The sequence below is a fragment of the Paenibacillus sp. FSL M7-0420 genome, assembly GCF_038002345.1.
Taxonomy (GTDB): Bacteria; Bacillota; Bacilli; order Paenibacillales; family Paenibacillaceae; genus Paenibacillus_AQ.
In genome coordinates, this window is record NZ_JBBOCJ010000001.1 from 3,632,694 (window position 1) to 3,690,364 (window position 57,671).

The window sequence follows — 57,671 nt, forward strand, 5'->3', positions numbered from 1 at the left end:
GCTGATCTGCTGGAGCTGACCGGGAACGATAAATACACTGTTTTGCTGGAACGGTATTACCGCAGCAGATTGTTCCGTCCGTTACTGGAGAATAAAGACCCGCTGACCAACATGCACGCCAACACGACCATTCCCGAGGTACTCGGCTGCGCCAGAGCTTACGAGGTCACCGGCGAGCAGCGCTGGATGGATATTGTCACGGCTTACTGGAAATGTGCGGTCACAGAGCGGGGAATTCTGGCTACCGGCGGCAATACGGCGGGTGAAGTATGGATGCCGAAGATGAAGATCAAGGCCCGCCTTGGAGATAAGAATCAGGAGCACTGTACCGTGTATAACATGATCCGTTTGGCAGAATTTCTTTTCCGGCACACTTCGAATCCGGCCTATGCGCAGTATATTGAATATAATATGTACAACGGAATTATGGCGCAGGCCTATTACCAGGAATACCATCTGACCGGCAACAAGCACAGTGATCCGGCAACCGGGCTGCTCACGTACTTCCTGCCGATGAAGGCCGGGCTGCGGAAGGACTGGAGCACGGAGACGGATAGTTTCTTCTGTTGTCACGGAACAATGGTCCAGGCCAATGCGGCGCTCAACAGAGGCATCTATTATCAGGAGCAGAACGATATCTATGTCTGCCAGTATTTCCGTTCGGAGCTGACCACCGAGATCCACGGAGAGAATGTGCAGATTCAGCAATCCCAGGATCATATGAGCGGAAGCATGCTGAACTCCTCGAACACGGCCGGGCAGCAGGAGCTGAATGAGATTACAGCCCTGCACGAGAACATGCCGGATTACAGAAAATATGACTTCACCGTCCATACCGCCTCTGCCCGTGAATTCGCCATCCATCTGCGGATTCCAGACTGGATCATGTCAGAAGCTGTGATCTATGTGAACGGCGAGCTGCACGGGAAGTCTGCGGATCACTCCGCCTTCTACACGATACTGCGGAACTGGCAGGACGGCGACCGAATCAGCATCATTCTGCCCGTAGGCATCCGGTTCATCCCTCTGCCCGATGACGAGCAGACCGGCGCGTTCCGCTATGGCCCGGAAGTACTGGCTGGCATCACCGAGAACGAGCGGATTCTATATACTCCGTTAGGGGATGCAGCAGGTGAAATCATCATGGAGAATGAACGGGAGTGGGGGAGCTGGCGTTATTTCTTCAAGACCACCCGTCAGAACCCGGGCATTCAGCTCAGAAGAATCCGCGATATCGGATACGAGCCTTATCAGGTGTATTTCCCGGTAGAATCCCCCCACAAAGCGGGGTTTTAGCTTCGATGTCTATTCAAATAAGCATAGGCGTTATTTAGTAGAACAACCACTTGCATCCTTGCAGGTGGTTATTTTGTGTGTAAATATATTTTTTGAACGATCGGTCGTTAAATTATTGACATTTCATTAGGTTAATCCATATAATGACATTAATTCAATGGAAGGGAGCCTGAGGGTTATCAAGAAAAAAGAGATTACATCCAGTTACATCATTCAGGCAGCATTTGAGCTTTTTGCTGAATGTGGCATAGAGAAAACGAGTTTGGGTATGATTTCAAAAAAAGTGGGGATCACCAAATCCTCAATTTATTATCATTTTGCTACAAAAGAAGAGCTGATCAGCCGGACCTTTGAGCATATTTTCCGGGATCATCATTTTACAGCGTACTTTGATACGGTATCCGTTAACAAAGACAATTTTGCAGAGACATTAATTAACGGCGGACTAAACATGCTGCCAAGCAGCGACGCAGAGTATCGTTCAACATTAAGGGTACTTAGCGAGTTCACGATGCTGGCCGAGCGTGATGAGCAATTTAGAGCTCCGCTATTGAAAATTCAACAGGATTTTGTTAACGGTTTTGTTCAACTTCTGTCCAAGGGCGCTGAATTCGGGCTTATTACTTCTTCAACCATCGGGGTCAACGCAGCCATTCTTGCCCTGCTTATAGATAATTTATCCAGATGCAAGATGATGAAGATGGACCTCGACTATGAGCTGATTTGGGAAGAGGCTGTCCGAAGAATGATACTTCGTGAAGATCACCAATAACCTACAGGGGGCAGATACACTTGAAACATATTATTATTACAGGTACATCCAGAGGAATCGGTGAATCCCTTGCGAATCAATTAATCGACCCGTCCCACCATCTGATATGTATATCCAGAACGGCTAACCAAGGACTCATGGAGCGTGCGAAGCAACTGGATTGTGAAATGGATTATTTCCATTATGATTTAACGGATATCAGTGGTATCGATCAGCTTTGTGAAGATATTTTCAGCCGAATTGCTCTTCCTTCCGGCGATGAAGCCGTCTATCTGATCAATAATGCCGCCATGTTGACTCCTGTAAGCCCGATTGAGCGGTTAGAAACGGAGCAGATCCTAGAGAACCTGCATTTGAATCTGTTAGCACCGATGGTAATCACCTCCAACTTTTTACAGCTTACCAAGCATATGAATGTGGACAAAAGAATCCTGAATATCTCCTCAGCTTCTGCCAAGTACATATTGCCTTCACAAAGCGCCTACAGTACTGCCAAAGCTGGTTTAGACTCTTTTACCAGGTGTATAGACATAGAACAGAAGCTGGCTGCCTATCCGGCAAAAGCAGCAGCAGTATATCCCGGCATGATCGATACAAGCTTGCAATCGGAAATACGGTCTGTATCCACTGAGCTGTTCCCCTATGTCAATGAATTCATTCAGCTATCTGAAGAAGGGAAGCTGCAATCGCCGGAATACACAGCGTCTAAATTAATTGAAATTCTTGTCAGTGAAGATTTCGGAAAGACTGTTCTTATTGAAACCATCAATTAATGTTGAGAGAGGTGAGCACGGCCGCAGCCTGGATGTCATGATCGTCTTCCTGGATGCATTATATTCATAACAAGTAAAGAAAAACCACCGTTGAAGGCCAATCCCTTATCCGGTGGTTTTTTGCAGATAAACGAACTCCTGCCATGACCCGCCTACAAAAAGTAGATCAAATGGAAATTCAATTGCCATTTTTGTGCGCATCTGCACGTTGATTAGAGTATTTCCATTCATCTACTTCACGGGGATCAACACCACACAAGTGACTGATTAGAAGCGCCAATGTAACGTTCGGGAGTACAACACCGTACTCAATATTCTGGTAGTTGCGCAAGGTGCATTTCATGGTGTCATTAATCTGATGTACGATGGATTCTTGGGTATACCCTGCGGCTTTCCGTGCATCCTTTATCCTCAAAATGCAATATCTCCCTCAACTTTTCGGTATGTTTTTATGATAGGGGAGGAAACAAGTTAATTTAACGATTTATAATACACGAAATATATTGCGTAATTTGTTTTTCGGTATATAATAATAGATGTAAACGGGATAAATAGTAAAATATACCTTTGTATTGACCGCCGTTTGATTCAAGCTTAGTATCAACTACACGTATGCTTTTCATCCTATTTTATGGAAGGAGGTGTATTGGTTTGGGATCGGTCAATTCGATTCGGGAAGAACTGCTCGCGTATATGAACAGAAATCAAATGATACATTCACATTTTTCGGAGTTATCAGGTATCAATTCAGGTACACTCAGCCGGATTTTAAAAGGCAACCATCCAATCTCTATGGCACAACTTGTTGCAATTACTGCTGGAATGAAGCTGCCGGAAGACTATTTTTTTGAAGACTATGTAGATGAATGCTTTTCTTTTGTAGTGTCCATGCGGCGGATACGACCCTTTATTTTCCGGTGTGCAGAACTGGATCGTTTGGATTGTATTGAACAGATTGTGAACCGTCTGCTGGAGGATTTATCATATGCAGCTGTGCTTTTTGAATTCGCTGAACTTTTTTATCGGGATAATAAACGCCATGCTGCAAGGATATTGTATCAGGGTGTGAGTGCAGCCGAAAAGTATCAGCATTCCGAACGTTTAGCATTATGCCAGTACCGTATATTTCAGATTGAATTAGAAGAACAACAGGATCTGGAGGAGAAGTTACGTGCAGCCACTCAATTTGAGTTGTATGTCAACCGCTTAGACGCAGCCGATCAGCTCGATGCATTAAAAGAACTCATGCATATTTATGGTCTGGTACACAAGTGGAAGAGAGTGGATGAACTCGCTAAGGAAATGCACCGGATTGCATCCGTTCAATATGAGCTGGAAGGCCGCCGGTCAGACACAATAGAAGAAGGGGTGAAGTATCCTGAGCGTCCTTTTTACTATTATATCCTATATGCATACTTAGCCAGATCTACGGCCAGCGAAGAGTGCGGCGACTACAAGAGGGCATTATCCTTTGTGAAATTGTATGCAAATGGTGAACGCTGGGTTCAGGAGAACGATGAAGAATCCCGGCAGATCATTGCACAATTTACGGAATGGGCCGTGGCTAACACCTATCTGTACCGGTTAATGTCCGGAGATTTGGATGTAATACATGAGTACGCAGACTATATAGCTATTCAAGAGGATGAGATATTTGTGGCATTGCGTTATATGGTTCAAGCGGCGAATGTATTTAAGCTTAATATCGACAGTATCTTAGAGCGGTTCGCGGCATACATACCTTATGAATCCAACAAGACAGATTTTGGCGGTTACAAGCAGGCCATCCTGCAAGAGAGCTATGCGCAATTCCTCATCGAGCTGGCAATCTATCTTTTCAATCAAAGGAAGAGTATTGAGAACGCTCTAAACGCTGTACTGAAAGGCTTGGAAATATCAATTACGATCAATAGCAGCCGAAATATGATTGCTTGTATGACTCTTTTTGAGCAGTATAGGGATTTCGCGGATCAGGAACTGCAGGAAAGATTCAAAAATCTATCAAGTGAGGTGTATCGGCTCAATGCGAAAAAAAGTCTTGTTCTTCTTGACGCTCTGTAGCGTTTCAGTTGTAATTTCTACGACGTTAACCTTGGTGACTACACTGGGACATGGTTGGGGAACTTAATCATTTTCGCGAAAATATACAGGGGTGCTCCTGACATTTCGGGGGCACCTTTTTTGTGATGCTCTGAAGTTATTTTGTGCAATGTAAAAGATATCCTATTATCTGTCATAAAACCCTAAGATAGCATAAAGGGAGGATTCTATGGTGAACAGAAATATGCTTGTGCAGGTCCGGATTGAACGTGCCCGGAACCGGCTTCACTTTCTGGCGGAGAAACATCATGATCTTCAGCATCCTGCGGTCCTTAAGCAATCCATGGTATTGGATGACTTGATTAACCAGTATAATATGAAGGGAGAGCAGCAGAGATTAATAGAGAGCAGGAAATCACTTGAGAACAAACATACTTTATATTGAAGATAATGAGAAAATCGGCACTTGGGTCAAAGAGGAGCTGGAGCAGCGGGGATATTCGGTACAATGGCTGCAATCCGGTGAGGGTGCCGAGGCTGAGGTTACGCAGGTTGATGTCGTGATTCTGGATATCATGCTACCGGGCTTAGATGGATTCACTATAGGGAAACGGTTAAAAAAGGCGGCACCCGCCGTTCCAGTGCTGCTGTTGACCGCCCGGACCTCCATAGACGATAAGGTGGAAGGCTTACAATTCGCGGATGACTATCTAACGAAGCCCTTCCATACCGATGAATTAGTGGCCAGGCTGGAGGTATTAATCCGCCGGAGCGGCGGAGTCTCCCCGGACCGTATTACACTGGGCACTCATATCGAAGTGGATATGAAGCTCCAGACCCTCTACGACAAGCGCACAGGAGAAGAGATTATATTGACAGGAAAGCAGCATCAGATCCTGATGTATTTCCTGCGTCATCCGAATCAGGTTCTGCCGAAGGAACAGCTCTATGAAGCCGTCTGGGAGGAAGCCTATATCCCTGGCGACAAGACCTTGCTGGTACATCTCCACCGGCTGCGGCACAAGCTGGAGCGTGACCCGGAGGCCCCGGAGATTATTGAGACGCTGAAGGGAATCGGCTACCGGGTGAAGCTATGAAGCAGCACCGCTCCTTGTTCCGGCATTTTTTGAAGCTGCACTTTCTGTTCATCCTGCTTCCGCCTCTTGTGCTGATGGTCTTCTCATCGTTCTTCGGAACCACCGGGCCTGAGGCAAGGTTCAATACGCTGAATCTGTTCTACATTACAGTACTTTTGTTCACTGGTATCATTGTGGCGTTCGTTGTTCTATCGTGGCTGTTCTTCTGGAGACTCCGCAAACGTCTGACCCGCTTACAGGAAGCTATGTCCGCTGCTCCCGCTGCTGCGGATTCGTCGCCTGAGCCTGTCCTGATTCAGAAGGACCGGATGGATGAAATTGACCAGTTAGGCGGTTCCTTCAACTGGATGATCCGGCAGCTGGAAGACAGCCGCAGGCGGGAGCGGGAAGAGGCCGGGCTGCGGCAACGGCTCATTGCCAACATGTCCCACGACCTGCGGACACCACTGACCATCATGCGGGGACATGTCACCCGGCTGAACAATGAACCTATGAGTCCAGAAGGACAGCGCTCCTTAGCCGAGATCAACCAGACGATTACCCGGACCGGAGAGCTGATGGATGATTTGCTCTCGTATACCTTGCTTACCTCGGGAAAATATCCCTTCGAGCCTGCCCCCACAGACATGGGACGCCTGGTAAGAGCCTCGGTTGCTGCGTGGTATCCGGTTTTTGAAGAACACGGCATTCAGGTCGATGTTGATTTACCGGCAGAGGAGACCTTCCACTGGACAGCAGATCCTGGGTGGATGACCCGGGTGCTGGATAATCTGTTTCAGAATATCATCCGCCATGCAGCGGACGGGAAATATGCTTGGATCGCTGTGGATGTGCAGCAGGAACGGATTCTTGTCGCTGACCGAGGCCCGGGTATGGATCATTCCGCATACGGCGGCGGGGCGGGAATAGGACTATCGACCGTACAACACATGCTGAATACAATGAACCTGAAGGCCGCATTCAACTCAAGCGGACAGGGGACGAGGGTAGTCATTAGCAGAATGTAACCTGAAATTAACCCGGAAGTAAACAGCCTGCCCACCGGGATGTAACCTTGCAGCTGTATACTTAGCACCATAACGAAAGGATGTGTTATGGTTGCTTACCATCAATAACTTAGTCAAACGCCGCGGTACGCAGGAGATTCTATCCGGGATCACCTTCGAAGCCAGACCGGGAAGGGTCACGGGATTCCTGGGACCCAACGGGGCCGGCAAAAGCTCTACACTCCGTATCCTGCTCGGACTGGATCATGCCACCTCCGGAAGCGCCTTGATTCATGGCAAGCCCTTCGCAGAATTGCAGCATCCGCTGGCCGCCGTAGGTGCCGCACTGGATGGTTCTGGAGCTCACCCGATGCGGACAGGACGGGCACATCTGCGCTGGATCGCTTGCGCCGCCGGTCTGCCCCGTTCACGTGTCGATGAGGTGCTGGATATTGTCGGTCTTACCACGGCAGCGGGCACTAGAGTCAAGCGATATTCTCTCGGCATGGGGAGAAGACTGGGAATCGCAGCAGCGCTGCTTGCAGACCCGGAGATTCTGATTCTGGATGAACCTGTGAACGGGCTCGACCCGGAAGGCATCCGCTGGATCCGGACATTTCTGCGTAAGCGGGCAGAGGCCGGGAATACGGTGCTGCTCTCCAGTCATCTTATGGGGGAGCTTAAAGAGACGGTGGACGATGTGGTGATTATTAAGCAGGGGAGAATTGTCGCAGACGGCACCTTGCAGGAGGTAACCGGCAGTCATTCCACGCTGGAGGATGCCTTCTTCGCCCTGACCTCTGAACAGGCAGGTGATGCCTGGTGAAGGCATTCTATGCAGAAATCTCGAAATTGCTCTCGCTGCCGGGAATTTGGCTCGCCCTGCTTATTGGAGCATTGGCTCCTGCGGTGGTGGCAGCCCTCGATAGTCTGGCCCAGAAGGAGGACATTCTGGCTGGCGTCAGCACACGGCTCCCGGAGGTTGGTTATATCGGGTTAGGCTTTGGTATACAGGGCGTTATTATCCTTGGCGTGCTTGCAGTCAGCAGCGAGTTCCGGACAGAGAGCAGTGAAGGGGCCGGAGGGCAGCAGATTTCCACAAGTCTGATGGTTGTGTCATCGCGGCTTCAGTTGTTTCTGGCAAAAGCAGTCGCTGTATCTGTTATCAGCATCCTCCTGTGTATCCTTGCTGTGATTCTGATTGTGCCAACCACACGCTATATATTAGGTGACTATGCCCCGCTACTTGAATGGACCCGGCTTGCCGGTGCCGTATGCTACTGGACCTTCACTGCACTGTTGGCCTTCGGGCTGACGCTGCTGACGAAGCAGGGCATGATCCCGCTTACCGTGCTCATGATTAATTCATCGCTGGTATCCTTCAGTGTCCTGCTGGCCAAGGTGACGAAGCTGGCATTCTATTTGCCGGACCGGGCCGGCTTAGAGATGTTTATGTTTACGAAGGACGGCGTAGCGCCCGCGGCTACAGGCAGTGTGTTCGACAGCTATCACACCCCGGTTACCGGCGGTTTGATCATGTTTGCCTGGGTAGCCGTGCTGCTTGGGACTGCAGCCATTGTCTTCCATAGGAGGGATGTGGCGGCATGAGTGTCTCATCCGGCAGGAAGACTATACGAGTCCTTAGAGCTGAACTGGACAAGCTGATGACATTGCCATGGACATGGACAGCTGTTACGGTTACATTTCTTGTTCATCTTCTTTTGACCGCGGCCTTCACTTCCGCCTCTCTGCAGGAAGGAGCCGCAGTACCCGAAATCCTGAATACAGGACTTGCCTCGATGAGCTATCTTCAGGCAGGGTTCATTATTCTGGGGATCTTAGCGGCTTGCTCCGAGTATACGGGCGGACAGATCCGCACAACGTTAACGGTAATCCCCTGGCGCGGGCGCCAATTATTCATGAAGCATCTGGCACTCACCTTGATTACGATTCCCGCCGCACTTATCCTTACGGCCTCTGGTGTCTTGTATGCGGGCTGGAGGCTGGGCGGTCATGCAGCAGGGGTTGAACCTCATGAAATCATACAAGCATTGCTAGGGGCAACGGGCTATCTGACCTTGACCACACTGCTTAGCGCGGCGGTAGGGGCTTTATTGAGAAGAACCCTTCCGGCCCTGGTGATTCTGCTTGGCTATTATTTCATTATCAGTCCGTGGTCGCGTGGGCTTCTGCCGGCTTACTTCCCGGATACGGCTGGACGCTACATGTACCTGCCGCCTTCCTCTGGCGAACTGAATATCCTTACACCTGTGCAGGGGGCCGGTATTGTAATGATCTGGACAATGTCCCTTGTGGCAATAGCGATTGTATTCTACCGTACACGGGATGCCTGAGGCTAAGCGGAGGGTCACGAGGGTGACGGGCTGGACTTAAAGACGTTAAGTATATTACCATAGAGGCAATGAGTCATGAGACGGTACAAGAATGTACCGTTTTTTGGCGTCCAGGAAGATTGTATTACACCAAAGTACCTGATAGAGGTGATCCCGCATGAATGATGAACGACCGGATCGGCCAGATTCCGGCACCCGGCCGGAGCTCCAGCAGGTACTGCGCGATTCCCGTCTGCCTGCGTTAATCTGGGTGATTCTGATTTACGGGTCGGCCCTTTTGTACGATTTTTTATTTTCCTCCTCACGTTAAGATGGTTCCATCACTGATATTGGAGGAGAGACCGAGTTTCAGGCTCTGAGGGATGAGCTTCTAGTTAAACTAGGTGCTCTGCCATTATTGATAATGTAGTTCATGCGGATTTCTCCGACTCCTTATTTACCGCTACAGATACATCCGCCAGAGGAACCCGCGACGCCCTGGATCAGCGCAATATTATTACCACTTACACCAAGGCGTTTTTTGACAACTATTTGTTGAAGCAGGCCACGGACCTTGACAGCCTCACCTTTGATGGGGTAGAGATGATTAAGAAGCCTTAAATAGAGGGCTTGAAGAGGGCTTGAAAAGATCTATAACAGGTTTTATTGAAGGATGCCATGAGCAGTGGCGTCCTTTTGTGCGTTCTTGAGCAAATGGATAATCATGACGAAGCAGTCCCTCCCCGGCGGTGACAATCACAGCATGATCTCAACAAGATCTTTGCAGCATAAAGACTCTGTTCCCGATTCATGCTTGAATCATAAGGTGAAGGGTATGTAGGATGATGTGTATCCAGGGCGTATTTACGCCGATTACGCTACAGACGTTTCATTTTATGACGTATTTACGCAGCTTGAACCATGCAGAGGAGCGAGAAGGCGATGAGAAAATCATTTTTGTCCTTATTTATTCTAATATTCTGGATTCCTGCAGTGATCCTTGGCTTCCTGGTCTGGAACGATTATTCCGGGTCAGTCCGCAGTACAGCGGATCGCCTGCTCCCTGTCAAGGCGCTGTACTATCTGGACCAGGGCAAGAAGGTGCTTGCCCTCACAGACAGCAGCAACGGGTTAATGGCGACGCTGTATGATACAGGCACTCATAAGGCTGAGCAGGAGATCGAGCTGCGCTCCGACATCCACCGGCAGCGGCTGGTCTCTTATCAGGCTGGTAAGCTCGTCATCGCAACCAAGGATACAACAGGCCTGCAGGTGAATGTTATCGATCCGGCGGGGGGCACGAAAGAGCTGGTACAGGGAAGCTTTAATCTCCCGACATTTCTGAGCTCGGATGGTCATGAGTGGCGGGGCCGGTTACTGTTCGCGGGAGCGGACAAAAGCTCGGCGGTCCATGTGGCGGAGGTCAGCCAGGCTCAGCTACACTATGTGAATCTGAACGGATCAGCCGCTCTTCCCGCACGGCCGGTCTCGATTCGGGAAGCCTCCTTCAGCTTCCAGGATGGTTATTCCCTCCCAGTCTATGAAGTGGGACTTAAGGATGGGCGCACCGCCAATGCTTCGTCCCTCTTCGGTAAGGACGGCACACCGCTCCTTGCACTGAAAGGAGAGCAAGAGAGTGCGCCCGAAGCTCTGAAGCGGATAGGGCAGGAGTTCGCCGGGCCATTCGGACTGGACATGACCCGGCTACTGAGGGTAGGCTCCAAATATCCAAAGCAGGTGCAATATTACAACGGGGTTGCGGGTGAATGGGGAGAGCCCGTCAAGACGCCGGAGCCGGTCTATCAGGCCAGGCTTTTCCCGCTGAACGACCAGGAGACGCTGATTGCCGGGTCCACCGCGGAAGACGAGATCAAGGGTACCTTACGCGGGTATTTGTATCATGAGCAGACCGGGGAATTCACGAATGTCACTGCCGCGCTTGAGACCTTATCCTACGATAAGCTGCAAGATCCGAAGCTGAGCTTTTATAAAGAAGCCAACAATGATACACTGTACTATTCAAGTCCTGACTCATTAGGAGGCTGGCTGCAGGTGAAGGAAGGGCTAAGCGGCCAGATCACTGCCGGGGAGCTGCAGCAGTGGCAGATGGCCGCCGGAGAGGACCAAATATCTGCTGCGACCTTCAAGAACTATGTGCTGCAGTGGAATGCATTGGTCGTGAACTGGGTGATCTGGCTCTTTATTCCCTTACTGATGGTAACGGGAATGGTCTTACTGCCACGGTTATTCACCCGTAACCGGCAGCGGAAGCTGGCCGAGGGGGTTCTGATTCAAGGCACGGTTATCAATCTGACCGAGACCGGAATGCTGGTCAACGAACAGCCGCAGGTCCGGCTCACCGTCCGTTTTACGGACCAGGGCCAGAGTAAGGAAGTGCAGATCCGGCAGGTCATCTCTTATCTGAACCCTATCCGCCCGGGGGATAAGGTGATGATCAGCTATAACCGGGGCAAGCATAAGGCGATCCTGGTGCGGGACAGCGAGCTTAAGGATCAGCCACCTCCCCGGATCATTCAAGATGCGGTACTACGGCAGATTGAGTCCTGTGGACCCGTGAACCGCGGGGAAGCACTGCTGCTGCATTTTGAAGCAGCCGGTCAAACCTACAGTGTACCTGTGGTGCAGCCCTCTGGCTTCGTCTACCGTACCGGAGAGCGGGCAGATCTGATCATTAGGGACAGCATAGTCAGATTGTTGCGGTATGGTCCAGCGGAGCGGAGGGACCAGGCCAGTCAGCTCACCTTAGAGGCTGAAATTACAAGCATTCAGAGGTTCCCGGTGAAGCTTGCCGGCCAGCAGCTACTGCTGCTTGAGATTGTGATGATGCACGGACAGGAACGTCTGCGCAAGGTGAACAGCCAGTTCGTGCCTGAGCATCTGGAAGTCTCCGTAGGTGCGGTGGTTCCGGTGAGTGCCAAGCCGGAGGAGATTGCAGTACAAACGCGGCTGCTGCAAGGCAAGCAAGGCAAGCAAGGCAGTGCGAGAGTGCTGTCCGTAGACTATCGGGGAACAACCGGCGACCGGCCGCTCGCCACCATCACCGTGGAACGCGGCGGACAGAGCTACCGTATCAGGCAATCCATAGAACCGGTGTATGGCGTTGAAGCTGGCGATGAAGTATGGGTCGCCTACGATGAGCGGACCGGGGAAGCCACAATTGTTAACTACGCCACGTAAGCACAGTCAAGGATTGATAAATTCATTTAATGAAGGGAGGGAACTGGAGATGGACAGCAGAAGCCGAATAAGCAATCTTACGAACCTATGGTCGTGGTTAAGCAGGAAGCATCCCCTTCCCCCATTGCAGTATAGGTCTATTGTATTCAGTCTGTCTTCAGGCCCCCCTGAATGACTGAATCGGAATAGCCTTGCAGCTCTCGTGAATGAAGGAATGTGTAGCTCTCCCTGCTGATGCAGAGGAGAGTTTTTTATTTGGAGCAGATTGGAGTTGTAGACGATGCAATTGAATTATTTCAATAACGGGAACCAGCGCAGACCCTTCGGCTGGGCGGATATTCTCGTCATATCCTTGTTGTTATCCATCCTGTATGCCGCGGCAAAGTTAGGCTCAGGGATGCAAGTGCCTTTAGATCCAGAGGAGCTGTCCTCGCTCAGTCTGGACCCTAAGTGGCTGCCTTACTATGCAGGCCGCTCGCTCCTGCGCATGTTTATCGCTTTTGCAGCATCCTTGATCTTCACCTTTGTGTACGGCCGCATTGCGGCGTATAACCGGACAGCCGAGAAATTCATGATTCCCGCCATTGATATCCTGCAATCCGTTCCGGTGCTTGGATTTCTTTCGGCCACTGTCCTGGCTTTTATGGCATTGTTTCCGGGGAGCCTACTGGGGGTGGAAATGGCTTCAATCTTCGCTATTTTCACCAGTCAGGTCTGGAACATGACACTCAGCTACTATCATTCCCTTAAGACGATCCCGCGCGATCTGAAGGAGGCTGCCGCAATGAATCAATTGGGCAGATGGCATCGGTTCACGAAGCTGGAAGCGCCATTCTCGATGATCGGCCTGGTCTGGAACAGCATGATGTCGTTTGGAGGAGGCTGGTTCTTTCTGGCGGCCAGTGAATCGATCAGCGTGCTGAACCAGGATCTGCATTTACCCGGCATCGGGACGTACATGGCCTTGGCCGCAGATGAAGGTAATATTAAGGCCTTGATCTATGCGATCCTGGCGATGGTGGTGCTGATTGTGATGGTGGACCAGTTCTTCTGGCGTCCGGTTATTGCCTGGAGCCAGAAATTCAAGAATGAACAGACAGAAGCAGGCGAGGCGCCAACCTCATGGGTGTTGGAGCTTCTGAAGCGGGCCGGATTTGTTCATGCTCTGAACCGTAAGCTGCGCGGTGGGGTTCATGACGGATTCTTGCGGCTCTCCGCCACAAGCTCACAAGTGAAATTGCCGCATGTCCCGTCAAGGTTCAAGACAATATTCAAATGGCTAATCTTGCTTGCGGCCGCTGTACTTATGCTCCGATATTTGTACTCGGGGATTCTGGAGATTGCCCGCTTAAGCTGGAGCGAGCTGATTCATGTGGTATTCCTCGGTCTGCTGACCGGGTTACGCGTTGTCGTTTCGACACTTCTGGCTGTAATATGGACGCTGCCTGTCGGGGTGTTCATTGGAACGAGTCCCCGGCTGTCACGAATTGTTCAGCCTGTTGTGCAGGTGTTGTCTTCTTTTCCGGCGAACATGGCATTTCCGGTATTCACGATTCTGTACTTGAAGTTCGGGATCTCGATGGAGATTGGGGCAATTCCGCTGATGATGCTGGGCACACAATGGTATGTATTATTTAATGTGATTGCCGGTGCGATGGCCATTCCTTCCGATCTTAAGGAAGCTGCGGTAACTTTGAAATTGACACGCTGGCAGACTTGGAAAAAACTAATTCTCCCCGCCGTCTTTCCATTTCTTGTAACCGGCTGTATTACGGCAAGCGGAGGCGCCTGGAACGCCAGCATTGTCTCGGAAATTGTATCGTGGAAGGATCAGGATCTTCAAGCAGCCGGGTTAGGTACGTACATCGCTGAAGCCACTACGAACGGCAATTGGCCGCAGATCATCTGGGGAATATTCGTCATGTGCCTGCTCGTTGTAATTGTGAACCGCCTGGTATGGCGCAAGCTGTATGCATTAGCCGAAAATAAATATCACTTGGACTAGAGGTGCCCTATGATGAACAAAACTCTGATTGAGTTAAAGCAGATCAGCAAACGTTATGATCAGCCGAAACAGGCAAATGTGAGCATTATGGAGGATATTAATATCAAGATTAAGGAGGGCGAGCTGGTATCCATCCTGGGACCTTCAGGTTCAGGGAAATCGACTCTTCTGCGCATCATTGCAGGTCTTGTCCCTCCTTCACAAGGCTCGGTGCTCTATGATGGACGCGAGATTGCCGGTACTAATCCGGGTGTGGGGATGGTATTCCAATCATTTGCATTGTTTCCTTGGCTTACAGTCCTGGAGAATGTGAAGCTGGGGCTGGAGAACAAACCGTTACGCGAAGCCGACAAAATGCGTAAAGCCCTCTCGGTCATCGATATGATTGGGCTTGACGGATTTGAAGGGGCGTACCCCAAAGAATTGTCCGGAGGGATGCGCCAGCGTGTCGGTATCGGCCGGGCGCTCGTTATGGAGCCGGATATTCTCCTGATGGATGAGCCGTTCTCCGCCCTTGACGTATTGACCGCAGAGAACTTGAAGCGCGACCTGCTGGAATTATGGACGGAGAAGCAAATCCCTACCAAATGCATCATTATGGTCACCCACAGTATTGAGGAAGCCGTCTATATGTCGGACCGGGCCATCGTCCTCTCCAGGGACCCGGCCCGTGTAATCTCCGATATTCCCATTCCCATGCCGCACTGGAGGGATAAACAAGATCCGCAGTTCACATCGCTTGTGGACCAAATCTATTCCATACTGACCCAAAGGGAAGTGAAGCCAGCCGGTCCAGCCGAAGAAAAGCAAAATACCATCGAGAAAATACCACCGGTTCCGGCAGGCGCCCTGACAGGCTTCATTGAACTGATTGACGATCTGGGTCAACAAGTGGATTTGTACAAGCTGGCCGATCAATTAAGTCTGAAACTGGAAGATTTCCTGCCTATCGTCGAGGCGGTGGAAATGCTGCAATTTGCAACGGTTCTGCATGGAGATATCGAGTTGACAGAGCCAGGACGCCAGTTTGCCAATGCAAGTGTTCTCTCCCGGAAGGAAATTTTTAAAGACCGGGTGCTGGAGCATGTTCCCATCATGGAGAAAATCATCTGGATTCTGCAATCGAAATCAAATAATAAAATGGAAGGGGCCTTTTTCGTGGAGATTTTCGAAAAGCATTTTGAGACGGAGGAAGCCGCACTTCAACTGGATATCCTAATCGACTGGGGCCGGTACGCGGAACTGATTGCCTACGACAAAAAAGCAAAGGTGTTGTATCTGGAAAATGATTGAAATCAACCTGGACATTCGGGCGGAGGAAGTTCCTGGTCTAAGAGAAGCCGTGGGCTGGGCAAGAAGAGACTCTGACTATCCCGCCCTGTTTCAGCGGTGCAATTTCTGGGCGGGAGCCAGAGATCCCGCAGGGAGACTCATTGCCTTTGGCTACGTTGCTGGAACCGGCCTGGAGCACGGGTATATGGAGGACATTATCATCCATCCAGAGTATCAGAGGCGCGGAGTGGGGCAGCAGCTTGTTAAGGAGCTATTGAACGAGTCTATTCGACGCGGATTGACCATAGTAACCCTCACTTATAGCCGTGAGCATAAGGAATTCTATGAAAAGTGCGGATTCTCGTCTACAGCGGCCGGGATCTGGCGGGCGGAGGAAGGAAAGTAATGCATACAAGAACTGAGAAGCCAGCGAACCCTTATGAACGCTGGCTTTTTGGCGACCGTAAACCGACAGTAATTCTATAATATGTAAGGTGATTTACTATCATTAGGCAGGTTAATTCCATCTTCCCGATCCGGTATGATTACATAAGCTCTGCTCTTTGAAGGAGGTTCTGTGGGCTTATGAATCCGACCCGTACGCTGATTAAGGAAATACTGTCTAATAGTAAGGGTATCCTTGCTATGATTCTATTCTTCAATATAGTAGCCGCATTCGTCTCGACTCTTCAGCCCCTCCTGTTCAAAGACCTATTCGACGACATCCTGCCAGACAAGCAGATCGGGACGGCTGCATTCTATATGCTCCTGCTTATTCTAATTCCCGTAATCTATGCCGCCTTAAACAGCGTCACCTCTTATTACAATAATGAGCTGGGCAACCATTTATCCAAGAATCTGCGCCTGCGGCTGTTCTCTGACGTACTCCAGACCCGGCCAAGAGATGTGGACAGCATCGGCAAGGGGGAAATCATCAACCGGATCACCTTGCAGGTGGGGATGCTGTGTGAAATTTTCGTGGTAGACACCCTGATGTCCATAGTCTCGAATGCTATTCTGCTGATCGCGACCCTGTGGATCATGTTCTCGATGAGTACCGAGCTTACACTCGCGGCCATCCTCTCATTCCCTCTATGTATGTACGGCTTCAAGCGCTTCAGGAGCAAGACAGAGCGCCTGGATAAGCAGTATCATGGTATTTTGGATAAGGGCATGAATTATTTGAATATCATTTCCATCATTACGGGCATCATTTACGGCTACAGTCTGTTCCTTATTCTGCGAGGCCGCATCTCACCAGGCACATTGCTGGCCTTCATTGTGATTCTTCCAAGGCTGTATAGCATTTTCAAGTCACTGTTGACGCTGAACATCGATAGGAGCCGGATGACGGTCATTATTAACAACCTGAATGACATCCTTGAACTGGAGAAGGTCGGATCGGGAGCTAACGCTCCTGACTATGGCCGCGTCCCCCTCCTGCAGATGAGGAATGTCTCGTACCGGTACGCTCCGGCAGATTCTTTTGGGATCACTGACTTTAATCTGGACATTCAGCCAGGAACCTTCGTGGGGATTGTTGGATTAAGCGGCTCAGGGAAATCTACGATATTCGAGCTGATTCACAGGTTCATAGAGCCGGATGAAGGGGAGATCTCCCTGGACGGCGTTCCGATCCAAGAACTGGACATTCATGAACTAAGACGATATGTCGGCTATTCCCCGCAAAAGGGAGTGTTATGGAACAAGTCCATTCTCGACAACATCATTTACCCGCTGCAGAAGGAAGACATGAATGAAGAGACATGGCAGAAATTCAGCACTGCTGTTGAGCTTGCCCATGTGGACCCATTTGTTCTAACCATGCCTGAGCAATATGACAAAAAGGTAGAGGGCCACGGAGACAATCTCTCCGGTGGCGAGATCCAGCGGATTCTATTAGCTAGAACCTTCATGGGTGAGCCCCGTATCCTGATGCTGGATGAGTACACCTCGGCCCTGGACGCCTTGACGGAGAGTGACCTGAACGACACCCTGCTGAGCCTGAAGGGGAAGCAAACGATTCTGGTAATCGCACACCGGCTGTCCACTGTGAAGAATGCAGATGTCATCCTGGTCGTTGAGAAGGGACAAATTGTAGAGCAGGGCAGTCCAGCAGAATTACTATCCCAACAGGGGTTATATTACAAGATGGTGGAGAAGCAGAAAATTTAGCGCTTCAGCAGCGTAATCCGGCCTTAGGCCGCCTCAATTATCACCTTTTGGTGACTATATCACAAAAAAGTGGGTACTGTTTTTCTTGTAACTTTTCCCCCATACTAGCGTTCATAGCAACTACAAACCACAAAAGGAGTGTATAATAGTATGGGCAGATTTGACGGGAAGGTAGCAGTTGTAACCGGAGGAACAAGCGGCATCGGGCTTGCGGCGGCACAGCAGTTCGTAGAAGAAGGGGCTTACGTGTTCATCACAGGACGCAGACAACGCGAGCTGGATGAAGCCGTACAACAGATCGGTAAGAATGTTACAGGCGTTCAAGGTGACATCTCAAAGCTGGAAGATCTGGATACCTTGTTCGACACTGTACAGCGGGAAAAGGGGCACTTGGACATTCTTTTTGCCAATGCCGGACTTGGGTCGTTCCTGCCGTTAGGCGAAATTACGGAAGCACATTACTACAAGACTTTTGATGTCAACGTCAAAGGAACTATTTTCACTGTACAAAAGGCATTACCCTTATTCCCTAACCAAAAAGGTTCCATTATCCTGACAGGCTCTACGACCGGATCAATGGGGGTCCCAGCGTTCAGTATCTACGGCGCTTCCAAGGCAGCGATCCGACAGCTCGTCCGCAACTGGATTCTGGATACGAAAGGGACGGAGATTCGGATGAATGTCCTTAGTCCGGGTTCGGTCGTCACACCGGCGTACGATGAATTATTTGGCTCCGAACTTGAGAATTACCTCGAACAGGCCAAAATAGATATCCCGCTCGGCAGAGTTGGACAGGTAGAAGAGATCGCAAATGCTGTCATGTTCCTGGCCTCTAATGAGAGCAGCTATTTGAACGGCATTGAATTATTCGTAGACGGCGGAGTGGCTCAAATCTAAATCGCTTAACGTTTTGTATCAACTCGGGAGATGATGGATTGTTATGAAAATCTTTCACTGTGAACTGGAAGTTACACTAGAGGTAATCGGAGGGAAGTGGAAAGGGCTTGTTCTGTACTATTTAATCAAAGGACCTAAGCGGACAGGGGAGCTTAAACGGCTTGTTCATAATATCTCGCAAAAGATGCTGATCCAAACGCTCCGGGAACTGGAGACAGACGGATTAATCCGCAGAACCATGTACAATCAAGTACCGCCTAAGGTGGAATACTCAACGACAGAGCTGGGCCAATCACTCGAACCGGTTTTGAAACTGCTGTGTAACTGGGGAGAGAATTACGCAGAACAATCCTACGCTCCTGGTGAGATTGAGATTTTAAATTTGGAATGAGCATGGGAAATTTAGGATGCCAAATGAGCCGAGGCTTAGTATAATAGGTGCAGACGGATTCCAAGGAGGAGGTGGTTGTATGAGTGCAGGCGATATTAGCGACATTAGCGGCATTACTCCGATGTTCCAATTGAATATGAAAAGGAGAGGCTTTCATGAGCTACAACCCCGAAATCCCGAGAACCCGGTATGACACCTATGGTGACCGTGAATGGACACGGCTTACGAAGGATGGTCCAGGCGAGCTTTTGTATCAGGTGCATCTGGATATTCTTCAACGTTACACTAAGCCTACAGATACTGTGCTGGAGATTGGCGCAGGCTCAGGCAGATATACCAAAGACCTGGCTACCATGTGTTCAGAATTGACCGTGGCTGACCTGTCCAGCCATCAGATAGAATTCAATCAATCCAAAATGCAAGAGCTGTCCCTGATGGATAGAATCAAGGCGTACCATGTGTTAGATGTGCTAGATATGAGTGTATTTGAAGATGCTTCGTTCGACACTGTGGTATGTATCGGCGGTGTAATTAATTATCTCTTGGACAAAGAGACGGAAGGTATCCGGGAACTGCTAAGAGTACTGAAGCCGGACGGGATACTGGTGGTCGGTTCCATGAGCTTCATTGGCTCTTCGCTGTATTATCTGGATGGCATCCAGTATGAGAAAAATCTGTTCGGTCTAGAAGCTACCAAATGGCTTATGGACACGGGGATTCAGGACGAAGCGAATTATCCTGTGCCCAGCAAGCATTACATCCATATGATGAGAAGCTCAGAATTGGATGCTTTATTGGCCCAGTTTCCGGTTAATATTCTGGAGAGAAGCTCTGCCGGACTATATACGCAAGCGGGAGACGCTGCCTTGGAGAACGCCCGTAACGATCCGGAATTCTGGAAGCTCATGATCAAAAAAGAAATTGCGTTCACCAAATTACCAGGCACCCTGGACTGCGGAATGAATATCATCTACGTGGTGCGCAAGTTATAATCGCTGACGCTGAATAAGCATGGCTTGGTCAAAATCCCGTCTGCCACAAACAGGCGGGACTTTTTGTATATCCGAAGGAACGGGGGATCACAGTAATGGGAGTATGGACTAGCTCAATGAATGGCGCACCTTGGACAAGAGGTAAAATGGATCAGGCGGTGAAGGAGCTCAGACAGCGGGCGCTTATTTCGTATGTCATCGATGTGGACAAGCTCCAAGATCTGCAGGAATTAGATCAGCATGTATTTGCCGAACGCCCGGATCTGGTCTTGTCGATTAGCCAAGCGGACAAGAACGGACGATATACCAAGGAATTGCTGCAGACGATTGCGGAGTTACAGCACATTACGGCCTTGCAGCTCAACCTGAATCATAGCATTGATCTGAGTGTTCTCGGAACGCTGGAGCGGTTGCAGTATCTATCCATTTCGGCCAAAAAGCCGGTGGACCTTAGCTTCCTCGCAAGCTTCAAGCAGCTGCAATATCTCTCTGTCCATGGGAAATTTCATGACTTAACGCCGATTGGCGAAGCTTCCAGCCTGGATACTTTAATCTTGCGGACTACGATTCATGAGCTGGAATTTGTGCGCCGGTTACCGAAGCTGCTGTGCCTCTTCATTCACGACTCCATCTTGAAAGGATCACTAGATGCTCTTGCCGATTCTACAATCCCCATGCTTAGTCTGGCAGCCATCCGTAACTTAACGGAGCTGGATGTACTAGAGTCCATGCACAATCTTATTTACCTGCGCTTATGCTTGCCTAAGGTTGAAGCGTTGTGTAACTTTTCGAATATGCCCAAGCTTGTACAGCTTGAACTCGATCAGATGAAATCCCTGGAGGATATTGACCAGTTATGGACCGCAACACAGCTGGAAATGCTGGAGCTCCGGGAGATTTCTGCAGCCGTGACAGCGAAGGAGTTAGAGCCTTTAACCGCGATGGAGCATCTGAAGCAGGTGGACTTCCAGTTCCTTGATCTCAAAAAAGGAAGGATCGCAGCCTTACGTGAGTCGTTTGCCCAGGCAGGCAAAAGCCATCTTCTGTATGAGAATATTGCCGAAGCCCAGCGAATAAAGCCCTTGTCGTTAGTGCATTTACGCAAGCATATAGGATCGGTTCAATAGGTTAGTTCAATAAGACAGAAGATAGGGGTGATCACAGTGATTGATTTAGTACAACTCCAGAAGAGAGTGTATCAGAATAAGGTCGAGAAGGGGTTCAATGTCACAGATATTTATCAGGAGTTCTGCCTGACTCACGGCGAACTGTCTGAGGCCTGCGAAGCTTACCGGAAGAAGAAAGACGACCTCGGCGAAGAATTAGCGGACGTTGCCATTTATCTGATTGGACTAGCTGAGATTCTGGGGATTAACCTGGAACAAGAGATCATGAGCAAGATCGAAAAAAATGAAAGCAGAGTCTATGAGAATAGGGATGGAGTGCTTGTGAAGGTGAAGGAATAATCTGAAACTAAGGAGTGACTCCATGAAATATTATAAGAAATTAACCGGAGCGAAGTGTTACTTAAGCACGGTGGCTGCAAACGATGCAGAAGCCTGGACCCGCTGGTTCAATGATCTGGAGGTGACAGCGCCGCTTGGAAATGAAGCTTATATCCTAACGTCTCTGGACAAGGAGCGTGAAGGAATAGATCATGCTCTCAAGTCTGGAGCACATATGTTCAGCATTGTGGACCTGGAGAGTGACATGGCCATTGGACGGTGCCTGCTGTTTGATGTCAATCTGGTCGACCGGAATGCCAAGGCAGGAATTTTTATCGGCGATAAGGAGTTTTGGGGCAAAGGATTCGGCTCTGATGCCATGAGACTGCTGCTTGATTACGGATTCAATCTGCTGAATCTGAACAATATTATGCTGGGGACGTTCGCCTTCAATGAAAGGGCCATTCAATGCTATAAGAAGGTCGGATTCAAAGAGATTGGCCGGAGAAGACAGGCACGCATTATCGGGGGCGTTAAATATGATGCAATCCTAATGGATATGCTGGCCGAGGAATTCGAATCGGTATTCGTGAAGCCGATTATCGCAGGCTCGCAGGTAAGTCAATAGGGTAGCTGTACAAGACAAAACACCGCTAAGGCACCTGGCGGTGTGTTTTGTTTTTTTCCGGCATCTATAAATGCATTAGTGGCGAGCTTCGTGCATAAGCACCCCGATGGTATGGAAAAACTTATATAGTGCAGATAAACAGCATGATTAGATTTCTCAGGAGGTTAGCATAATGACAACTCAGGACCCGAAGGAGCTTTTGAAGCGTAAACATGAGCAGGACGAGGAGAAAAGACAGTTCACTAACTTTGCCCGGGCTGTATCCGAAGACGGGGAAGTAGAAGCAGGTCAGGAATTCAGTCATGACCGGCTGCCTGACGACCAGAACCGGATGAAATCGGTGGAGAATAGACAGAACTGAGCAGGACCCTGACAGAAAAGTACAATGGATGGACCCTCAGGAAGCCTTCCATGCGTTCCTGAGGCTTTTTTTGTTTATTATTGTATACATACACTACTCATGGAGGTTCATTTATGGTTTTTATCATCTCAATTACCATCGTAGCCATTTTTGCATTATGGGGAGCTGTAGCGCCTGATCAGATGGCAGCTACAGCTAATGCTGCGTACAATTTCTCCATCCATAATTTCGGCTGGTTCTATTTGCTGGCTACTTTGTTCTTCCTGATCTTCACCTTCTATTTAGCCTTCAGCAGATTCGGCAGTATCCGGCTGGGAGACGATGACGACGAACCGGAATATTCCACGATATCCTGGCTGTCGATGCTATTCAGCGCAGGAATGGGGATCGGGCTGGTCTACTGGGGTGTCGCTGAACCGCTGTCCCATTATTTATCTCCGCCGGAGGGCGTAACAGGAGGGACGACAGAAGCAGCACGGATCTCCATGCGGTATTCTTTTTTCCATTGGGGACTGCACCCATGGGCCATCTATGCCGTCATCGGCTTGACGCTTGCTTATTTCCAGTTCCGCAAAGGGTACAAAGGCTTGATCAGCTCCGCTTTTATCCCTCTACTCGGGGAGCGGCTGGTATCCGGCTGGCTGGGCAAGGCCATCGATATTTTGGCGGTGATTGCCACCATTTTTGGAGTAGCGACTTCGCTGGGTCTCGGGGCTCTGCAGATTAACGGAGGTCTGCATTATTTATTCGGACTTCCGAACACCGTAGCCGCTCAGATTGCAATTATTGCGGTAGTGACCGTGCTGTTCCTCATCTCCGCTACCAGCGGTCTGGACAAGGGAATCAAAATTCTCAGCAACACCAACCTAGTGATCGCCGTTCTTTTGATGCTGTTCGTATGGATAACGGGTCCGACCTCGTTTATCTTTGATACCTTTACAACTACATTAGGCAGTTATCTGCAAAACATCGTCAATATGAGCTTGAGGTTAACGCCATTCTCCAAGGGAACCTGGGTCGGGGCGTGGACCTTATTCTATTGGGCCTGGTGGATTGCCTGGGCACCCTTTGTCGGAACATTCATTGCGAGGGTATCCAAAGGAAGAACAATCAAGGAATTTGTCATTTGTGTGCTGATTATACCGAGTCTGTTCGGTTTTATCTGGTTTTCGGTATTTGGCGGAACGGGCATGCAAATGGAGCTCTTCGATGGTGTCCAGCTGGCTGAAGCCGTTAAAGGAGACACGACCACCGCCCTGTTCGTCATGCTGGAGCAATTGCCCTTAGGCACGATAGTATCGTTAATAGCTACGATCCTGATTATGATCTTCTTCATTACATCAGCCGATTCGGCTACCTTTGTACTGGGCATGCTGACGTCAGACGGCAAGCTGAATCCCAGCGCAAGAGTCAAACTAACCTGGGGCATTCTGCAATCCTCCATCGCTGTTGTGCTGCTGATTAGCGGCGGACTGGGCGGCCTTCAGACCGCTTCCATTGTAGCTGCGCTGCCTTTTGCCATTGTCCTGATCGGCATGTGCTTCTCCCTGCTTAAAGCGCTCAAGGAGGAGGACAAAGAGCGCCGTCAACGGGAAAAGCGCCAACGTCAAAAGCTGAAGCGGCTGCTGGAGGAGCAAGAAACGGCCCGGCCTAATGTGGATTCCATTTGATCATTCATTTGTGAAAAGTTAATTTAAAGAGTTCTCTACCCCCCCATCCTCCAAGACCCGATGTTATCCTTAACTAAAATTATAAAAAGGTGTGTGTTAAAGATCACAACGGATAATCTAAGGATAGAAGCTAACAGAATGGAGCTAGTTGTAGAGAATTTATTAAAAGATTTCGGCGCGGTTTAGCCTGAAATAATATAAATGGATGAACCCTCAGGAACGCGATCTCAGCGTCCTGAGGTTTTTTTCGTAAAGCCTCCATTCACAATTCAGATTAATATCTTATAAGAAATTCTTGAAATCACAGAAATTCACCCGGGCAGGGGAATGCTATTATACCCCTATAAACAAAGACGAGGTGATGAGATGCAAGTAAAATCGGCAGCGGACGCCATTCCCCTCCCCAGACAGCGGAAGTCATGGATAAGAACGATAAAAAAGTATAGAGTGATGTACGCGCTCTTGTTCCCGGCATTAGTGTACTTTGCCGTATTCAAATACATTCCTATGGCGGGAATCGTGATTGCGTTTAAAAACTATAACCTTGCTTTAGGCCTATGGGATAGCCCATGGGTGGGATTTAGAAACTTCACAGATTTTATGAACGGCGTTTATTTCTGGGACATCATGAGAAATACGATTATCATCTCGCTGTATAAGCTATTGTTCGGCTTCTCCGCTCCTGTCCTGCTTGCTTTGCTGCTCAATGAAGTCTATACCCAATGGTTTAAGAAAATCGTCCAAACGATCACTTATTTGCCCCATTTTCTGTCGTGGGTCATTGTGTATGGAATGATGGTGGCATTATTAGCCCCAGGCGATGGTCTGATTAACATGATTATGAAGGATTTCGGTGTTGAACCTATCTCATTTCTAACGGAGCCTGCCTGGGGCAGACTGCTGATCATCTTATCTGAAATATGGAAGGATATTGGCTGGGGAGCGATATTGTACCTTGCGGCATTAGCAGGAATCGATCCCAGTCTATATGAAGCGGCACGGATGGATGGCGCCTCCAAGCTGAGGCAGTTATGGCATGTCACACTTCCCGGTATTCGCGGAGTCATGATTCTGATGCTGATCCTTAAATTAAGCCATATTCTGGATGCAGGCTTTGACCAGATATTTATGTTCGCCAACACCTTTAATCAGGAGAAGATCGACATTATCGACACATGGGTATACCGTGAAGGGCTTGAGCGGCTTAAGATCGGGCTCGCTACCGCTGTGGGATTGTTCAAAGCTGTTATCGGATTTGGTCTGGTGTTGGCAGCGAATAAGCTCGCAAAAAAATTCGACGGGCAAATCTGGTGAGGGGGTGATCTAAATGATCCATTTGACAATCGGGGAAAAAGTCTGGCAAGCCGTCGTTTATTTTATTCTGATTCTGCTATCCCTGCTGTGCTTACTCCCCTTTCTGTATGTGGTTGCGGTCTCAGTGACCCCGGAATCGGAAGTGTTAAGAAGAGGCATTGTTATTATTCCAGAGACCTTTACCTTTCTGGCCTATAAAGAAGTATTCATATCTCATGGCATCGGGCAGGCGTACAAAATCACCTTGTTCCGAACGATTGTAGGCACTTTGCTGAATGTGTTTTTCACGGTAATAGCGGCTTACCCGTTATCCAAAAAATATTTACCGGGGCGAAGCCCATTCCTGCTATTCATTGTCTTCACCATGATGTTTGGGGGAGGATTAATTCCTACTTATTTATTAGTCCGCTCGCTGGGATTGCTGAACAGTCCGTGGGTACTAATCATTCCACAGCTCATTAGTGCCTTTAATCTGGTCATTATCAAAGGATTTTTCGAGCAATTACCCGCAGAAATCGAGGAATCAGCGAGGGTAGACGGTGCCAGTGAGCTTCAATCGTTATGGCGGATCATTTTACCCTTGTCCTTGCCCGTTCTCTCTACCATTTCCTTATTCTACGCAGTCGGTCACTGGAACAGTTATTTCGATGCTATTGTCTATATCAATGATTCCAGCTTAATGCCGCTGCAAGTGATCTTGCGCAACATCCTGCTTAATGTCGCAACCCAAAGCGCTGATTCGCTTGCCAACTCCGGAACGGTTAGTACATTCGCTGTGCAAATGGCTGCCGTTGTCGTGACTACCGTTCCGATCTTAATCGTCTACCCCTTTATGCAAAAGCATTTCACCAAAGGTGTACTCCTGGGGTCGGTCAAAGGTTAAAAAGCATTTCAACCTGAGTTGTTACGGGGAAACCGTGATAATATAGAAGCAAAGGAGAGGTCATTATGCAACGTAAAGCGATTTCATTGGCTATTCTGGCAGCAATGGTCGGTATGGGAACGATGTTGTCTGGATGTGGGGAACAAAAAGAGGATACATCGGCAGCTCCAGGTAATTCACAAGACCCATCGAATCCCTTCAAAACCAAATTAAAAATCTCGATGTTTAACCAAGGCACCTTCAACGCTGCTGCTCCGATTCCTCCCCGTGAAGAAGATATCCAGCGCCAAATGCTGGAGGAAGCCGTAAATATCGACCTGGAAATGATGATTCCGCAATCCGGGCAAGCAACGACTAAATTAAATACGCTGATTGCCGGCGGAGATATTCCAGATTTGATCTTCTTGAAAAGCCGGGCGGATCTCGCGCAATACTATGATCAAGGCGTCCTTGCCGATTTGACACCGTATCTGGATCAATTTCCAGCATTACAGAAACGATTCAGTGACGACTCCTGGGAGGCGATGTCCTATCAAGGCAAAACCATCGGCGTTCCAGGTTATGATAATGTAAACGGGATCAGCCGCAGCTTCTTTATCCGCAATGATTGGCTGAAAAAGCTGAATATGGAAGTACCAACGACCCCTGACGAGTTATTTGAAGTTATGAAAGCCTTTACAGAGAAAGACCCGGATGGTAATGGCAAGAACGATACGTACGGATTCATCGGCGGTATGAACAAAGAAGGCAATCTGCAAACCTACGGCTTCGATAGCTTGATGTGGATGTTCGGCGTCAATCCTCCCTCAGCCATTGATGTGAAGGACAATCAGCCGGTGTTCCTGTTTACCGACCCCAAAATGAAAGAAGCGCTCGCTTATATTCATAAAATGATGGAGGCCAAAGTGGTAGATCCAGATTGGGTGACGATGAATACTCCCGAATTGCTGGATCAAAAGTTATTTAAGGGCAAAGTCGGTTTCATGATCAGAGATGCCCGCAGGCTGGAGCCGGATTATCAGCAGAAAATGAAAGAAATCAGCGGAGAAGTCCCGGAATGGATCGTCATTCCTCCAATGACTGGTCCTTATGGCGATCAAATTGTAGAGAGAAAATCGTTCCAGGGCAATTCATGGGCCATCTCCAAAAAAGCGGACAAGGACAAAATCATCCGGATCTTGGCCATGCTGAATTATCTCTTTACAGACGAGGAAGCCTATCCGAACTTCGCCTACGGAATTAAAGGGATTCATTGGGATGTTGTGGACGGTAAGATCAAGAATAAAACCTCTGAATTATCGAAGGAAATGAAAGAAAAATATCTATGGGTCGATCATTACAGAATGCCGCGTCATGGCGATGATGCTGAGTACTTCAGCTTCCAGAACCCTAAGACGGCTGAGGCCTTTAAGAACAATCAGCAATACGTGGCGGCTACGTTGCCCGGGAATTTATTGACCGAGGACCCGAACGATACATTGGCAACAGACCGCCAACGTTTCATTAATGAAAGCCTGGTCAAATTTATGACCGGCAAAGATCCTCTGGACAACTGGGACAATTTCCTCCATACGCTGGAGACCAAGTTTGACATGCAGAAGTATACGGACACAGTCATCAAGCAATTTACAGAAGCGGGCTTAATCAAGTAAATCAAACGAAGAGAGCGGCTATAATTAGCCCCTCTCTTTATTGTCATATGCTATGATTTGTTCAATTCAGCTTTAGAAGGAAGAGGATCCATGCGAAGAAGAATCAGCTTGCCTTTGAAATTATTTTTGATCGTGTTTGCCTTTGTATTAAGCTGCATTATCTTGATCAGCCAGCTGTCTTACCGCTATGTCCAAAAGGAAATAAGAACCTCTGACCTGTATTACACCAACCAGATACTTGACAAGGTAGATCAGTATTTCACCGTTAATTTCTCCTCCTTCCAGACGATCCTGTTCTCGGTGGAATCATCGGTGAAAGCCAACATTGGCAATCTGGATGTGATTAAGAAGCAATTACGAGAGCTGTATGAACTCAACAGTAATTACGTCAGTAATATTTATCTGATCAAAAGCGATTTATCCATTCTAGGCGGAAGTGCGCCTACCCGGATATTCGATGAATCTTTAGCTGAAAGAGAGCCATTGTTTGACGCGGCTGACAAGAACAGAAGGATTACCTTTGTCAGTGATCCTTACAAATCCAAATATTCCGGATGGACCGTTACGATGGTCCGGTATCTGAACAGCGCTCCGTTTCCTATGGCCATTGCGGTAGATCTGGATCTCAATGCCATTGAAGAAACCTTGTTCAAGATTAATACACAAGAACAAATGAATCTGGCTCTGCTCACCGCATCGGGAAAAATCATCGCCGGATTCTCGGAAAATAAAGGCCCCATAAGTATTCTGGATCATACCTTCTCCATCGGTGAAACGTCAGCGGAACAAATTCTGGATACCCCGGAAACCAGTCTTCAACTGCATACCAAGGAGGGCCTGCCCGTCTCCCTTCTCAAAAAACCGACAGAGAAATTCAACTGGACGCTGATCTCGATCAACGATGAATCACGCTTGAAAGCTGCGTTGTCCCGGCTGGAAACCTATTATATCGAGCTTCTGGCTGCCGGCTTTGTGTTAAGTCTATTCATCTCTTTGTTGATAGCCAAATATATAAGGACCCCTCTCTACGCACTCAAAACAAAGATGAAGCGGGTGGAGCAAGGCATTCTTACCACTCCAGTATCAATTAACCGGAACGATGAGTTTGGAGATCTCTCCAAGGCATTTGACCGTATGCTGCAGCAGATTGTGGAGCTGATCCGGGGAGCGGAGCTTCATCATGAACTGGAGCGGAAGCTGGAAATCCAAGTGCTTCAATCTCAAATAAACCCTCATTTTCTGTATAATACGCTGGGTTCAATCAGCAATGTCATCCGGCTCGGACGAATAGAGAAAGTAGATGTGGTCATCGAATCGCTCATTTCAATACTGGAATATGGGATCGCCGATGCTGCGGAGAAGGTCTCTCTGCGTCAGGAATTGCAAAATGTAGCGGACTATATCGCGATCCAGAACATCCGTTATAACCGAAGCTTCCACTTGATTGAAGATATCGAAGCAGGGTTAATGGATTTTCCTGTTTTTAGAATGCTGCTGCAGCCCCTTGTAGAGAACAGTATCTTCCATGGTTATAACGGAGGGGGAATCGAAGGCCCTATTACTATTCATGCGTACAGAGAGGGCGGCATCGTCATCATAGAAGTAATTGACCAAGGGGAAGGCATTCCAGCGGATACGCTAAAGTATATTCTGGTTTCAGAACCGGGTGATACGGAAGTGAAGCGGAAAAGAATCGGGTTAAACAATATTCATGACCGGATAAGACTTCACTACGGAGAGCAGTTCGGTCTCCAGATCATAAGCATACCTAATGAAATAACCCGTGTCCGCGCCTTATTCCCGGCAGCCTTGTTTAAAGGAGATGCATGATGGTGAGAGACTACACCTGCTTCATTGTTGACGATGAAGATCTAATCATACAACGATTGGAATTGTTTTTTAAGGAGCTCTCCCATAGGGATAAACGATTCCGTCTAGTGGGAAAAGCGAATAATGGGGTGGAAGGGGTAGAGGAGATCGTAAAGCTTAAGCCGGATATCGTAATCTCTGATATCGTTATGCCGCGAATGGATGGAATTTCCATGATTGAGCAGCTAAAGCCTAAGCTTCCTCATACGCAGTACATTCTTTTGACCGCCTATTCATCCTTTGAATACGCGCAGCGGGCCATTCAGGCCAACGTATTGGAGTACATTGTTAAGGTTCCGCTCAGGGAGGCGGATTTGGATCGCGCTCTTGCTAAGGCAGCGGGGATTTTAAATGAAATGAAGACCAAAGAAGCGGAATTTCAATCGTTACACATATCCGTGCTTGAGAATAAATATAGAGTCCGCAAGCAGTTTTTTAATGAGCTTATCCGCGGGGAGATTCCTACTCACCGGGCATCGGATTTTGCCAATCGCATGCAATTCCATTTCTTTCAAGCGAGCTATTGCTGCTTCATTGTGGAAATGAACCGGTATGAGAGTTTCCGGAACGATTATTCAGCTTCAGATCAAAACATCTTGAAATATGCGATTACGAATATCATCGAAGAAACGGTGGTGAATGGGGGCAGAGGCGTAGCTGCGGATCTAGCCGATAATCGTTTTATCGGCTTTCTGTCCTGGGAGAATCATCGCAGCGATATGGACACAGAATATGCTTGCCATTCATTGGGGAGTCAAATCATCTCCCACTTACAGCAATACTTGAATCAAAGGGTATCCGTCGCTTTTGGAGGCCCGCACCGGGGCTGGGAATCCATCAAACAAGCTTACATGGAAGCTAATAGCGTGAGTGAAGATTTCTATTATCATGAAGAGAGAACCGTCACAACGCCCATGCATCGCTTACATTATCATAACGACAAACAAGAGGACTTTCAGCTGAAGCTGGATGACTTCCTCAAATGGGTGCAACGAAAAGTATCCAAGGAAGAGCTGGAGAAAGAACTCTCTGAGCTAAACCAATGGGTGACGAATTATAAAATTCATAGGTCCGTCATGGCACCTATGCTCCAAGACTTATACAGAGACATTACTGCGAAATTTAAATCCCGGAACGCGGTGACCACGGATGTGTCGGAGCTTCCCATAAAATTCATGACCTTTGGGGAGCAGCTTGCCTATATTGGCGACTTCACCTTCGAATATGTACACGCCGGCCAACTTTTACATCGTATAGAAATTATGAGTGCACTGCGGTATATAGAGCACAACCTGAAACAGAGAATAACGCTGGAGGCTATTGCCGAGGAAGTGAATCTGGCTCCATCGTATTTCAGCAGCTTGTTCAAAAAAACAATGAACGAGGGCGTTATCAGCTACATCAACCGTAAAAAAATTCAATTAGCTCTTGAGCTCTTAAATATTCAGGATTACTCTTTATTGGAATTGTGTGAGGAAGTGGGAATTGTGAACGAAGGTTATTTCTGCAAATTATTCAAAGAGTACACAGGTGTTACGCCTAAGCAATACCGGATCAAAATGACACGGTATGCATCCAAATAAGGCTGCAAAGAATATATAAATTTCTCTCGAAATCCTATAAAAAAAAGGGCATCAGATGGCTTACCATGATAGAAGGATCTACTCATGGAGGTTATCAAAATGGAGCTTATTAAAGCAGATGTAACCGTCGTAGGCGGAGGGATTGCCGGAATATGCGCTGCCATTGCTGCCGCACGCCAAGGGCTGCAGGTCTCACTTATTAATGACCGGCCGGTTCTTGGAGGAAATGCGAGCAGCGAGGTCAGGGTTCATATCAACGGGTCAGCATATCTCGGAAACAGTCCATCCTATTATGCACGCGAGGGCGGATTGGTGGAAGAGCTCAAGCTGAAGATTTTTCACTATAACCCGTTATACAACAAGAAGCTGATGCTGTCGCTTTCGGATATGGTCTTGCTCGACATGGTTTATGCGGAGCCTAACCTTTCGCTATTTCTGAATACATGCGTGCATGATACGGGCATGGAGAACGGCAGAATTAAGTGGGTGGAGGGTCTTCAGTTAGCTTCCGAAAGAAAATTCCGGTTCGAAAGCCGAACCTTCATCGATTGCTCCGGTGATGGAGTGGTCGGATATCAGGCAGGTGCGCACTTCCGCCGGGGAAGAGAAGCGAAGCATGAATACAACGAAGAATTGGCTCCTGACGCGGCGGATCATTACACCATGGGCGACACGATCCTGTTTCAAGCCCGTGACGTAGGATATTCCGTTCCATACACAAGGCCTAACTTTGCCTATGACATTACGAAGCTGGCTTTTTTCGACAGTATCAGACAAGGCTTAAACCATCGGGCTTTACCCCGAAGAATCAACGGACTTGGCGGATTATGGTGGCTGGAATACGGCGGACATCTGGATACGATCAAGAATAATGAGGACATCGCCTTGGAATTGCGGAAATTGGTGTATGGGATTTGGGATTATATCAAAAATAGCGGCGAATTTGACGATGTAGACCATCTCATCTTGGATTATGTATGTCCGATTCCGGGAAAGCGGGAGTCACGGCGGTTCATAGGGGACCACATGTTGTCCCAGAACGATCTTACAGCAAAGCCGCATTTCGAAGATGCTGTCTCCGTCGGTGGATGGTATATGGATTTACATGCGAATAAGGGTGTCTACGATGAGGGACCGGCTACGGCATGGAATTTCGTGCCCGGATTGTACAATATCCCTTTCCGCAGTTTATATTCAAGCAATATTCCTAATCTCATGTTTGCCGGACGCAATATAAGCGCTACCCATGTGGCTTTCGGATCTACAAGGGTCATGGCCACCTGCGGTTGTATGGGGCAGGCGGTTGGAACGGCTGCTTCGTTATGCGTGAAATATGAGGCCGACCCTGCAGCCATCGTCGAATCTCATATGGAGGAGCTGCAGGCGCTGCTGCTTCGGGACGGCCAGACGATTGTAGGGCTTCAAGAGGAACTAAGTCCTTACTTCACTGAGGGATTAACGATTCGTGCTTCGTCTCAGCGCAGCTATGACAATCCCCTTCCAACCGAAGAGCTCTCCCTGGAGAACGGGTTATGCCTGGTCTTGCCGATTCAGACAGCCGTGGCGGAAAGTGTACGGGTCAAAATTAAAAACAGGTCCGGATGTCCGGAACCCTTGCATGTCAAGCTGTTTGGCGGAGAACGGAAGGAAAACTACATTCCCTCCAGCGGATTGAACGATTACCGCTTGGAGATTGCAGCCGGTCATGACGACTGGATTACGCTGGTCTTGGACTGCAAGACACCGGCTGACGACAAAATTTACATCGTATTGGAGGGCGCGGGTAGTCTTGCCGTATACGGCAATGAAGAGAAACTGACCGGAGCGGTCAGCTTCCAATATCGTCCGGAAGAGCCGTCCAGGCTGAAAAAAATCAATAAGAGCATTTGCTTCAAGGATCTGCTGCCGGCCCAGAGTATGTATACTCCCGAGAATGTTGTCAACGGCTTCTCCAGACCTTATGGCCTGCCGAACGGCTGGATTTCGGAGCGTACAGAAGGACAGGAATGGCTGGAATTCTGTTTTGACGGCCCCAAAAATGTAGAGGAAATCCATCTTGTGTTCAATTCACAGCTCGATTTAGAGCATTTCAACGACCCGATCGAGTCCCTTGTGCAAGATTATGAGCTGACCTTGACTCTAGAAGACGGAACCGAGAGGACAATCCTGACACGCGGGAATTATCTCACGTTGAATAAACATCAGGTGGATGCGAAACATGTCACCCGCGTCCGGATGAATTTCAGCAGAACGTATGGTTCACCTTATTTTGAAGTGTTTGCTGTAAAATGGTTTGCTCCTAAAATCGATAAATGAGGCAAGGTGAAGTCACGATGAAGGAATTATACCCTCGTAGAGGGCTCCCCAATGTCATTCATAAATTGGAAAATGGCGATACCATCACCATCGTGTATTTTGGCGGCAGCAATACCCGTTCTGAAGGCTACAGGGTCATGACGGCGGAATGGCTTCGTGAGCAATACCATCAGGCAGACATCCGCACGGTGAATGCAGGCATTAACGGGACTGGCTCGGATCTGGGCTGTGCCCGGATGGAGACCGATGTACTGCGTCACCGGCCTGATCTGGTATTTGTTGAATTTGCCGGCAACGATGGCGGAGATCCCGAATCCAAGGCGCGGATCGAAGGAATTGTCCGCCAGATCCGTAAGCGGAGCCGGTTTACCGATATCCTGTTCGTGTATACGCTGAAGGAGCGGGATGTGGCCGTATTCCAGTCCGGGGAATACCAGAAAGGGGCTATCATGCAAGAGGAAGTGGCTGACTATTATGGTATTCCTTCAATTCACCTGGGCGTAGAGGTCAGCCGCCTGGTATCTGAGGGGAAACTCGTGTTCACCTCAAGGGAGGACCTATCCGTTCCCGGAGTTGTTATTTTCACACATGATTCGATCCATCCGACCATTCCCGAAGGACACCAGATTTACACGGATACGATCACCCGGTCATTTGAGATCATGCGCGAACTCAGAAGTCATCCGGGAAGGCAAGTACATCACTTGCCCCGGCATCCGTTGGTTCCGGCTAATCCTTGGGAGTATGCGACCATGCTGTCACTGGATAGCCTTCCTGATACTATTATCACCGCAGGCTGGTCTTACGTAACGCCAGAGGAGTCTGCTCTAGTGCGTGAGTACAATTGGCTGTTCCCGGGCCTATGGCAGGCGGCCGATCCTGGAGAGGCGGTCACGGTTCAGTTCGAAGGAACCCGTATCGGGTTATTCGATATCGGGGGGCCGGATTCTGGCAGATTGAAGGTGTCGGTGGATGGAGGGGAACCCTTTATTATCGACCGGTTCACCCATTACAACGATCATAACCGGAATCAGTATGTATTCCTGCCGGAGCTCCCGAACGGGAAACATACGGTTCGCTTCGAGCTCGATACCGGCAAGACAGACAAAGCGGCTGTGTTCGAGGCAAGCGGCAATGAACGGAGCAGTGAGCATATCCGGCAGCATCCAGAGTGGTATGAGCAAACGGTGATCCGGCTTGGGAAGCTGTTAATGGTGCAGCCTCCCTTATAATGGCTCATTAGACATTGTACAATGGATGAACCCTCAGGAACGCGATCTCAGCGTCCTGAGGGTTTTTAGCTTTTGTTTCATTTCTTTTGTCCGTTCATATTCAGTTCATATTGACGTCACGGGGAATACACTTTCATTGGTTAAGCTTACATCTTAGCAAAAGAAGAAGTAGAAAGAGAGGGAGTCAAATGAGATTATTTGAGATACTTTTAGTTCTATCCTGTTTCGCGCTACTCGCAGATCTATTGTTTATCAGAAGAGGTGCAAAGACAACAGGGCTGGTTTTGGGGATCGGAAGCAGCGTTATATTGGTAGTTCAATTATTTGTAGAGGGATACAGATGGCAGTTGCTTTTGGTATATATGATGACGGCGTTACTCATACTCATCGTTATACTCAGGCATTTAGACAAGATGGGGAATATAAGGAATATAAAAGCAGGGAAGCTGTTGAAATATAGTTCATCTTCCATCATCGTCATTCTGCTTGTTATATCTACCGGCTTGTCTGTATACTTGCCCGTCTTTCATTTGCCGAAGCTTGAAGGTCCAGAGAACGTGGGGACTCAAATCTTTCATTTTACGGATCAGAACAGAGATGAAATCTTAACGGAAGATCCAGGCGATAAGAGGGAACTAATGGTTCAAGTGTGGTACCCTACTGGGAATAGCAATAACCACAAGAGTGAAGCACTTTTTCCAAAAGACAAAGAAATGTTCAAAAAGTATATTCAGACCTACTCCAGTTCCTTAAATCTTCCCGATTTCGTCTTCAATTACTGGAAGTATAGTAAAACCAACTCCTATGAAAATGTAGAAATATTACCTTCTACAAGTCCTTATCCCGTGGTACTGCTATCCCATGGTATGGGAACCAGCAGAGTTCTACATGCCTCGCAAGCCGAGAATCTGGCCAGTCACGGGTTTATCGTGTTCACCATCGATCATACGTATAGCACCTTTGCTACCATTTTTCCGGATGGCCGGGTAACGGACTATACCACCAAGATGACAACCGTAGAAGATCGCAGAAGAATCGGTAATATATGGACGAAAGATGTAGAGTTTGTCATCAATCAAGTGGATAAGCTAAATTCAGGTGCAATCGAAAGTCAATTTAAAGGAAAAATTGATCTAAATCATCTAGGCGTAATGGGGCATTCTTTCGGGGGGGCAACAGCGTTTAATACTACTTATCTAGATCCTAGAATCAAGGCCGGGGTCAATATGGACGGGTCATTAATCGAAGTGGACAATAGAGATGATCTAAAGAAGCCGTTTATGTTCATAAGATCGGGAAGCTTTAAAGACTGGTTAGCAGATTTTAAGAAGGATACCCAACCGGATAACGAAATAACGAAACAACTTTCAGATGAGCTGCACATTATGCAAAATGTGATCAATCAAGGGGGGCTTGCGATTTATGTGGTAGGTACCCAGCACTTCAATTTCACGGACCTTCAATTCTATTCTGAGCTGATTAAGCTGACTGGAATCACAGGCGACATTAATGGTAAACGAGGATCAGACCTCGTAAATCAATATGTCCTCGATTTCTTCAATAAGCAGTTGAAAGGAGAAGGCGGACAACTGCTCGAAGGTCCAAACGACAGCTATCCCGAGGTGAAATTTATAAAGCCCAAAGACCTGTAATATGAAACAATATACGATTTTGATATAATTACAAACGATTTCGGGAGCAGCACTCCCTTCTTTATACTATTCTGAGAATAGAAATAAGAAGGGGGTGCTGCTTATGATCGTTCAGGCTGTGATAGGAATGCTGTTGATTCCATTCCTGTTTTTCGGTATACGGGCAATAGTTCATTCTAAATGGTGTGTCAAACTAGTAGCTCATCAACTTTAAAACTGTAAGAATGAACCTCAGGGGTGTTAAAGGCTGAGCATGAACATCGAGCTAGTTATTGGGCTGATCCTGCACCCGTTACCGATTTCTGCTCTTACATTCAAGTAGGTGATTGTATTTCCTGCAATAGAAAATGGATTACTGACCGTAAAATGAGATTCTATTGTATTTCATACAGTAGAATGTTGTGTTTTGGGTGAAAACTGGCCATTGTTCAACATTCAATTGTACGGAATACAATAGATTTTATTTCGAAGCCTTATTTACAGCATTCCATTGTACAAAATGCAGTTACTATCGTTCCAGCGCCTACAGTATCCGAATGACTACTGCGGCGTATCTCTAACTCAAAAACAAGGGGTGTCTCAAGCAGCCATTTCATGGCTTATGGGATACCTCTTTTATTTTAAGAAAAACGCCTAACCAATAACGAACATCGTTCTTGACGAACAGTGTTCGTTATGTTATAAATGTATCAGCTTAACTAATTCATACGCTTATTTAAGGAAAGGAGGAGAGCGTTTATGTCAGATACGAAGGATAGCCGCAGTGTTCAAGCAGCCTTTTCCTTAAAACAGATCCTGCCCATACTTCTCGCTGTTGCTTCAGGGATGTTCCTGGTGATCTTAGACAGCACCATCATGAATGTAGCTGTTCCGAAATTAGTAAGTGCCTTCGATACTAATCTTAGTACGATTCAGTGGGTCATCACGGCGTATACCTTATCTTTATCGGCAGTCATTCCGTTAGCCGGCTGGTTCTCTGACCGTTTCTCGCCCAAACGGATGTTTATGATTAGTATTGTGTTATTTGTACTCGCATCTGTGCTGTGTGCAATGGCAACCACTCCTGGTCAGCTTATCATTTTCCGTATCATTCAAGGTTTGGGCGGAGGCATGGTGGCTCCCATCGGAATTGCCACTGTATTCATGGTCGCTCCACCTGACAAAAGAGGATCTGTCATGGGCATCCTCGGGATCCCGATGCTGCTTGCTCCTATTCTTGGCCCCTTATTATCGGGCTGGCTGATCGAGTACATCAATTGGCACTGGATCTTTTTCATCAACGTACCGGTTGGCATCTTGGCTTTATTCATGGCCTGGAGGTACTTACCTGCATCGGATGCACAAGCCAATAACAAGCTGGATGTGACCGGTGCGCTTTTGGCTCCTATTGCCTTTACTTCAATTGTGTTTGCCGTACATCAAGCAGGAGAGAAGGGGTGGTCCAATCTATGGACGTTAGCTCCTCTGGCCTTGGGCCTGGTTATACTGGCCATCTTTATCTGGAATGAGCTGCGGCAAAAGCATCCGCTGCTGGAGCTACGAGTATTCCGTTCGCCTACCTTTGTGCATGGCATTTCTGTCGCCTGGCTGAATCAGATCGCTTTGTTCGGAAGTATCCTTTTGTTCCCGCTGTATTTACAGCAAGTGAGAGGGCTAACTCCTCTTGAGGCTGGATTATATGTGATCCCGCAAGCCCTGTTATCTACTGTCGGGATTAACGCAGGCGGCTGGTTATTTGACCGTTTCGGTGTTCGCCCGGTAGCCATCATGGGTATTCTGTCCCTTTGCGGGTCCTTACTTGCTCTGACGCAGATTGATGCCCATACCAGTTCTCTATATATCATTTGCAGCTTTGCTTTTGCAGGGCTTGGTCAAGGATTAACGATGATGCAGATTAATACACATGTCCTCAGATCAGCTCCCAAGGAATTAATAAGCCGCGTTACGCCCATAACCACTTCAGCACAGCAAATCATGTCCAGCTTCGGCGTTACCATCACGATGGCTTTTCTGGCCAAACAAATCAGGGGACTTCCCGCACAGCACTCACCCGATCAATTAGGTCATGCCTTCGGATCAACCTTCTGGATTACTTTGGGCTTTGCAGTGATTGCATTGGTTTTATCTTTGTTTTTTGCAGGCAAGAAGCAAGATTCTTGAGAAAATACTTTCAAACGAAGGAGATGTCTACACATGACAACTGTTAATTCTACCGAACAACGCCGGATCGCCATTATTGGGGGTGGACCAGGAGGGCTAACGCTCGCCCTGATTCTGCAACAGCATGGTATTTCCTCGACGATTTACGAACGTGAACATGAGGACCTTAGCCATGAACGCGGAGGCTCCTTAGATATCCATGAAGAATCCGGGCAACTCGCTTTGAAGGAAGCCGGATTATATGAAGCTTTTCTGCAGGCAGCAAGGTTTGAGGGCGAAGACTTCCGGCTCATGGATAAGACGGGGACTATATACCTGGATGAAGTGGCCGATGAAGAGATCTCGGAAGGGCAGAGACGCCCGGAGATTGACCGTGGTGTGCTTTGTGACTTGCTTTTAAACAAATTAGATCCGTCTACCATTCAATATGGGTATAAACTGGAGAAGGTTGTATCTCTGGGCGAGGGTAAGACGGAGCTTCATTTTGAGAATGGACATATCGCTGTGGCAGATCTTGTCATTGGTGCGGATGGCGCCTTTTCCCGCGTTCGCCCTCTGCTTACCGATACAAATGTTGAATATTCAGGTCTGACTATGCTGGAGCTTAACGTTATTGCAGCCGATCACCCGGATCTGGCCGCATTCAACGCACGTGGCAAGATGTTTGCACTGGATGATCACAAAGGGATTCTGGGCCAGCTGAACGGCAACGGACGGATCAAAGTATATGCGAGTTTCAAGGTAGAGCGGGACTGGTTAGACGAAATCCGCAGCGATAACCCGCAGGAGATAAAGACAAAGCTGCTTGAGCTGTTTCACGATTGGAGTGAACCGCTCAAGAATTATATCCGGTATGCGGAAGATGCTGTTGTGCCCAGACGGATTTACATGCTACCTGTCGGCTTTCGCTGGGAACGGAACTCTGGTGTCACGTTGATCGGGGATGCAGCACATGTCATGTCTCCTTTTGCCGGAGAAGGGGTGAATCTTGCAATGCTGGATGCGCTGGAGCTGGCTCTTGCCATAGTAAGGAACAAGCAGACATCAGTGGCCATTGAAGAATATGAGGAGAAAATGTTCCAGTATGCCTCAGAGAAAGCATATGTCTCTAACGAAAATCTCATCCTGAGCTTCTCACAGAATGCGGCACCAAAATTTGCCGAACTGATACAATCTTACCAAGTTCAGGCTGATCAGCTGGGATGAGGTTATCTCCGCGGGTGTATTTACTATTGTCTTCCGGCATGTTATAAGAAAAGTATGATGAAACCTAAACGAGAAATTGTGAGCCGCCGCAACCGGCCAGCCAAAGAACCCCTCAGTCATGAACTAATTGTCAAAACCGCCTATGAGCTGCTGAAGCAGGAAGGGACCTCCGGTATGAGCATGAGGAAGGTTGCCAAGCAACTGGACACTGGACCTTCCTCCCTGTATGTTTACGTCAAAAATTTGCAGGAATTGAGTTCTTATGTGCTTGACCTTGGTCTCGGTGAGTTGAACCTGCCGGAGCTGACGGACGATAACTGGAAGGAGCAGTTATTTCAAGCACTGCATGCTTATGCGGAGCTGCTTATCGAGCAACCCGGATTAGCTGAGCTGTCTCTACAGACGATTCCTATTGGGAATCATGCTTTTCGTCTGAATGAGTATTTACTTACTGTCCTCCAGAAGGGAGGAATCACCTCAACGTCCGCTGCTTGGGGAACGGACCTGTTGCTCCTGTACGTGTCTTCCATTGCCTTGGAGAAGGCAAAGAGAGCAAACGAACTGATGGAAACTGCCCAGAGCTACTATAATGAAGCAGATCCGGTACGGTTTCCGTTGATGAACAGTCTGAAGACTGATTTATTCTCGGGGGATACTGCCTCCAAGGAGAGGTTCTTCTGGGCCATTGAAGTAATACTTCAGGGGATATTGTACAAACAGTTAGGAGACAATGGTAAGTAACCAAGCGACGAAGATCATGAGAGAGGTGTCTATTGAAATGGAAGCGAATCAACCGACGAAAGTAACTGTACAAGCCTTGGTTCAAGCCCCTATCGGGAAGGTATGGCGCTACTGGACCGAGCCGGATCACATCACGAAGTGGAATCAGGCCTCCGAGGACTGGCATGCGCCGAGAGCCGAGAACAATCTGCAGGCCGGCGGTACCTTTCTGACACGGATGGAAGCGAAGGACGGCAGCATGGGCTTTGATTTTGGCGGCGTATACGATGTCGTGAATCAGCACGAAGTGATCAGTTACACCATAGAAGACGGAAGAAGAGTGGAGATTACGTTCGTCGATCAAGGGAATGAGACGAAGATCATTCAAACATTCGATGCGGAAAACGCCAACCCCGTCGAGTTCCAGCAAGCAGGCTGGCAAGCGATCATGGACAATTTCAAAGCGTATACCGAGCACAATTAACTATCAAAGAAAGGCGCCTGGGATCCCAGGCGTTTTTCTTTTTGAAGCCTTAGTAGGAGCATACTCTTCGTTCAAAGAAGGAGAACAGATGTTTTAAATATGACATAAGGTGACATGATTAAGCTTTATAATGATATTAAATCAACGAAAGGAGCAATAAATCGTGAGCAGAAGAATCATTTTAGACTTGGCAGTTACTTTGGATGGTTACATTGAAGGGAAGAATGGGGAAGTGGACTGGTGCATTATGGACCCTGAGCTGGAGTTCACTCAATTTTTGAATCAAGTGGATACCATATTTTATGGAAGAAAAAGCTATGACCTATTTGGACAATACATTCTGAAGGATGAAGATTCGGATGCTGACAAAGAACTTTGGGCACTAGTTCATAGTAAAGAGAAATATGTGTTTTCCAGGTCGCAGCAGGGGGAGGGGCATGAAGCTATTTATATAAACGACCATATTCTCGAAGAAGTAAACAAAATCAAACAGAGACCCGGTAGAGACATCTGGTTATATGGCGGAGCAAGCCTGATTACAACGTTTATCCAATTAGGGCTTGTGGATGAATTCAGATTATCCGTACACCCTGTAGTTCTAGGAGAAGGAAAACCGCTGTTTGCGGATATCAAAGAACGGTTGAATTTGAAATTGGCTCATACCAGAACCTTCTCCTCCGGACTTGTTCAGCTCATATACCATTGGGATGGTGAGCCTGATGCACGCTAATGATATCGTCATTAAAGGCGCGAGAGAGAATAACCTCAAAAACGTAAATGTCCGCATTCCGAAACGGAAAATCACGATCTTCACCGGTGTCTCAGGTTCGGGCAAATCTTCGCTGGTCTTCGACACTATCAGTGTCGAGGCTCAGCGGCAGCTAAATGAGACGTTCTCTGCATACATCCGCAACCGGATGCCCCGGTATAGTCAGCCAGATGCCGATCTCATCGAGAACTTGTCTACGGCCGTTGTTATCGATCAGAAAAGACTCGGCGGCAACTCCCGTTCGACGGTTGGCACGATCACAGATATCAATGCTATGCTCCGGCTGCTGTTCTCCAGAATCGGCAAACCGTTCATTGGCAATTCGCATGTATTCTCCTTTAACGACCCGGCCGGTATGTGCCCGGAATGCTCGGGAGTGGGGCAAGTGGTGCAGTTCGTTGTGGAGAAGCTGCTTGACTGGTCCAGGTCGCTGAATGATGGCGCGATTCTGTTCCCCGCTTTCAAAGTGGGGGGCTGGTTATGGAATACATATGCCCATTCCGGACTATTCGACAACGATAAGCGGCTCGCTGACTACACACAGGAAGAGATGGATGTCCTCCTGCATGGCAAAGAGAGCAAGATCGTGTACAACACCAAGGGCGGAGCCATCGAATCGGATTATGAAGGTCTGCTGCCCAAGCTCACACGTCTGTATCTGAAGCGGGACAGCAGCGAGCTGTCCGAAGCCAAACGCGAATCCATTGACCGGTTCTTGTCCTACAGCGAATGCAGCCTGTGTAAGGGGAGCCGGCTTAATCAAGAAGCCTTAGGCTGCCGGATTAACGGATACAACATCGCTGAGTGTGCGGCTATGGAGATTGGCGGGCTTATTTGTATCATCGAAGCCATTCAGGAACCCGTTGCCGGGCCTATGAAGGAGGGAATCCTGACCCGGTTGAATCATCTGGTCTCGATCGGGCTGGAGTATCTCAGTCTGGACCGGCAGACCACAACATTGTCGGGCGGGGAGTCGCAGCGCATTAAGATGGTCCGCCATCTGAGCAGCAGTCTTACCGACATGATCTATATTTTTGACGAGCCAAGCGTCGGGCTGCATCCGCGGGATGTTCATCGTCTGAACGGCATGCTGCGCCAGCTCAGGGACAAAGGGAATACGGTACTTGTTGTTGAACATGACCGCGAAGTGATGGAAATCGCTGATTATATTATTGATGTAGGACCTCATGCAGGTGCCCGTGGCGGTACAATCGTCTATGATGGTGACTTTGCAGGCTTACTCCAGGCGGATACGTTAACAGGACGGTACTTGAAGCAAAGTCTGCCCTTGAAGACATCTGTCAGAGTGCCAAAGGGACGAATGAGCGTAGCCTGCACCAGCTTGCACAATCTGAAGGAGGTGAGTGTTGATATCCCTGTTGGAGTACTGACTGTGGTAACGGGAGTTGCCGGCTCAGGTAAAAGTACGCTGATTAACGGAGCCTTCCTGTCCTCACATCCGGAAGCCATCGTCATTGATCAGTCGGCTGCAGGCACATCCATCCGCTCTAATCCGGCCACCTACACGGGAATAATGGACGACATCCGCCGGCTGTTCGCAGCCGCCAACAAGGTTAGCGCTTCCCTGTTCAGCTTCAATTCCAAGGGAGCCTGTGCCAACTGTCAGGGTCTAGGCATGATCTACACAGATCTGGCGTTTCTCGAGCCCATACGGACGACTTGTGAAGTGTGTGCGGGCAGGCGGTTCAGCGAAGAAGTATTGACCTATAAACTCAATGGACAATCCATCAGCGACGTCCTGGCTATGACCGTGCGGGAGGCTTCGGAGTTCTTCAGCAAGAAGGAGCTGCTCCGCAAGCTGCAGACACTGGAGGATGTGGGACTTGGATACGTAACGCTGGGCCAGCCTTTGAGCACTTTGTCGGGCGGTGAGTGCCAACGCATCAAGCTGGCTGAAGAGCTTCACAAAGAGGGCAGCCTATACGTTATGGATGAGCCTACAACCGGATTGCATATGTCCGATATCTCAGGGCTGATGGACATTATGAACCGCCTCGTCGACAGTGGCAACTCCGTGGTGGTCATCGAGCATAATCTGGATGTGATCAAGAGTGCAGACTGGATTATTGACATGGGTCCCGAAGGCGGACACCGGGGTGGGCAAATCGTATTCGAAGGCACACCTGCCCAGCTTGCCGCTGCTGAACATTCTATAACAGGGACGTATCTGCGCAAGGCCCTAGAGCAATCTTGAACGGGCAGCCCATATCAAACGTATCTCCGTTCCTTCCTCGGGACTCGACCGAACCTCAATTCGCCCTTGCATCGCCTCGATCAGTCCCTTGGTTACGGCCATGCCCAGGCCTGAGCCGACATCGGGTGCCGCTGTATCTGTGCCGCGATAGTATCGTTCGAACAGCTTCCACACTGTCTCCTGATCCATTCCGCGTCCATTATCGGCAAATTGAACAATGAAATCGCCTGCCTCTTTACCTGGCTGCACACTTACAATCAGCTTCGCGTCCGGCGGATTATGGAGCAGGGCATTGGCGGTCAGATTATCAACGATCCGTTCAAAGGAGGGAATGTGTACATAACCCTGTACCTGAGCCGGGGCAGGCTGGAAAGTAATGCGGCCCTCACCATAAGCCGGGTTACGTTCAGCACGCTGTACCAAATCCTGCAGCAGAGCATTGATATCCGTTAGCTCAACAGGGGGCTGGTACCCGCCGCTGCGCAGACGGTAGGTCATGGCCAGGTCGCTTACCAGCCTGTCCATGTACATCGACTTGTCTAACATAATGCCCGCGAATTCCCGTACTTCATTAGAAGCCCACTCGTATCTCTCTGCTTCCAGCATATGTGCATAGCCCTGGATGGAGGACAGGGGTGTCTTTAGATCATGGGTGATTCCAGCAATCCATTCCTCGCGAAGAGAGTCGGTCTGTCTGCGGAGTTCTTTATCCTGTTCCAGAGTATCGGATAACGTCTGGATGGAACGTAACACTTCCGTATATACCCGATATTTCCGCCGCCATTTCCCGTTCTTCTTCTGGCTAAGCGGCCTGCCGCGGGGGCCGGCCGGCTCCTCATATTGTCCGCGTTCCAGCCGCTGCAGCCATTGGAGCATATGGAGCATAGGATAACCGAACAGGTTGGCATACCAGACAGCAAGCAGGATCAGCAAGCCGATAATAGATACCAGAAGTGCAGCCAGGGCTGGACCAAAAATAAATCCGAAGGGGTTCTCATTGCTCCCCGCCGGCTTGCTCTCAAGTGGAACACTAAGCATCCAGGTAGAATGGTTCTGCTCATCATAGCTGGTCAATGCAGTCATTCCATACCGGGCGGGGTAACGTGTACGCAGAATCAGATCCTGGATGCTGTAGCTGTCCGGAATCCCTGCTGCGGGCTTGTTGAATGAAGCCATCTCCTGCCCCTGTTCGTCCAGAATCTGAAGATAGGCATCCGCCGCGCGGATGATGTCCTGCTGCCCGGATGCCAGTTCAAGCTTGTTATTTGCATAACGCCCCCCGTTATATGCTTGCTCCAGTATGGTTACGGCCTGGTTGTTCTCTCCATACAGCAGGGTGAAATTGATCCCTTGTCGTTCCCGGATAAGCAGATATAGCTCGTAGGGAAAGGGCTTTTGTCCTTGCCAATAGGATATGAGCTCTCCAGGTTTATAGTGATTCGGCACATCAGGAGGAGTATGAAAAGCATCCAGCACACGGCCTTGCTCATCGAGAATCTGAAGCCAGCCGTTGTTTTCCTCCATTCGCTTCAGCAGCTCAGGATCATACTTAACCCTGCCGTCCGGCAAAATATCGGCTGTACTGATTAGCTGGTCGAGCCCGACAGTGGCGAAATCTTCAACAAGGCTGGCCTCATTCAACTGCTGAATGACCCAGTAAGCTATGCTCCCGCCTATGATCAAGATCAGAATCACCGTACCCGCAAGCAAGCCAATGAACCGCGTCATTAATCTGCGTCTTATACTCATCGCCCAGGCCCCATGTCAGACTGAATGAGCTTATACCCTAGCCCGCGAACGTTCACCAATAATTCAGGGTTGGAGGGATCTGCCTCAATACGCTCACGAATCCGGTGAATATGCACCATGACGGTGTTATCATCACGAATGGCCTCCGATCCCCAGACCCGCTCATACAATTCAGACTTGGTGAAGATACGATTGGGATGTTTACAAAAGAACAGCAGCAACTGGTATACCAGCGCTGGGCAGTTCACGGGCTGGCCTTCTACCCTAAGTTCACCGGCTGGCTCCACGACCTGAAAGCGTCCATAATCATAGATGCCTTCCTGTGGCACCTGTTCTGCTTCCGTCTGTCTGGGCAAATATCGTCTCAGCAGGGATTTGATCCGTGCGACTACCTCCAGCGGGTTAAACGGTTTAACGACATAATCGTCTCCTCCAACCGCAAAGCCGGTCAGCTTGTCATAATCGGTAGTTTTCGCAGTCAGAAAGAGAATAGGGGCATCTGTAATTTGACGCAGAAAAGGGCAGACTTCCAGCCCGCTTCGGCCTGGAAGCATTACGTCCAGCACAATGCAGTGATAGGTTTTCTTTTCACATGCAGCAATCGCCTCTTCACCGGTAGTGACCGTATCAATATCCAGGAATTGCTCTTTGAGCAATACCGTTCGGAGCATATGCAGAATCGCCTGTTCATCATCAACAAGCAGGATTGAAACTTCATCCATGACGAAATAGAGCCTCCCAGCTTTTTATACAAGTATCATACCATTCTGAAGCACTGTGTTGCGTGCAGGCAACCTTAACGGATGCTTAATTTTGGAGATGTAACCCGCCGCAAAGTTAAGATAGAAGTAAGAGTAGGTTAGACGGCGGATAAGATTGATGTCGTACACTGGACTGGAAAGATATCGTGCTAACAAAGGAGTGCAAGGAAATGACCAGAGTATATTCGAAAAGCTGGAAGCTGCTTGCCGCAGTGCTGGGTACGTGTGTGATATTATCTGCCTGCGGCACCTCGAAATCAGCTGAACCGCAAGAGGAATTACCTGTAGAACAGACTTCCAGTCCAGCCCCATCAGTGGAAGCTGCGAATGGAGCGGGGGAGGGCGCAATGATTACACCTGACAATTTCATGGATAGCTTAATGAAGGGATCGAAGGAGGACATCTACAAGCAGATGAGCCCGGAGCTGCAGGGAATCATATCGCTGGACGAATTCAAGACGACTGCCGATAGCTTTATGGAAGGCGTTGCTTCATGGGAGAAGGTTACGGAGTTTAAAATGAACAATCTGATTGAAAGCTCATGGAAGGATCAGACGGGGACTAAGGGGATTCAAGCCTCTTTCGCCGAAGATTACCAGATTGCGGGGCTGCTTATTCAGCCGCTTGAGAGGCATGAAGAAACGGATAAGGCGCTGACCAAGACTGAATTCCAGTTTCCGCTGAAGGGCGAATGGTTTGTGTTCTGGGGCGGGAACGATGTGTTATCCAACTATCATTATGCTCATGAAACCCAGCGTTACGCACTCGACATTATCCGCACTCAGGATGCTGCAAGCTATGAAGATAAGGGAACGGACAATGAGAACTATTATGCTTTTGGTGAACCGATCTATGCAGCAGCAGATGGAAGGGTGGTTGAAGTCAAAAATGACATCCCGGATAACACTCCGGGCGTGATGAACGCTGAAGAACCGGCCGGGAATGTTGTGGTCATTGATCATGGAAACGGGGAGCACAGCATCACAGCACATCTCAAGCAAGGCAGTGTAGCCGTCAAAAAAGGGGATAACATTCAGCAGGGAGATCTCATCGGACATCTTGGTAATTCAGGGAACTCCAGTGAAGCACACTTGCATTTTCAAGTATCAGACGGGCCCGACATCTTCACTTCGCGTTCGCTTCAGATCCGCTGGGCCGATCAGAGTCAGAAGCTGACACGGGGGAATTCTTTTCAGGGACTGCGCAATTAATTGCGTCAGTTTTTATAAACGGCATACTTTCCAAAGGACTCTTGCACCCGCAAGAGTTTTTGCCGTTCCAAGTAACGTACATGTGCTGAGGTCTCCCCAAGCGCAAACCGCGCGCTGTCATTGTCAAAGTAAATAGGTGCTGCTGCGCCGAGGGATGGGTCCCATGCTTCACAGCCAGTACATTTATAAAAAATCCTGCAAAATGTGTAAGCGTGTTGATTTCCCAAAAAAAGGGACAAAAAAGGCCGCCATTTCGGGTAATGGTAAGTACGACCAAACCAAACCGAAATGAGGCGACCTCATGAATAATAATACCCCATTCTTAGCCGTATTCAAACAAGTATTAACTCCAGAAGAAGTTGAAATGGTGACCGGGCAAACCGAGGACTACGAGGATACCGGAACCAAAATGACCGTTGGTGTGTTGTTCGATTACTTTATCCAAGCCTGCTACCACCAATGGGATGGCTTTCGTCAAAGTGCCCGCGTGGGCTCGAACTTCGATTTGCCTAAGGTTCATTACTCCACTCTTTCGGGCAAAGCCGGTGAAGTTCCTTACGATATCTTCAAACGTTTGTTTCAACTGCTTGTCCAGAAATGTAACCGGCAAACCCGTCGGCACCTAAATCTGCCTAAAGATCTTCTACTGATTGACTCTACGACGGTTACGGCGGCAAACTCCCGCATGTCTTGGGCTCCGTATAAAAAATTCAGAGGAGGCATCAAGCTGCATGTCGCTCTTTCGCATGGACAGCATTCACCCATGAAGGTGGTCGAATCGATTGCCCGGCGCAATGACGCTCCATTTGGAGAAGTCTTGGCCCATAAGGACTACATTTTAGTTCAGGATCGGGCGTATGGAAAAATCGGTCGATTGGATCAATATGTGCAGCAAGGTCAGTCCTTTGTGGTTCGTCTGAAAGACAATCTCCATTTGGTGATGCCGCGAAAGCTTCAACGACCGGCGGAGGGAGACACCAAAATTGTACGCGATATCACCTGTTATATTGGTCAAGGCAAACACCAATCCGCCCACCGCCACCGCGTCGTTGAATTTGAAAATGACCGGGGTGAAGTGGTACGAATTGTGACCGATTTGAGAAAAGAGTCCGCTCATGTGATTGCTGAAATTTACAAAGCACGCTGGGAGATTGAAGTCTTTTTCCGCTGGGTGAAACAGCATCTGAATGTCCCTTGTCTATTTGGAACCACCGAAAATGCAGTATATAGCCAATTGTTTGTGGCCCTTACCGCGTATGTGCTTCTGAAATACATTTTTGATGAAATTCATCCGAAGGTACCGGTCTTCGCTGAGCTGACTCTTTGGGAATTTATGCAGCACTGGCGTATATTTAATCTTCCGCTGGAGTGGCAGGCTCAGTTTAATCTGCTCAGGCGTAAAGAACATTTAGGTGTTTTTGTCATCCCATAATATGGGTAATCAACACGCCTGCAAAATGTGCAACATTGCTACTCCTTACAAGTGGCCGGTTAAAGATGGCACCAGCATCCTTCACCCGAAGGGTGAGTGACTATAGATCATGGACAATTTTAAAGCCTATACCGAACACAATTAACGATCAAAAGAAAGACGCCTGGGAAGATGGAAGATACCCGGCGTTTTTCTTTCAAGAGTGAAAATAGTGTTGACTTACGGCTTCCTTTAAGGAATATAATATACCTACTTATAGGAAAGGAAGATGAAGGAATGTCCATGTCTCGGCCGAATACCAGAATTAAAGCAATAGAGCTTCGAATGGGATCTTTTATTGTATATCCGACATTGTTGAGGGATGAACGGAATCTTGTACTTGTGGATACTGGCATTCCCGGACAATTGGATAAGATTCGAACGTTACTTGAAAGGGAAGGCTTTGGACTAGATCAGCTGACGCATGTCATCATTACGCATCAAGACAGCGATCACATTGGCAGTCTGCCGGAGTTGGTTCAGGCCAGGGGGAACGAGTTGACGGTGCTCGCACATGAGGAGACTGTACCCTATTTGACGGGAGCCATTCCGCTTGTTAGAGGTAGAACTTTTGCACCGTCCGTGCACGTTCATACGGCACTTAAGGATCGAGACATTCTGCCCCTGGCCGGTGGCATTCAAGTCGTTTTCACCCCTGGACACACGCCAGATCATATGTCGCTCTATCATATCCCTACGCAAACGTTAATTGCCGGCGATGCATTAAACTCAAAGGATGATAAGCTCCTGCCCTTCGACAACTATTACACGTTGGATCATTCTACTGCGCTGAAGTCGATTGCCAAGCTGCTAGAGCTGGATATTAAAAAAGTGATCACCTATCATGGTAACGAAGCTACTCATCGAATTAAGGAAAGTCTCCAGAAAATAGTAAATACAACAGGCCAATGATCCTCAGGATCATTGGCCTGTAATTCTGTTTTAGTAGACGCCCACCGCATTGTAAGCTTTGGTTACAGCGGTTACTTGAGCCGAGCCTGCTCCAAACAATTCAGTAGCCGATTGAATGACGGCTGTACGTGCAGCAGAGAAGTTGGATGAGGTTGTAAGGTAATATACAAGTGCATTGTAATAGATTTGAACGGCATCCTCACGGCCAATACCTGTGACCGTTATACCGTTAAACGTACCGCCTTGAGCAGCCAGATAGAAAGCTTTGTTATTGATGCCGCTGTTCGTATGCACACCGCCTTCGTCACCGGTGCCGGTGTACCGGTCGCTGTACTTATCAGGCTGACCGTACAATGGCGGATTAGCTAGTGAGCGTAGTGCGTCCCCCGCTATACCAGGTGTATATACTTTATCACCAATCAGCCAGTTCGCACCTTCTATTGAATTTCCGATGATGTCGGAGAAGGACTCATTGAGTGCCCCTGGTTCTCCGTAGTATTCAAGATTGGAAGTTTTCTCAGTCACACCATGCGTCAGCTCGTGGCCTACCACGTCCATATCACCGGACAGCAGTGTAAAGGTAGACCCATCCCCATCACCGAAAACAATCTGCGCACCATTCCAAAATGCGTTGTTATAGGAAGTGTAGTAATGAACGGTTGAACGGATCTGCAGTCCCTTGTTGTCCAGACTGTTGCGGCCGAAATGCTGGAGATAATAATCGTAGGTTCTCTCAGCATAGGTGTGGGCATCAACTGCGGCTTTGTCTGTCCAGACATTGTTAGTGCTGGTTAAGAGCGTCCCCGGAAGAGAGGTCTTGTTCTTGGCGGTATAGGTCACAATGCCCTTTCCGCGGGTACTGTCATACAGCTGGTAGGTTGAGCCTGAGAGGCGTGTCTCGAACGTCTTGGTATCTCCAAAAACTCCAGTACCCGTACCCGTCAGGTTCTCTAAGATATTATATTTGAACAGTACGCTGCCATTCTCCGCAGAAATGAAGTACCGTATCCGCAAAGGCTCGGGTTCCAGAACGTTCACTTCCGTTTTATAGACTAATTTAGGTTCTCCGTCAACGATAAAATAATACAAATCCGCTGCAGGAGTAACTTGGGGCTCACCTAGCGGTCCATGCTCCAGCGTGGCATCCTGGCTGGCTGCCAGGATGGCATCTGCTCCGGATATGGTTTGGAGTTGAATCAGCGGCTGCGGAATGGTCTGGTACACATCTTCAACTACACTTCCCAGCAGGGAGGTAACATTGCCGTCTTTGTCGATATGCAGGGTCTGATCGGCTCCATATACCGGTATTCCCGAGATATACTGGCTTAACCGGTAATGCTGGCTGCCGGTCTTGCTGCTTATGGTTTGCTCTGTAATTTTAAATTTTCCCCGAATATCCTCCTTAGCCGAAAGATGCAGGTTCCCTTTAACACTTTCAAGATATCCCCATACTTTGTCCTCAAAAGCGGAGCCTGCTGGAGCTTTCCAGGCTTGGCCCGTAATCGAAATGGGGGAAGAGCCTGAGAAGAGCTCGGCAGGCTGATTACGCTCGTTGTTTTCAGCGGCAGCGCCCACCGAAGCAAAGGACCCAAGTGCTACAACACCTGCAAGAAGTGAAGCTACAGTCTTTTTCATAATTAATACTCCTCCGATCAAATTGGTAGGTTTTAAATCAAGCCTGTGTACTTACTCAAGCTGCGATCTGGGGTGCAAGGACTAAGGCGGCGAACAACCTTAATGTACGGAGGGAGAGTGTGGAGAGGGCAAGACCCCTTTCGTGAAATTTACAACTACATCATTATTCACAGATCCCAAAATGGATATAAATGAAAAAAATGTAATTATAGTGTTTTCAGTATATTTAGGTTTTTGAATATCAACTATGATCAGAATCACAATTAATGCGATAAAATTAGTAAACAATAATTGTGCAATATAAATTGACGAAGAAAGTTAATTGTGCTAGCATTGCTGTAACTTAAAACAAAAAGGCTATGATGAGAAATAGTAACTATTAAGGATCTCACAGAGAGAAGATGGTTGGTGCGAATCTTCATTGATCTAATAGTGAAGCAGTCTCGGAGCTGTGAACCGAACAGAGCAATCTTAGTAGGCTTCAACGGAGTTCCACCGTTATTCAGGAAACAGTATCGGAGAAATCCCGTACTGATAGAGCGCAGAGCAATCTGAAGTTAGGTGGTAACACGGACATAATCGTTCGCCCTAAGTTGACAAGAAACATGTCAGCTTAGGGCTTTTTTGTATTATTAAGCATAAATAATATTTGATGGAGGGATTGAGCATGGTGAGAATGACACCAGATGGATTAAGACGATCATATATTGATTTTATGAAAGGAATAGGGGCAAGCCAAGTGCCCTCCGCAAGCTTGTTACCGGAGAATGATCCCTCGACGTTGTTTACAGGAAGCGGCATGCAGCCGATGGTTCCCTATTTATTGGGGGAAAAACATCCGATCGGCAATGAGATTGCTAATATTCAGAAGTGCTTGAGGACAGTGGATATTGAGGAAGTAGGAGATACGTCACATCTGACATTTTTCGAAATGATAGGCCGGTGGGAGTTCAAAGCAAATGAACATAACTATAAGCAAAAACAAATCGATGCCATTTGGAATTGGCATATTATCGAATTAGGAATGGATCCGGGCAGGCTGTATATCAGTGCTTTCGCAGGAAGTGACGAATTGAATATACCGAAAGATACGGAAGCCATTGGGCTCTGGTCAGCAAAATTCAAATCCGTTGGGATAGATCCCATCATTGAAGAGGATCCCTGGCAATATGGGGCATCTAGAGGCGGGAAAATATTCTTATACGATGAACAAGAAAACTGGTGGAGCCGGGCCGGAAGTCCGCTCCATATGCCGGTTGGTGAACCGGGTGGACCTGATAGTGAAATGTTCTATGATCTTGACCCAAGCGGTGATCCACTGGATCATCCTGCTTCTGAAAGCGACAGATTTCTGGAAATTGGGAATAACGTATTTATGTGTTACACCAAAGAAGACACCGGATTCGTAAAAATGCAAAATCCCAATCTGGATTATGGAGGCGGATTAGAAAGGGTTGCAACAGCCCTTAATGGAGACAAGGATATCTATAATACGGCTTTCTTCCTTAACCCCAAGAACAAGTTGATGGAGCTGAGCGGTAAATCCTATACTGACGATTTAAAGTCGTTTAGAATCATACTGGATCATGTAAGAGCAGCTACTTTCCTCATTAATGACGGTGCGGAGCCAGCTAATAGTGATGCAGGATATATAACAAGAAGGCTATTAAGAAGGGCGATTCGTGCAGGTAAAAAAATAGGGATACAAGGAAGCTTTGTGGGTCTGTTGTCTGAAGTTTATATAGATGAAGCAACAGCTTATGAAGATTTGTTCGGCAATAAAAAGAAAGTTATCGAAATCGTAAATAAGGAAGAAAATCTTTTCTATAGAACGTTACAGCAAGGAGAAGTTGAAATCCAAAAACATCTTAAGTATAAGGGTAAAGTTACAGGTGCAGATGCCTTTTATTTTTACGAAACCTATGGGTTTCCCTTGGAGTTGACGGAAGAGTTTCTAATGGAAAGTGGATATAGCATGGAGGACAAGGCTTCTTATATAGAGGCGGCAAAAAAACATGCTGAAAAGAGCAGAACTGCATCTGCGGGTAAATTTAAAGGTGGCTTAGCTGAACACTCAGCAGAAACAACCGCGCTGCACACGGTATCTCATTTGTTACTTGCGGGGTTAAGGGAAGTGCTGGGTGATCATATTCACCAACAAGGAAGTAATATTACTTCAGAACGGTTACGGTTTGACTTCAACCATGATGAGAAACTTACGCCAGAGCAAATAGCTGAGGTGGAGAAGTATGTGAATGATGCGATTTCATCCAAAGCAGTTACCTCTATTTCAGAGCTGCCTAAGCTTGAAGCGAAAGAAAGTAATGTGGAAGGGAACTTTTGGGATAAATATCCGGATATCGTTAAGGTGTATACCATCCAAGATCACGAAGGGAAAGTGTGGAGCCGGGAAGTATGTGGAGGACCTCATGTAGCAGATACAACAACCATAGGGACGTTCAGGATTACAAAAGAACAATCTTCTGCTGCTGGAGTCAGAAGGATTAAAGGAGTCATTGTCAGTAGACAATAACATAGTCCCAAACCTGCACAAGTTGCAGGTTTTTTTCGGTTGAGAGGAGGGAATGGCAATTTAAGAGCCAACAAATTAATTGACCATAGGATGGAAAAGACTTATTAATGTAATAAAATGGTCTGTAAGAGTGAATTAGGAGTTGTTGGAACTTGATGGTATGGATGCCGACTCGTTAATAGCTATGCTAAAAGCTTCATTCACCTTAGACAATTTGACGAAGAGTCATTGGAAGAAATTGAATATTATAAAAATACCGCTAGAGCCAACGCTTTCGTTCTTGACTTACTTGAGGGAAAAGAGGAAGTATTGCCTGTATACGTGAAATTTCTAAAGATGGGTGCTAGGGAAGAGTTGACCGCTGGTTTGCTTTGGTTCCCATGGTCTACAGCCAGTAACTTTTCAAAAGAAATCCTGCAAAATGGGCAACAATACTATGTTCATTGCAGAGAAACCCAGGTCTTTTAAAGACTCTGGGTTTCTTTTGTATCAAACCGGTCTCTAATATACGGGTATACTTGTCTGGTTTTCGTTTCATTTCGTCCTGGCTGCATGAGAGATCTCCCTCTACTGCCTAAGGGTGGTCAGCATACTCTGAATATGGCTTTCCATCAGCTGCCGTGCTGTTCCGCTTTGCCGCTCCTCGATGGCAATGGCGATCAGAACATGGTAATTAGATGCCTTGGTCCGCATATTGGGCAGCGTATTGGTCTGTTTGCGTCCTTCGGCCAATAGTGGAAGAATCGATTGGAGCATTCGTGCCACCACCGGATTGGCTGCCCCTTCGGCGATTAATTGATGGAAGGCAAGGTCTGTCTCGAAGAAGGAGCCGCCTTCCTCCATTTGCTGCACCATCCGATCTGCCAGTACCCGCAGCCGGCGGATCTGATCCTCATTGGCCCGCTTCGCGGCCAGAGCGGCAAGCTCAGGCTCAATGAGCAGTCTGGCTTCCAACAGATCCACAATCGAAATGTTGTCTAATTCCTCTAAGGCGACCGCCGGATCATCCAGCAGCAGCGGATCGTTCCGTACATACATCCCGCGCCCGTGTTCAATGCTGACATTCCCCTGACTCTCTAATATCCGCAGCGCCTCACGTACTGTTGTGACACTAACCGAGAAATCAACGGCCAGCTGCTGGAGAGTAGGGAGCCGGTCTCCCGGAGCCCATTCCCCAACGATAATTTTCTGCTTCATAAGCTCTATTGTTGCTTGAAACGCGGTTTGTTTATTCTGTTTCATGGTTAGCCGTCCCTTTGACTTGGAATACATTCATTCTAGCATAAGCACTTCGTGACAATAAACAGATACGTCTGAGTATTGATTTAGTATTGACTAGCGAAGAACAAGATAATATGATCATACCGTAAAGATCATATCTATATCGGAAAATTAATACTAAAGATATGATCTTTAATGAGGGACTCGATTAGTGAAGCAGCAGAAGGAGGAGGGGCAATGGAGGTCGTAACCTTTGGGGAAACCATGGTGCTTCTGGCACCGGACCGGATGGTTCCCCTTGAGTATGTGAACGGTTTTCACAAGCATGTTGCCGGAGCTGAGACTAATGTGGCCATTGGGCTCGCCCGTATGGGACACACCGTCGGCTGGTTCAGCAAGCTCGGCAATGATCCGTTTGGCCGGTATATCAGGCAGTTCGTAAGAGGACATGGCGTTGATATTTCCGAAGTCAGGGTTACTGCTGAAGCGCCGACGGGAGTGTTCTTCAAAGAACAAATCTCCCCGGACAAAATTCAGGTGTACTACTATCGCAAACAATCGGCGGCCAGCCTGATGCAAGAAGATGAGCTTAGTGAGGCATATGTTGGAGGTGCCCGCATCCTGCATGTTACTGGCATTACGCCAGCTCTTAGCCCGGAATGCAGGCAGTTAACCTTTCGGGCCCTCGAAGCGGCCAAAAAACACGGTACGGCCATTGTGTTCGACCCCAATATCCGCTGGAAGCTGTGGAACCGAGAAGAGGCTTATCGTGTTCTTAACGAAATCGCGGCTCTTGCCGACTACGTGCTGCCCGGCATGGAGGAGGGGCAGTTTCTGACAGAATGTAATGAGCCTGCAGAGATCGCAGAGCGATTGCTGAAATCCGGTGCAGGTGCTGCCGTAATCAAGCTTGGCGCGGACGGTGCTTATTACAGTAACGGACGAATCTGTGGAACTGAGCCAGGGTTTCCCGTGAAGAGACTCATTGATCCGATGGGTGCCGGAGACGGTTTTGCCGCAGGCTTTATAAGCGGTTTGCTCCAGGGAGAGGACCTGCCTTCTGCCGTGCGGCGCGGCAACGCTGTGGGTTCCATTGTTGTCGGGGTAAGCGGCGATGTGGAAGGTCTCCCGGCCCGGCAGGATGTGGATCTTCTCTTGGCCGGGGGAGCCGGCATGGAGGATATTATCCGGTAAGTGAGTGCATTTCCAAGGAGGAGGAAGGACATGGACAAAGCTATGCAGATTGAGCGGCTGATAACTTCCGGATTGGTCGCCGTTATTCGCAGACCACCGCCTGAACGGGTAGAACACATTGCCGCAGCACTGGCAGACGGTGGTGTCGGAGCGCTGGAGATTACAGCAGATACCGCGGAAGTATACAGGCTGATCGCGGACATGAAGGCGAAATATGGAGATCGCCTGCTGGTTGGAGCGGGTACGGTGCTGAAGCTGACGCAGGCCGAGCAGGCGATCGCGGCGGGAGCCGATTTTATTTTCTCCCCAAATTTGAATGAGGCGATTGTAGAACTGACCTTACAGCACGGGCGAATCTCGATTCCAGGTGTAATGACACCGACCGAAGCGGTCAGAGGGCACGACGCTGGTGCAGACCTGCTTAAAGTATTCCCGGGCGGTTCACTGGGTGCCTCCTACATCAAGGAACTGCAGGGGCCTCTTGGCCACATCCGCATGATGCCGACAGGAGGCGTGACACTCCAGAATGTCGGAGCCTTCATTGCCGCCGGAGCCGTTGCCGTCGGTCTTGGAAGCGCTCTCGTCGATCGGGAAGCGG

Annotated in this window: 49 protein-coding genes and 1 other annotated feature (2 of these 50 cut by a window edge); of the genes, 45 read left to right on the forward strand and 4 right to left on the reverse strand. The window is 48.3% G+C overall.

Annotation, left to right across the window (positions count from 1 at the left end; all coding sequences use genetic code 11):
* The 38 genes from MKX51_RS15310 to MKX51_RS15495 all read left to right on the forward strand — a co-directional run.
* Window positions 1-1,296: the 3' portion of a beta-L-arabinofuranosidase domain-containing protein gene (locus MKX51_RS15310; RefSeq protein ID WP_340992998.1), read on the forward strand. The gene continues 582 nt to the left of window position 1, outside the view; only the last 1,296 of its 1,878 coding nucleotides appear in the window; the start codon falls outside the window, past its left edge; it ends in the stop codon at window positions 1,294-1,296.
* A 157-nt stretch (window positions 1,297-1,453) separates the two neighbouring features.
* Entirely contained in the window at window positions 1,454-2,068 is a 615-nt protein-coding gene (locus MKX51_RS15315; protein WP_340992999.1) for a TetR/AcrR family transcriptional regulator, read from the forward strand.
* Between the two features lie 20 nt (window positions 2,069-2,088).
* A complete protein-coding gene (locus MKX51_RS15320) occupies window positions 2,089-2,841 on the forward strand; it encodes a (S)-benzoin forming benzil reductase (RefSeq protein WP_340993000.1) in 753 nt (250 codons plus the stop codon).
* A gap of 651 nt (window positions 2,842-3,492) precedes the next feature.
* A complete protein-coding gene (locus tag MKX51_RS15325; RefSeq protein ID WP_340993001.1) occupies window positions 3,493-4,902 on the forward strand; it encodes a transcriptional regulator in 1,410 nt (469 codons plus the stop codon).
* Window positions 4,903-5,110: 208 nt separating this feature from the next.
* Complete coding sequence (locus MKX51_RS15330) at window positions 5,111-5,326, forward strand: aspartyl-phosphate phosphatase Spo0E family protein (RefSeq protein WP_340993002.1); 216 nt, start codon at window positions 5,111-5,113, stop codon at window positions 5,324-5,326.
* The gene (locus MKX51_RS15335; protein ID WP_340993003.1) at window positions 5,301-5,978 is read left to right on the forward strand and encodes a response regulator transcription factor; all 678 of its coding nucleotides are present in this window, start codon (window positions 5,301-5,303) and stop codon (window positions 5,976-5,978) included. The genes MKX51_RS15330 and MKX51_RS15335 overlap by 26 nt, the downstream gene beginning before the upstream one ends.
* Complete coding sequence (locus MKX51_RS15340; protein WP_340993004.1) at window positions 5,975-6,985, forward strand: sensor histidine kinase; 1,011 nt, start codon at window positions 5,975-5,977, stop codon at window positions 6,983-6,985. Before MKX51_RS15335 ends, MKX51_RS15340 begins: the two co-directional genes overlap by 4 nt.
* Window positions 6,986-7,076: 91 nt before the next feature.
* Window positions 7,077-7,790 (forward strand): ABC transporter ATP-binding protein, encoded by a 714-nt coding sequence (locus tag MKX51_RS15345; RefSeq protein WP_340993005.1) that lies wholly within the window; start codon window positions 7,077-7,079, stop codon window positions 7,788-7,790.
* The gene (locus tag MKX51_RS15350; RefSeq protein ID WP_340993006.1) at window positions 7,787-8,572 is read left to right on the forward strand and encodes an ABC transporter permease; all 786 of its coding nucleotides are present in this window, start codon (window positions 7,787-7,789) and stop codon (window positions 8,570-8,572) included. Before MKX51_RS15345 ends, MKX51_RS15350 begins: the two co-directional genes overlap by 4 nt.
* Window positions 8,569-9,318: an ABC transporter permease gene (locus MKX51_RS15355; protein ID WP_340993007.1), complete on the forward strand. Its 750-nt coding sequence runs from the start codon at window positions 8,569-8,571 to the stop codon at window positions 9,316-9,318. Before MKX51_RS15350 ends, MKX51_RS15355 begins: the two co-directional genes overlap by 4 nt.
* 157 nt (window positions 9,319-9,475) lie before the next feature.
* The gene (locus tag MKX51_RS15360; protein ID WP_340993008.1) at window positions 9,476-9,628 is read left to right on the forward strand and encodes a hypothetical protein; all 153 of its coding nucleotides are present in this window, start codon (window positions 9,476-9,478) and stop codon (window positions 9,626-9,628) included.
* A 611-nt stretch (window positions 9,629-10,239) separates the two neighbouring features.
* On the forward strand, window positions 10,240-12,495 hold the full coding sequence (locus MKX51_RS15365; protein ID WP_340993009.1) for a hypothetical protein: 2,256 nt from the start codon (window positions 10,240-10,242) through the stop codon (window positions 12,493-12,495).
* A 280-nt stretch (window positions 12,496-12,775) separates the two neighbouring features.
* Window positions 12,776-14,500, forward strand: a complete 1,725-nt coding sequence (locus MKX51_RS15370; RefSeq protein ID WP_340993010.1) for an ABC transporter permease — start codon at window positions 12,776-12,778, stop codon at window positions 14,498-14,500.
* A 9-nt stretch (window positions 14,501-14,509) separates the two neighbouring features.
* A complete protein-coding gene (locus tag MKX51_RS15375; protein ID WP_340993011.1) occupies window positions 14,510-15,793 on the forward strand; it encodes an ABC transporter ATP-binding protein in 1,284 nt (427 codons plus the stop codon).
* On the forward strand, window positions 15,786-16,178 hold the full coding sequence (locus MKX51_RS15380) for a GNAT family N-acetyltransferase (protein ID WP_340993012.1): 393 nt from the start codon (window positions 15,786-15,788) through the stop codon (window positions 16,176-16,178). Before MKX51_RS15375 ends, MKX51_RS15380 begins: the two co-directional genes overlap by 8 nt.
* Before the next feature lie 179 nt (window positions 16,179-16,357).
* On the forward strand, window positions 16,358-17,947 hold the full coding sequence (locus MKX51_RS15385; protein ID WP_340993013.1) for an ABC transporter ATP-binding protein: 1,590 nt from the start codon (window positions 16,358-16,360) through the stop codon (window positions 17,945-17,947).
* Between the two features lie 150 nt (window positions 17,948-18,097).
* Window positions 18,098-18,844 (forward strand): SDR family NAD(P)-dependent oxidoreductase, encoded by a 747-nt coding sequence (locus MKX51_RS15390; RefSeq protein WP_340940639.1) that lies wholly within the window; start codon window positions 18,098-18,100, stop codon window positions 18,842-18,844.
* A 43-nt stretch (window positions 18,845-18,887) separates the two neighbouring features.
* A complete protein-coding gene (locus tag MKX51_RS15395; RefSeq protein ID WP_340940638.1) occupies window positions 18,888-19,235 on the forward strand; it encodes a winged helix-turn-helix transcriptional regulator in 348 nt (115 codons plus the stop codon).
* Between the two features lie 155 nt (window positions 19,236-19,390).
* Window positions 19,391-20,227 carry a class I SAM-dependent methyltransferase gene (locus MKX51_RS15400; protein ID WP_340993014.1) on the forward strand — a complete coding sequence of 279 codons (837 nt, stop codon included), beginning with the start codon at window positions 19,391-19,393 and terminating at the stop codon, window positions 20,225-20,227.
* 95 nt (window positions 20,228-20,322) lie between these two features.
* Entirely contained in the window at window positions 20,323-21,354 is a 1,032-nt protein-coding gene (locus MKX51_RS15405) for a hypothetical protein (RefSeq protein WP_340993015.1), read from the forward strand.
* Window positions 21,355-21,390: 36 nt separating this feature from the next.
* Window positions 21,391-21,693: a MazG-like family protein gene (locus MKX51_RS15410; protein ID WP_340993016.1), complete on the forward strand. Its 303-nt coding sequence runs from the start codon at window positions 21,391-21,393 to the stop codon at window positions 21,691-21,693.
* A gap of 22 nt (window positions 21,694-21,715) precedes the next feature.
* On the forward strand, window positions 21,716-22,300 hold the full coding sequence (locus MKX51_RS15415) for a GNAT family N-acetyltransferase (protein WP_340993017.1): 585 nt from the start codon (window positions 21,716-21,718) through the stop codon (window positions 22,298-22,300).
* Between the two features lie 172 nt (window positions 22,301-22,472).
* Window positions 22,473-22,661, forward strand: coding sequence for a hypothetical protein (locus MKX51_RS15420; RefSeq protein ID WP_340753538.1), 189 nt, complete (start codon window positions 22,473-22,475; stop codon window positions 22,659-22,661).
* Window positions 22,662-22,774: 113 nt separating this feature from the next.
* Entirely contained in the window at window positions 22,775-24,331 is a 1,557-nt protein-coding gene (locus tag MKX51_RS15425; RefSeq protein WP_340993018.1) for a glycine betaine uptake BCCT transporter, read from the forward strand.
* 366 nt (window positions 24,332-24,697) lie between these two features.
* Window positions 24,698-25,645 (forward strand): ABC transporter permease, encoded by a 948-nt coding sequence (locus tag MKX51_RS15430; RefSeq protein ID WP_340993019.1) that lies wholly within the window; start codon window positions 24,698-24,700, stop codon window positions 25,643-25,645.
* Window positions 25,646-25,658: 13 nt separating this feature from the next.
* Entirely contained in the window at window positions 25,659-26,528 is an 870-nt protein-coding gene (locus MKX51_RS15435; protein WP_340993020.1) for a carbohydrate ABC transporter permease, read from the forward strand.
* Between the two features lie 65 nt (window positions 26,529-26,593).
* Window positions 26,594-28,180, forward strand: a complete 1,587-nt coding sequence (locus MKX51_RS15440) for an extracellular solute-binding protein (protein ID WP_340993021.1) — start codon at window positions 26,594-26,596, stop codon at window positions 28,178-28,180.
* A 90-nt stretch (window positions 28,181-28,270) separates the two neighbouring features.
* Window positions 28,271-30,010: a sensor histidine kinase gene (locus MKX51_RS15445; protein WP_340993022.1), complete on the forward strand. Its 1,740-nt coding sequence runs from the start codon at window positions 28,271-28,273 to the stop codon at window positions 30,008-30,010.
* Complete coding sequence (locus MKX51_RS15450; protein WP_340993023.1) at window positions 30,010-31,632, forward strand: AraC family transcriptional regulator; 1,623 nt, start codon at window positions 30,010-30,012, stop codon at window positions 31,630-31,632. The genes MKX51_RS15445 and MKX51_RS15450 overlap by 1 nt, the downstream gene beginning before the upstream one ends.
* A 99-nt stretch (window positions 31,633-31,731) precedes the next feature.
* The gene (locus MKX51_RS15455) at window positions 31,732-33,948 is read left to right on the forward strand and encodes an FAD-dependent oxidoreductase (RefSeq protein WP_340993024.1); all 2,217 of its coding nucleotides are present in this window, start codon (window positions 31,732-31,734) and stop codon (window positions 33,946-33,948) included.
* 17 nt (window positions 33,949-33,965) lie between these two features.
* Window positions 33,966-35,180 carry a GDSL-type esterase/lipase family protein gene (locus MKX51_RS15460; protein ID WP_340993025.1) on the forward strand — a complete coding sequence of 405 codons (1,215 nt, stop codon included), beginning with the start codon at window positions 33,966-33,968 and terminating at the stop codon, window positions 35,178-35,180.
* 188 nt (window positions 35,181-35,368) lie between these two features.
* The gene (locus MKX51_RS15465) at window positions 35,369-36,832 is read left to right on the forward strand and encodes an alpha/beta hydrolase family protein (protein WP_340993026.1); all 1,464 of its coding nucleotides are present in this window, start codon (window positions 35,369-35,371) and stop codon (window positions 36,830-36,832) included.
* 738 nt (window positions 36,833-37,570) lie between these two features.
* Entirely contained in the window at window positions 37,571-38,992 is a 1,422-nt protein-coding gene (locus tag MKX51_RS15470) for an MDR family MFS transporter (protein ID WP_340993027.1), read from the forward strand.
* Window positions 38,993-39,025: 33 nt separating this feature from the next.
* Entirely contained in the window at window positions 39,026-40,198 is a 1,173-nt protein-coding gene (locus MKX51_RS15475) for an FAD-dependent oxidoreductase (protein ID WP_340993028.1), read from the forward strand.
* Window positions 40,199-40,252: 54 nt separating this feature from the next.
* Window positions 40,253-40,939 (forward strand): TetR/AcrR family transcriptional regulator, encoded by a 687-nt coding sequence (locus MKX51_RS15480; RefSeq protein ID WP_445322008.1) that lies wholly within the window; start codon window positions 40,253-40,255, stop codon window positions 40,937-40,939.
* Between the two features lie 37 nt (window positions 40,940-40,976).
* The gene (locus tag MKX51_RS15485; RefSeq protein ID WP_340995615.1) at window positions 40,977-41,402 is read left to right on the forward strand and encodes an SRPBCC family protein; all 426 of its coding nucleotides are present in this window, start codon (window positions 40,977-40,979) and stop codon (window positions 41,400-41,402) included.
* A 163-nt stretch (window positions 41,403-41,565) separates the two neighbouring features.
* The gene (locus MKX51_RS15490; RefSeq protein WP_340993030.1) at window positions 41,566-42,132 is read left to right on the forward strand and encodes a dihydrofolate reductase family protein; all 567 of its coding nucleotides are present in this window, start codon (window positions 41,566-41,568) and stop codon (window positions 42,130-42,132) included.
* Window positions 42,122-44,386, forward strand: coding sequence for an excinuclease ABC subunit UvrA (locus tag MKX51_RS15495; protein ID WP_340993031.1), 2,265 nt, complete (start codon window positions 42,122-42,124; stop codon window positions 44,384-44,386). Before MKX51_RS15490 ends, MKX51_RS15495 begins: the two co-directional genes overlap by 11 nt.
* Here the strand turns inward: MKX51_RS15495 and MKX51_RS15500 are convergent.
* Window positions 44,372-46,135, reverse strand: a complete 1,764-nt coding sequence (locus tag MKX51_RS15500; protein WP_340993032.1) for a sensor histidine kinase — start codon at window positions 46,133-46,135, stop codon at window positions 44,372-44,374. The two genes, MKX51_RS15495 and MKX51_RS15500, sit on opposite strands and share 15 nt — an antisense overlap.
* Window positions 46,132-46,857, reverse strand: a complete 726-nt coding sequence (locus MKX51_RS15505) for a response regulator transcription factor (RefSeq protein ID WP_340993033.1) — start codon at window positions 46,855-46,857, stop codon at window positions 46,132-46,134. Before MKX51_RS15505 ends, MKX51_RS15500 begins: the two co-directional genes overlap by 4 nt.
* Before the next feature lie 209 nt (window positions 46,858-47,066).
* Between MKX51_RS15505 and MKX51_RS15510 the strand changes: the two genes are divergently transcribed.
* From MKX51_RS15510 to MKX51_RS15520, 3 genes are all read left to right on the forward strand, one after another.
* Window positions 47,067-48,107: a M23 family metallopeptidase gene (locus MKX51_RS15510; RefSeq protein ID WP_340993034.1), complete on the forward strand. Its 1,041-nt coding sequence runs from the start codon at window positions 47,067-47,069 to the stop codon at window positions 48,105-48,107.
* A gap of 301 nt (window positions 48,108-48,408) precedes the next feature.
* On the forward strand, window positions 48,409-49,539 hold the full coding sequence (locus tag MKX51_RS15515; protein WP_340993035.1) for an IS4 family transposase: 1,131 nt from the start codon (window positions 48,409-48,411) through the stop codon (window positions 49,537-49,539).
* Between the two features lie 171 nt (window positions 49,540-49,710).
* Window positions 49,711-50,490 carry an MBL fold metallo-hydrolase gene (locus MKX51_RS15520; RefSeq protein WP_340993036.1) on the forward strand — a complete coding sequence of 260 codons (780 nt, stop codon included), beginning with the start codon at window positions 49,711-49,713 and terminating at the stop codon, window positions 50,488-50,490.
* A gap of 30 nt (window positions 50,491-50,520) precedes the next feature.
* Here MKX51_RS15520 and MKX51_RS15525 read toward each other — a convergent pair whose 3' ends face one another.
* The gene (locus tag MKX51_RS15525; protein WP_340993037.1) at window positions 50,521-52,125 is read right to left on the reverse strand and encodes a M4 family metallopeptidase; all 1,605 of its coding nucleotides are present in this window, start codon (window positions 52,123-52,125) and stop codon (window positions 50,521-50,523) included.
* A 350-nt stretch (window positions 52,126-52,475) separates the two neighbouring features.
* Window positions 52,476-52,719 (forward strand) — a binding site (T-box leader).
* A gap of 73 nt (window positions 52,720-52,792) precedes the next feature.
* Here MKX51_RS15525 and MKX51_RS15530 point away from each other — a divergent pair.
* Entirely contained in the window at window positions 52,793-54,658 is a 1,866-nt protein-coding gene (locus MKX51_RS15530) for an alanine--tRNA ligase (protein WP_340993038.1), read from the forward strand.
* 228 nt (window positions 54,659-54,886) lie between these two features.
* Window positions 54,887-55,126, forward strand: coding sequence for a hypothetical protein (locus MKX51_RS15535; protein WP_340993039.1), 240 nt, complete (start codon window positions 54,887-54,889; stop codon window positions 55,124-55,126).
* A gap of 99 nt (window positions 55,127-55,225) precedes the next feature.
* Here the strand turns inward: MKX51_RS15535 and MKX51_RS15540 are convergent, their stop codons facing one another.
* On the reverse strand, window positions 55,226-55,900 hold the full coding sequence (locus MKX51_RS15540) for a FadR/GntR family transcriptional regulator (RefSeq protein WP_340993040.1): 675 nt from the start codon (window positions 55,898-55,900) through the stop codon (window positions 55,226-55,228).
* Window positions 55,901-56,116: 216 nt separating this feature from the next.
* Between MKX51_RS15540 and MKX51_RS15545 the strand changes: the two genes are divergently transcribed.
* Entirely contained in the window at window positions 56,117-57,073 is a 957-nt protein-coding gene (locus tag MKX51_RS15545) for a sugar kinase (RefSeq protein ID WP_340993041.1), read from the forward strand.
* 30 nt (window positions 57,074-57,103) lie between these two features.
* A protein-coding gene (locus MKX51_RS15550; protein ID WP_340993042.1) for a bifunctional 4-hydroxy-2-oxoglutarate aldolase/2-dehydro-3-deoxy-phosphogluconate aldolase crosses the window boundary here: on the forward strand, window positions 57,104-57,671 show its 5' portion. The gene runs 104 nt beyond the window's last position; the window shows 568 of its 672 coding nt (coding positions 1-568); it begins with the start codon at window positions 57,104-57,106; its stop codon lies beyond the right edge, outside the window.

Bases quoted from the DNA above. Each gene is read 5' to 3' on its own strand.
- MKX51_RS15525 (WP_340993037.1), bottom strand. From the start codon at position 52,125: ATGAAAAAGACTGTAGCTTCACTTCTTGCAGGTGTTGTAGCACTTGGG.
- MKX51_RS15385 (WP_340993013.1), top strand. From the start codon at position 16,358: ATGAATCCGACCCGTACGCTGATTAAGGAAATACTGTCTAATAGTAAG.
- MKX51_RS15340 (WP_340993004.1), top strand. From the start codon at position 5,975: ATGAAGCAGCACCGCTCCTTGTTCCGGCATTTTTTGAAGCTGCACTTT.
- MKX51_RS15495 (WP_340993031.1), top strand. From the start codon at position 42,122: ATGCACGCTAATGATATCGTCATTAAAGGCGCGAGAGAGAATAACCTC.
- MKX51_RS15390 (WP_340940639.1), top strand. From the start codon at position 18,098: ATGGGCAGATTTGACGGGAAGGTAGCAGTTGTAACCGGAGGAACAAGC.
- MKX51_RS15510 (WP_340993034.1), top strand. From the start codon at position 47,067: ATGACCAGAGTATATTCGAAAAGCTGGAAGCTGCTTGCCGCAGTGCTG.
- MKX51_RS15355 (WP_340993007.1), top strand. From the start codon at position 8,569: ATGAGTGTCTCATCCGGCAGGAAGACTATACGAGTCCTTAGAGCTGAA.
- MKX51_RS15425 (WP_340993018.1), top strand. From the start codon at position 22,775: ATGGTTTTTATCATCTCAATTACCATCGTAGCCATTTTTGCATTATGG.
- MKX51_RS15460 (WP_340993025.1), top strand. From the start codon at position 33,966: ATGAAGGAATTATACCCTCGTAGAGGGCTCCCCAATGTCATTCATAAA.
- MKX51_RS15515 (WP_340993035.1), top strand. From the start codon at position 48,409: ATGAATAATAATACCCCATTCTTAGCCGTATTCAAACAAGTATTAACT.
- MKX51_RS15465 (WP_340993026.1), top strand. From the start codon at position 35,369: ATGAGATTATTTGAGATACTTTTAGTTCTATCCTGTTTCGCGCTACTC.
- MKX51_RS15440 (WP_340993021.1), top strand. From the start codon at position 26,594: ATGCAACGTAAAGCGATTTCATTGGCTATTCTGGCAGCAATGGTCGGT.
- MKX51_RS15395 (WP_340940638.1), top strand. From the start codon at position 18,888: ATGAAAATCTTTCACTGTGAACTGGAAGTTACACTAGAGGTAATCGGA.
- MKX51_RS15450 (WP_340993023.1), top strand. From the start codon at position 30,010: ATGGTGAGAGACTACACCTGCTTCATTGTTGACGATGAAGATCTAATC.
- MKX51_RS15445 (WP_340993022.1), top strand. From the start codon at position 28,271: ATGCGAAGAAGAATCAGCTTGCCTTTGAAATTATTTTTGATCGTGTTT.
- MKX51_RS15415 (WP_340993017.1), top strand. From the start codon at position 21,716: ATGAAATATTATAAGAAATTAACCGGAGCGAAGTGTTACTTAAGCACG.
- MKX51_RS15540 (WP_340993040.1), bottom strand. From the start codon at position 55,900: ATGAAACAGAATAAACAAACCGCGTTTCAAGCAACAATAGAGCTTATG.
- MKX51_RS15330 (WP_340993002.1), top strand. From the start codon at position 5,111: ATGGTGAACAGAAATATGCTTGTGCAGGTCCGGATTGAACGTGCCCGG.
- MKX51_RS15545 (WP_340993041.1), top strand. From the start codon at position 56,117: ATGGAGGTCGTAACCTTTGGGGAAACCATGGTGCTTCTGGCACCGGAC.
- MKX51_RS15420 (WP_340753538.1), top strand. From the start codon at position 22,473: ATGACAACTCAGGACCCGAAGGAGCTTTTGAAGCGTAAACATGAGCAG.
- MKX51_RS15405 (WP_340993015.1), top strand. From the start codon at position 20,323: ATGGGAGTATGGACTAGCTCAATGAATGGCGCACCTTGGACAAGAGGT.
- MKX51_RS15505 (WP_340993033.1), bottom strand. From the start codon at position 46,857: ATGGATGAAGTTTCAATCCTGCTTGTTGATGATGAACAGGCGATTCTG.
- MKX51_RS15380 (WP_340993012.1), top strand. From the start codon at position 15,786: ATGATTGAAATCAACCTGGACATTCGGGCGGAGGAAGTTCCTGGTCTA.
- MKX51_RS15360 (WP_340993008.1), top strand. From the start codon at position 9,476: ATGAATGATGAACGACCGGATCGGCCAGATTCCGGCACCCGGCCGGAG.
- MKX51_RS15315 (WP_340992999.1), top strand. From the start codon at position 1,454: ATGGAAGGGAGCCTGAGGGTTATCAAGAAAAAAGAGATTACATCCAGT.
- MKX51_RS15485 (WP_340995615.1), top strand. From the start codon at position 40,977: ATGGAAGCGAATCAACCGACGAAAGTAACTGTACAAGCCTTGGTTCAA.
- MKX51_RS15475 (WP_340993028.1), top strand. From the start codon at position 39,026: ATGACAACTGTTAATTCTACCGAACAACGCCGGATCGCCATTATTGGG.
- MKX51_RS15400 (WP_340993014.1), top strand. From the start codon at position 19,391: ATGAGCTACAACCCCGAAATCCCGAGAACCCGGTATGACACCTATGGT.
- MKX51_RS15455 (WP_340993024.1), top strand. From the start codon at position 31,732: ATGGAGCTTATTAAAGCAGATGTAACCGTCGTAGGCGGAGGGATTGCC.
- MKX51_RS15520 (WP_340993036.1), top strand. From the start codon at position 49,711: ATGGAAGATACCCGGCGTTTTTCTTTCAAGAGTGAAAATAGTGTTGAC.
- MKX51_RS15375 (WP_340993011.1), top strand. From the start codon at position 14,510: ATGATGAACAAAACTCTGATTGAGTTAAAGCAGATCAGCAAACGTTAT.
- MKX51_RS15435 (WP_340993020.1), top strand. From the start codon at position 25,659: ATGATCCATTTGACAATCGGGGAAAAAGTCTGGCAAGCCGTCGTTTAT.
- MKX51_RS15365 (WP_340993009.1), top strand. From the start codon at position 10,240: ATGAGAAAATCATTTTTGTCCTTATTTATTCTAATATTCTGGATTCCT.
- MKX51_RS15370 (WP_340993010.1), top strand. From the start codon at position 12,776: ATGCAATTGAATTATTTCAATAACGGGAACCAGCGCAGACCCTTCGGC.
- MKX51_RS15430 (WP_340993019.1), top strand. From the start codon at position 24,698: ATGCAAGTAAAATCGGCAGCGGACGCCATTCCCCTCCCCAGACAGCGG.
- MKX51_RS15470 (WP_340993027.1), top strand. From the start codon at position 37,571: ATGTCAGATACGAAGGATAGCCGCAGTGTTCAAGCAGCCTTTTCCTTA.
- MKX51_RS15530 (WP_340993038.1), top strand. From the start codon at position 52,793: ATGGTGAGAATGACACCAGATGGATTAAGACGATCATATATTGATTTT.
- MKX51_RS15500 (WP_340993032.1), bottom strand. From the start codon at position 46,135: ATGAGTATAAGACGCAGATTAATGACGCGGTTCATTGGCTTGCTTGCG.
- MKX51_RS15480 (WP_445322008.1), top strand. From the start codon at position 40,253: ATGATGAAACCTAAACGAGAAATTGTGAGCCGCCGCAACCGGCCAGCC.